General features: G+C 40.9%; 54 protein-coding genes and 1 pseudogene (1 of these 55 running past the window's edge). 13 read left to right on the top strand and 42 right to left on the bottom strand.

Annotated elements, in window-relative coordinates; all coding sequences use genetic code 11:
- A pseudogene (locus tag AN944_RS12560) lies at positions 1–1,882 on the bottom strand (DPP IV N-terminal domain-containing protein); the annotation flags it as partial.
- A gap of 486 nt (positions 1,883–2,368) precedes the next feature.
- Between AN944_RS12560 and AN944_RS12565 the strand changes: the two are divergent.
- The gene (locus AN944_RS12565) at positions 2,369–3,379 is read left to right on the top strand and encodes an isocitrate dehydrogenase (RefSeq protein ID WP_055024975.1); all 1,011 of its coding nucleotides are present in this window, start codon (positions 2,369–2,371) and stop codon (positions 3,377–3,379) included.
- 115 nt (positions 3,380–3,494) lie between these two features.
- Here AN944_RS12565 and rlmM read toward each other — a convergent pair whose 3' ends face one another.
- From rlmM to AN944_RS12585, 4 genes are all read right to left on the bottom strand, one after another.
- Positions 3,495–4,586, bottom strand: coding sequence for a 23S rRNA (cytidine(2498)-2'-O)-methyltransferase RlmM (rlmM, locus tag AN944_RS12570; RefSeq protein WP_055024976.1), 1,092 nt, complete (start codon positions 4,584–4,586; stop codon positions 3,495–3,497).
- A gap of 213 nt (positions 4,587–4,799) precedes the next feature.
- Positions 4,800–5,177, bottom strand: coding sequence for a DUF423 domain-containing protein (locus AN944_RS12575; protein WP_055024977.1), 378 nt, complete (start codon positions 5,175–5,177; stop codon positions 4,800–4,802).
- A 19-nt stretch (positions 5,178–5,196) separates the two neighbouring features.
- Positions 5,197–5,931: an alpha/beta family hydrolase gene (locus AN944_RS12580; protein WP_055024978.1), complete on the bottom strand. Its 735-nt coding sequence runs from the start codon at positions 5,929–5,931 to the stop codon at positions 5,197–5,199.
- A gap of 145 nt (positions 5,932–6,076) precedes the next feature.
- Positions 6,077–6,988, bottom strand: coding sequence for a transcriptional regulator GcvA (locus tag AN944_RS12585; protein ID WP_055024979.1), 912 nt, complete (start codon positions 6,986–6,988; stop codon positions 6,077–6,079).
- A gap of 181 nt (positions 6,989–7,169) precedes the next feature.
- Here AN944_RS12585 and AN944_RS12590 point away from each other — a divergent pair, with 181 nt between their 5' ends.
- Complete coding sequence (locus AN944_RS12590) at positions 7,170–7,406, top strand: hypothetical protein (protein WP_055024980.1); 237 nt, start codon at positions 7,170–7,172, stop codon at positions 7,404–7,406.
- Between the two features lie 172 nt (positions 7,407–7,578).
- Here AN944_RS12590 and thiI read toward each other — a convergent pair whose 3' ends face one another.
- The 3 genes from thiI to pomA form a co-directional block, all read right to left on the bottom strand.
- Positions 7,579–9,033, bottom strand: a complete 1,455-nt coding sequence (thiI, locus tag AN944_RS12595; protein WP_055024981.1) for a tRNA uracil 4-sulfurtransferase ThiI — start codon at positions 9,031–9,033, stop codon at positions 7,579–7,581.
- 424 nt (positions 9,034–9,457) lie between these two features.
- Positions 9,458–10,390: a flagellar motor protein MotB gene (locus AN944_RS12600; protein ID WP_055024982.1), complete on the bottom strand. Its 933-nt coding sequence runs from the start codon at positions 10,388–10,390 to the stop codon at positions 9,458–9,460.
- A gap of 3 nt (positions 10,391–10,393) precedes the next feature.
- Positions 10,394–11,161: a flagellar motor protein PomA gene (pomA, locus tag AN944_RS12605; RefSeq protein ID WP_055024983.1), complete on the bottom strand. Its 768-nt coding sequence runs from the start codon at positions 11,159–11,161 to the stop codon at positions 10,394–10,396.
- A gap of 414 nt (positions 11,162–11,575) precedes the next feature.
- Between pomA and xseB the strand changes: the two genes are divergently transcribed.
- Genes xseB through dxs form a run of 3 tightly spaced genes read left to right on the top strand, consistent with a single transcriptional unit; the run spans position 11,576 to position 14,582 of the window.
- Positions 11,576–11,812 carry an exodeoxyribonuclease VII small subunit gene (xseB, locus tag AN944_RS12610; RefSeq protein ID WP_055024984.1) on the top strand — a complete coding sequence of 79 codons (237 nt, stop codon included), beginning with the start codon at positions 11,576–11,578 and terminating at the stop codon, positions 11,810–11,812.
- A gap of 2 nt (positions 11,813–11,814) precedes the next feature.
- Positions 11,815–12,696, top strand: a complete 882-nt coding sequence (gene ispA / locus AN944_RS12615) for a (2E,6E)-farnesyl diphosphate synthase (RefSeq protein WP_055024985.1) — start codon at positions 11,815–11,817, stop codon at positions 12,694–12,696.
- 20 nt (positions 12,697–12,716) lie between these two features.
- Complete coding sequence (gene dxs, locus AN944_RS12620; protein WP_055024986.1) at positions 12,717–14,582, top strand: 1-deoxy-D-xylulose-5-phosphate synthase; 1,866 nt, start codon at positions 12,717–12,719, stop codon at positions 14,580–14,582.
- A gap of 214 nt (positions 14,583–14,796) precedes the next feature.
- On the opposite strand, the gene grpE is transcribed toward dxs, so the two are convergent.
- Positions 14,797–15,414 carry a nucleotide exchange factor GrpE gene (gene grpE, locus AN944_RS12625; protein ID WP_055024987.1) on the bottom strand — a complete coding sequence of 206 codons (618 nt, stop codon included), beginning with the start codon at positions 15,412–15,414 and terminating at the stop codon, positions 14,797–14,799.
- A 98-nt stretch (positions 15,415–15,512) separates the two neighbouring features.
- On the opposite strand from grpE, the gene nadK reads away from it, so the two are divergent.
- Positions 15,513–16,391: an NAD(+) kinase gene (gene nadK, locus AN944_RS12630; protein WP_055024988.1), complete on the top strand. Its 879-nt coding sequence runs from the start codon at positions 15,513–15,515 to the stop codon at positions 16,389–16,391.
- A 58-nt stretch (positions 16,392–16,449) separates the two neighbouring features.
- On the opposite strand, the gene AN944_RS12635 is transcribed toward nadK, so the two are convergent.
- Positions 16,450–17,520 (bottom strand): GTP-binding protein, encoded by a 1,071-nt coding sequence (locus AN944_RS12635; RefSeq protein ID WP_055024989.1) that lies wholly within the window; start codon positions 17,518–17,520, stop codon positions 16,450–16,452.
- 44 nt (positions 17,521–17,564) lie between these two features.
- On the bottom strand, positions 17,565–18,848 hold the full coding sequence (locus AN944_RS12640) for a DEAD/DEAH box helicase (protein WP_055024990.1): 1,284 nt from the start codon (positions 18,846–18,848) through the stop codon (positions 17,565–17,567).
- A gap of 233 nt (positions 18,849–19,081) precedes the next feature.
- Between AN944_RS12640 and AN944_RS12645 the strand changes: the two genes are divergently transcribed.
- The 4 genes from AN944_RS12645 to AN944_RS12660 all read left to right on the top strand — a co-directional run bounded on the left by AN944_RS12645 (position 19,082) and on the right by AN944_RS12660 (position 23,734).
- A complete protein-coding gene (locus tag AN944_RS12645; protein ID WP_055024991.1) occupies positions 19,082–19,708 on the top strand; it encodes a peptidylprolyl isomerase in 627 nt (208 codons plus the stop codon).
- Positions 19,709–19,997: 289 nt separating this feature from the next.
- Entirely contained in the window at positions 19,998–21,146 is a 1,149-nt protein-coding gene (gene yiaY / locus AN944_RS12650) for an L-threonine dehydrogenase (protein WP_055024992.1), read from the top strand.
- A gap of 379 nt (positions 21,147–21,525) precedes the next feature.
- Positions 21,526–21,891, top strand: coding sequence for a hypothetical protein (locus AN944_RS12655; protein ID WP_055024993.1), 366 nt, complete (start codon positions 21,526–21,528; stop codon positions 21,889–21,891).
- Positions 21,892–22,432: 541 nt separating this feature from the next.
- Complete coding sequence (locus AN944_RS12660) at positions 22,433–23,734, top strand: NAD(P)/FAD-dependent oxidoreductase (protein WP_055024994.1); 1,302 nt, start codon at positions 22,433–22,435, stop codon at positions 23,732–23,734.
- Positions 23,735–23,817: 83 nt separating this feature from the next.
- Here the strand turns inward: AN944_RS12660 and AN944_RS12665 are convergent, their stop codons facing one another.
- The 4 genes from AN944_RS12665 to AN944_RS12680 all read right to left on the bottom strand — a co-directional run bounded on the left by AN944_RS12665 (position 23,818) and on the right by AN944_RS12680 (position 27,044).
- Positions 23,818–24,186 (bottom strand): hotdog domain-containing protein, encoded by a 369-nt coding sequence (locus tag AN944_RS12665; RefSeq protein WP_055024995.1) that lies wholly within the window; start codon positions 24,184–24,186, stop codon positions 23,818–23,820.
- Positions 24,187–24,403: 217 nt separating this feature from the next.
- Positions 24,404–25,441 (bottom strand): low-specificity L-threonine aldolase, encoded by a 1,038-nt coding sequence (gene ltaE, locus AN944_RS12670; RefSeq protein WP_327272452.1) that lies wholly within the window; start codon positions 25,439–25,441, stop codon positions 24,404–24,406.
- 171 nt (positions 25,442–25,612) lie between these two features.
- Entirely contained in the window at positions 25,613–26,437 is an 825-nt protein-coding gene (locus AN944_RS12675; RefSeq protein ID WP_055024997.1) for a mechanosensitive ion channel family protein, read from the bottom strand.
- 22 nt (positions 26,438–26,459) lie between these two features.
- Positions 26,460–27,044 (bottom strand): OmpA family protein, encoded by a 585-nt coding sequence (locus AN944_RS12680; RefSeq protein ID WP_055024998.1) that lies wholly within the window; start codon positions 27,042–27,044, stop codon positions 26,460–26,462.
- 620 nt (positions 27,045–27,664) lie between these two features.
- Between AN944_RS12680 and AN944_RS12685 the strand changes: the two genes are divergently transcribed.
- On the top strand, positions 27,665–29,137 hold the full coding sequence (locus tag AN944_RS12685) for a peptide MFS transporter (RefSeq protein WP_055024999.1): 1,473 nt from the start codon (positions 27,665–27,667) through the stop codon (positions 29,135–29,137).
- Positions 29,138–29,284: 147 nt separating this feature from the next.
- Here the strand turns inward: AN944_RS12685 and AN944_RS12690 are convergent, their stop codons facing one another.
- Positions 29,285–30,430 (bottom strand): response regulator, encoded by a 1,146-nt coding sequence (locus tag AN944_RS12690; RefSeq protein ID WP_055025000.1) that lies wholly within the window; start codon positions 30,428–30,430, stop codon positions 29,285–29,287.
- A 49-nt stretch (positions 30,431–30,479) separates the two neighbouring features.
- Positions 30,480–31,265: a VacJ family lipoprotein gene (locus AN944_RS12695; protein ID WP_055025001.1), complete on the bottom strand. Its 786-nt coding sequence runs from the start codon at positions 31,263–31,265 to the stop codon at positions 30,480–30,482.
- Positions 31,266–31,651: 386 nt separating this feature from the next.
- Between AN944_RS12695 and AN944_RS12700 the strand changes: the two genes are divergently transcribed.
- Both AN944_RS12700 and AN944_RS12705 read left to right on the top strand, forming a co-directional pair.
- Positions 31,652–33,796, top strand: a complete 2,145-nt coding sequence (locus AN944_RS12700; protein WP_055025002.1) for a flagellar hook-length control protein FliK — start codon at positions 31,652–31,654, stop codon at positions 33,794–33,796.
- 91 nt (positions 33,797–33,887) lie between these two features.
- A complete protein-coding gene (locus AN944_RS12705) occupies positions 33,888–34,187 on the top strand; it encodes an EscU/YscU/HrcU family type III secretion system export apparatus switch protein (RefSeq protein ID WP_055025003.1) in 300 nt (99 codons plus the stop codon).
- A 12-nt stretch (positions 34,188–34,199) separates the two neighbouring features.
- Here the strand turns inward: AN944_RS12705 and AN944_RS12710 are convergent, their stop codons facing one another.
- The 25 genes from AN944_RS12710 to fliH all read right to left on the bottom strand — a co-directional run.
- Positions 34,200–34,598 (bottom strand): DUF2802 domain-containing protein, encoded by a 399-nt coding sequence (locus tag AN944_RS12710; RefSeq protein ID WP_055025004.1) that lies wholly within the window; start codon positions 34,596–34,598, stop codon positions 34,200–34,202.
- 86 nt (positions 34,599–34,684) lie between these two features.
- Entirely contained in the window at positions 34,685–35,179 is a 495-nt protein-coding gene (locus tag AN944_RS12715) for a chemotaxis protein CheW (protein ID WP_055025005.1), read from the bottom strand.
- An 8-nt stretch (positions 35,180–35,187) separates the two neighbouring features.
- A complete protein-coding gene (locus tag AN944_RS12720) occupies positions 35,188–36,420 on the bottom strand; it encodes a chemotaxis protein CheW (RefSeq protein ID WP_055025006.1) in 1,233 nt (410 codons plus the stop codon).
- Positions 36,404–37,195, bottom strand: a complete 792-nt coding sequence (locus AN944_RS12725) for a ParA family protein (protein WP_055025007.1) — start codon at positions 37,193–37,195, stop codon at positions 36,404–36,406. Before AN944_RS12725 ends, AN944_RS12720 begins: the two co-directional genes overlap by 17 nt.
- A gap of 41 nt (positions 37,196–37,236) precedes the next feature.
- On the bottom strand, positions 37,237–37,707 hold the full coding sequence (locus AN944_RS12730; RefSeq protein ID WP_055025008.1) for a hypothetical protein: 471 nt from the start codon (positions 37,705–37,707) through the stop codon (positions 37,237–37,239).
- Positions 37,700–38,839 (bottom strand): chemotaxis response regulator protein-glutamate methylesterase, encoded by a 1,140-nt coding sequence (locus AN944_RS12735; RefSeq protein WP_055025009.1) that lies wholly within the window; start codon positions 38,837–38,839, stop codon positions 37,700–37,702. The genes AN944_RS12730 and AN944_RS12735 overlap by 8 nt, the downstream gene beginning before the upstream one ends.
- 24 nt (positions 38,840–38,863) lie before the next feature.
- A complete protein-coding gene (locus AN944_RS12740; protein ID WP_055025010.1) occupies positions 38,864–41,170 on the bottom strand; it encodes a chemotaxis protein CheA in 2,307 nt (768 codons plus the stop codon).
- Positions 41,171–41,186: 16 nt separating this feature from the next.
- Positions 41,187–41,924 carry a protein phosphatase CheZ gene (locus AN944_RS12745; protein ID WP_055025011.1) on the bottom strand — a complete coding sequence of 246 codons (738 nt, stop codon included), beginning with the start codon at positions 41,922–41,924 and terminating at the stop codon, positions 41,187–41,189.
- 14 nt (positions 41,925–41,938) lie between these two features.
- Positions 41,939–42,322, bottom strand: coding sequence for a chemotaxis response regulator CheY (gene cheY, locus AN944_RS12750; RefSeq protein ID WP_080916243.1), 384 nt, complete (start codon positions 42,320–42,322; stop codon positions 41,939–41,941).
- 41 nt (positions 42,323–42,363) lie between these two features.
- Entirely contained in the window at positions 42,364–43,083 is a 720-nt protein-coding gene (locus AN944_RS12755) for an RNA polymerase sigma factor FliA (protein WP_055025013.1), read from the bottom strand.
- Entirely contained in the window at positions 43,076–43,957 is an 882-nt protein-coding gene (locus tag AN944_RS12760; RefSeq protein ID WP_055025014.1) for a MinD/ParA family protein, read from the bottom strand. The genes AN944_RS12755 and AN944_RS12760 overlap by 8 nt, the downstream gene beginning before the upstream one ends.
- Before the next feature lie 4 nt (positions 43,958–43,961).
- Positions 43,962–45,350, bottom strand: a complete 1,389-nt coding sequence (gene flhF / locus AN944_RS12765; protein WP_055025015.1) for a flagellar biosynthesis protein FlhF — start codon at positions 45,348–45,350, stop codon at positions 43,962–43,964.
- Positions 45,351–45,380: 30 nt separating this feature from the next.
- Positions 45,381–47,480 (bottom strand): flagellar biosynthesis protein FlhA, encoded by a 2,100-nt coding sequence (gene flhA / locus AN944_RS12770; RefSeq protein WP_055025016.1) that lies wholly within the window; start codon positions 47,478–47,480, stop codon positions 45,381–45,383.
- Positions 47,481–47,616: 136 nt separating this feature from the next.
- Entirely contained in the window at positions 47,617–48,747 is a 1,131-nt protein-coding gene (flhB, locus tag AN944_RS12775) for a flagellar biosynthesis protein FlhB (RefSeq protein ID WP_055025017.1), read from the bottom strand.
- Positions 48,748–48,754: 7 nt separating this feature from the next.
- Complete coding sequence (gene fliR / locus AN944_RS12780) at positions 48,755–49,561, bottom strand: flagellar biosynthetic protein FliR (RefSeq protein ID WP_055025018.1); 807 nt, start codon at positions 49,559–49,561, stop codon at positions 48,755–48,757.
- Positions 49,562–49,565: 4 nt separating this feature from the next.
- Positions 49,566–49,835, bottom strand: a complete 270-nt coding sequence (gene fliQ, locus AN944_RS12785; protein ID WP_055025019.1) for a flagellar biosynthesis protein FliQ — start codon at positions 49,833–49,835, stop codon at positions 49,566–49,568.
- A gap of 9 nt (positions 49,836–49,844) precedes the next feature.
- Positions 49,845–50,591 (bottom strand): flagellar type III secretion system pore protein FliP, encoded by a 747-nt coding sequence (gene fliP, locus AN944_RS12790; protein ID WP_055025020.1) that lies wholly within the window; start codon positions 50,589–50,591, stop codon positions 49,845–49,847.
- Positions 50,592–50,596: 5 nt separating this feature from the next.
- Entirely contained in the window at positions 50,597–51,010 is a 414-nt protein-coding gene (gene fliO, locus AN944_RS12795) for a flagellar biosynthetic protein FliO (protein ID WP_055025021.1), read from the bottom strand.
- A 41-nt stretch (positions 51,011–51,051) separates the two neighbouring features.
- Positions 51,052–51,438 (bottom strand): flagellar motor switch protein FliN, encoded by a 387-nt coding sequence (gene fliN / locus AN944_RS12800; RefSeq protein WP_055025022.1) that lies wholly within the window; start codon positions 51,436–51,438, stop codon positions 51,052–51,054.
- 9 nt (positions 51,439–51,447) lie between these two features.
- Positions 51,448–52,476: a flagellar motor switch protein FliM gene (fliM, locus tag AN944_RS12805; RefSeq protein WP_055025023.1), complete on the bottom strand. Its 1,029-nt coding sequence runs from the start codon at positions 52,474–52,476 to the stop codon at positions 51,448–51,450.
- Positions 52,477–52,503: 27 nt separating this feature from the next.
- Positions 52,504–53,028, bottom strand: a complete 525-nt coding sequence (fliL, locus tag AN944_RS12810; protein WP_055025024.1) for a flagellar basal body-associated protein FliL — start codon at positions 53,026–53,028, stop codon at positions 52,504–52,506.
- Positions 53,029–53,123: 95 nt separating this feature from the next.
- Complete coding sequence (locus AN944_RS12815; protein ID WP_055025025.1) at positions 53,124–54,626, bottom strand: flagellar hook-length control protein FliK; 1,503 nt, start codon at positions 54,624–54,626, stop codon at positions 53,124–53,126.
- Between the two features lie 220 nt (positions 54,627–54,846).
- On the bottom strand, positions 54,847–55,293 hold the full coding sequence (gene fliJ / locus AN944_RS12820) for a flagellar export protein FliJ (RefSeq protein WP_055025026.1): 447 nt from the start codon (positions 55,291–55,293) through the stop codon (positions 54,847–54,849).
- Positions 55,293–56,630, bottom strand: coding sequence for a flagellar protein export ATPase FliI (fliI, locus tag AN944_RS12825; protein WP_055025027.1), 1,338 nt, complete (start codon positions 56,628–56,630; stop codon positions 55,293–55,295). The genes fliJ and fliI overlap by 1 nt, the downstream gene beginning before the upstream one ends.
- Positions 56,599–57,671, bottom strand: partial view of a flagellar assembly protein FliH gene (gene fliH / locus AN944_RS12830; RefSeq protein ID WP_055025028.1) — the 3' portion only. The gene runs 1 nt beyond the window's last position; only the last 1,073 of its 1,074 coding nucleotides appear in the window; only part of the start codon is in view: it crosses the right edge, with 2 bases visible at positions 57,670–57,671; its stop codon occupies positions 56,599–56,601. The genes fliI and fliH overlap by 32 nt, the downstream gene beginning before the upstream one ends.

A 57,671-nucleotide genomic window follows, 5' to 3' on the forward strand; every position in this document is an offset into this window, starting at 1 on the left:
CATCTTGCGGTGCTGCAATATCAGCGGTGTAAAGATCAGGATAAAGATCATAACGCTCTTTTGAATACACGATAGTGTCAGCATTTTTACTTTTTGCTAGCACTTTCACTTTCGCATCGGTTTCCATCAAGGTTGTTAACCCAGGCACACCTACAACGGCACTGTATAAGCTATCCGCTTTGGTTTTTTCGTTGTAACCATGCACCAATACCGTTTGATGCTGTGCTATCGTTGCTGGGACATTCTTGTCTTCATACAACCCTTCAATTCTCATTTGCGTACTGGTTTTACGCCCCTCACCGGCCGTCAGCATAAAGCCATCGAATGATGCACTGCTAAATTGCCAAGCATCATACTTGTCGTAAGCAATAATACCTGAACCATCAGCTAACCAAGGGCCAAAGCCATAACTCGGTGCATTACCTGGGTAGTCATGATCTTCATTGGCAAAGCTCACGCTAATGTCTTTAGAGATGGTATGCCTTCTTACTCCTGCAATGTCATAGAGAAAGAGCTGACCTTGCTGATAATAAGCCACAAATCTCGCATTAGGTGATAGCGTCGGCATTTCATTCGTTGGGTGCTGGGTTAAAAGCTGCTGCTTTCGGCCTGTATTTAAGTCCACTAAATACACATCTTGATAAAAACCAGCCCAAGTGATCATTTTTTGATAAGGCACATCTGATGTGGCCAATAGATATCGTTTTTGCTCACCATATTGCACATTTGGTACATCTTTATCTGCTAGTTGCACAATACGGTTGGCATTGACGTGAAGAACAGCTAAGTAAGTACGTTGTAATTCTTTACTGTATTGTTTGACTTCATGGGGCTTAATTTTAGGATCATCCCCGTGCCATACTTTCAGGTTTCGTAAGCCGGTTACGACTTCAGTATCAAACAAATCAGCTTGCTGTTTTATTTCAGGTAAAGAAACCACTTTATCAACCTGTGGTACTCGACCTACAAATAACCGCAAACTATCTTCTGAGAAGAAGATTTTTGAATATTGATTAAGTGTCCATTCATCCGTTGTAGGCGTTGGCTTAACCTGGCTATTTTTCAAATCAATAATAGATAACTGATACTCACGTTCATCTCGCTTAACGGCGGCATCACCACTGGTAAACGCAAGCCATAATCCGTCGTCAGATACGCTTAACTCTCCAAATTGTTGAGTTTGGCTTTGGTGTAGTTGGTTTAAGGTATTATTGATTAAATTAACTTTTTTAATGGTGTGGCGCTGATTATTGATATCGTTGCTCGCAACAACAAAGTTTTTACCGACTCTGTCAAAAGCAAACTGTGTCACATGCTCAAACTCATGAGCATTATTATCAGCTAGATGAATAAGTTTGATTTTACTGCCAGTGTCTTTCTCATCAACTTTGGCTTTATCGTCTTTATCCGCCTCCTTATCAGCCTCTTCGGATTCTTCAGCTTCAAACCATATCGCGACAAACTCACCATTAGGGCTAAATTCTGCGTGTTTTACCTTTTCAAACTGCTGTTGTTCTCCAGTGCTGGTATTTAACAATACCAAACCACTATGAAGCTCAGACTTTTTGAGGGTCTCTGCAGATAATAAACTCGGCTCAATTTTCGCTATTGCAAAAGACCCTTGGCTATTAAGCTGAAGTGCCGAACCACCATCAATAACGTACTGTTTTTGAGTCGCGGCAATATTCACTAAGGCGCGACTGTCGCCTCGATCAGGCATCGCTTCAACCGCAATAACACGACCATTATCAGAAATAACAGGCTGTTGCAGGGTTTCAAAATGCATGATGTCATTTAAGCTTAACGTTTTTGGCTGCTGCGCAGCGTTTACTGCAACGGACGCGGCGAGTAACGTCAGTGGGAGAAATGTATGTAACTTCAAAGTCATCCTCGTGAGTTATTATTATCGAGCAATTAAACAAATGGATCTTTATTCAATCAAGCGCTTTGACACATACGCAATGAATACGAGCTAACATTTAATCGACTTGAGTGATGTTGAGGTAAACCATCCAGCTATTTACTGGTGCATTTTTAACCTGTTAGACCAAAGTCGTCTGTAAAAATATTCTTATCTACCTAAGCTACTCAGGTAAAATCATTGCCGCGCCAACCTTTTTGCAACATGTAAAGTGTATTTATGACGCTAATTGAATCTTAAATTTACGCTATTGTGAATATATTAAAGCAATCAGCTGAGGATTAACTTAAAAAATACAAAAAATATGTGATTAAACTCACTAAATCCTGTAAAAAAAATTCTAAATTCGTTAAAATGCGGCGCATTAAAACGTTAGTAAATCGTTCTGTTACAAGCTTGTTAACGTGAACAGAGAAATGCAGTAACTACTAGGTGGAAGGACTATCCATGCCAAAACGTACTATAACCGTAATCCCAGGTGACGGGATTGGACCAAGCATTATCGATTCCGCTTTAAAGATTCTCGACAAAGCTGGTTGCGACTTTGAATATGAATTTGCAGACGCCGGTTTAGCCGCTTTAGAAAAACAAGGTGAATTAGTACCTCAGCGTACCTTAGACCTTATTGAAAAAAACCGTATCACTCTTAAAGGTCCATTAACCACTCCAGTGGGTGAAGGCTTTACTTCTATCAATGTTAGCTTGCGTAAAAAGTTCAGTTTATACGCAAACGTACGTCCAGTGCTTTCGTTTAAAGGTACTCAAGCACGTTACGACAATATTGATATCATCACCGTTCGTGAAAACACCGAAGGTATGTACTCTGGTTTAGGCCAAAAAGTATCTGAAGATGGTGCTACTGCAGAAGCAACTAGTATCATTACTCGCCAAGGTGCTGAACAAATTACCACTTTCGCTTATGAGCTTGCTCGTAAAGAAAACCGTAAAAAAGTAACGATTGTTCACAAAGCAAACATCATGAAGTCGACTTCAGGTTTATTCTTGAAAGTGGCTCGTGAAGTAAGCCAGCGTTACCCTGATATCGAAACAGAAGAAATGATTGTTGATGCAACATGTATGAAGTTGGTCATGAATCCAGAAAATTTCGATGTATTGGTAACAACTAACTTATTCGGTGACATTTTATCTGACTTATGTGCAGGTTTAGTGGGCGGTTTAGGTATGGCACCAGGTGCTAACATCGGTAGCGACGCTGCGATTTTTGAAGCCGTACATGGCAGTGCACCTGATATTGCGGGTAAAAACTTAGCAAACCCAACTTCAGTTATTCTTGCATCTATCCAAATGCTTGAGTATCTAGGTATGGCTGATAAAGCTGAAATGATCCGCAGTGCAGTATCTGCAGTGATCGAAGAAGGCGACCGTACGACTCGCGATTTAGGTGGTACACACGGTACGACTGACTTCACTCAAGCCGTTATTGACCGTTTAGGCTAATCTTTGCATTATTAAGCTAAATTGATAATAAAAAGCCCTTAGTGAGATTCACTAAGGGCTTTTTTATAGCTGAAACAATAAACATCACAAAACAATGCCAATATCGCTTCAAGGATTAATTAAAGTTCCATGGTGTATTTGGTTTAACCCATAAATGCACTGTCACTTCATCACGGTCATGATAAAGATGCTTACATTGGATTTTAAAATCTTCGATTTCGTTTTCTTTTAAAATCTCAGCCATGGTATCGAGGATTTGTCTCACCTCTTTATAACGGCTTTTCATTGGTAGCTTAAGGTTAAAAATAGCTTCTTTAAACCAACCATTTATCGCCCATGCTTCCATAAGCTCTGCAACCCGTGAAGGCTTCTCAACCATGTCACACACCAACCAATAGATGTTCTTTCGCGGTGGCTCAAAACGGAAACCATCAGCACGGTAGTGACGAACCTGACCTGTATCCATCAACTTTTGATCCATAGGACCATTATCAACAGCGGCGACAAACATACCGCGGCGAACGAGCTGATAGGTCCAACCGCCAGGACATGCCCCTAAATCAACAGAATGAAGACCTGAGCGACAACGCTGTTCTTGTTCTTCTTTTGTTAAGAAGTGCCCAAATGCTTCGTCTAATTTCAAACTTGACCGGCTAGGTGCATCAGCCGCCATTTTAAGACGTGGGATCCCCATAAAATGAGGCGAGCTATTATTAGTTAGTGAGTAACCAACGTACGCTTGACCTGGCCCAACAAAACAAACGTGAATAATGGGTCTTTTGTCATTTTCTTGAGCAAGCAATGAGCCTGACTTTTTCAAACCTTGCCTTAGTGGCACGGTAAACTTACGACAAAAACCCGATAATTCCTTCGCTTCATTAGTATCCGGCGTTTCAACACGTAACTCTCCCGCTTTTGACACTTCCGCTAAAGCTGCAACAATTGGAGAGACACGGTCTGATTCAGGCAAATCTTTTAGTAAATCATTTGCCGCAAACATTTGTCGCGCGAACACCAAAGAGTTGAGCTCAATTCTTTTTGCTAGTTGTTCACCACCATCTTCTTCAAAGCTTTGGAAAATAACATAAGCATCATTGGTATTGGTTTTTACAAAACCACCAATATTCAATTCAGCTGCACGCTGTTGAATTTCTGCTGCGCAATCTTTCTCATAGCCTGCACGGCAGAATAAAAATAGGTTTTTCATGATGAACCTTTGGTGTCGATAACGAGACTGTACGTTCCATTAGAATAATGACGTCAGTGCTTGTGATTAAAAATAGTTTGCTGGGCTGCATTATACGCAAAATTCATAATTCTGTGTGAAATGAAACGAGAAATACAGAAACTAAAAAAGCAGCTAAAACGATGTTTCAGCTGCTTTTAATAAACTCATATGGCTTTTCAGTAGGTTAACTCATTAATCTTTCTGATACTTAGCAATGGCAACTGCAAATAATATCCAACCGATTAACATGCATCCACCACCCATTGGAGTTATTGGTCCGATCCACTTAGCCCCAGTAAAGGCATAAAGATACAATGAACCAGAAAACAGTAAGATGCCGATAAAAAACAGATACCCAGCCCAATCAAGTAACTTTGACGAGATCCAATGGCCTGCAAACGCAACAGCGATAATCGCAAAGGTATGATAAAAGTGATAATCAACGCCTAAATTAAAAATGGCAATTAACTCTGGTGAGGCAATATTTTTTAATCCGTGTGCACCAAATGCGCCAAGCGCAACGGCTAAAAAACCATTTAGCGCTGCTAAAAGTAGTAAACCTTTTTTCATCATGATTGCCTTTAAATGATCAATTTATATGTGCATTAATGAAATGCTGACATTGTTGAATACAAGTTTGCAGATTAGCCTCTAATGTGGTCCCTGACGACTTCCGTGGTTTAAAACTATGATCGCCATCCTTAATCCACTGTATTTCAATCGACTTGTTTAAAGGCCATTGCGGGAGTTCTTCTTTACCGCCAAATTTGTCCCGCTCTCCTTGCATAACTAATAACGGTACAGTGCAATCATTGACTGGTGCTAACCTAGGTTCTCCACCTTTTAATGGAACAAAAGGATAACCAAGGCAAATCACGCCTTTGATCAATTTAGCGAACTCAGAAAATTCAGGTACAAGTTCGACCTTCGCCATTTCACCTAACTCTGGCGTCATCAATGTGGCCGACATTCTGCCCCCCATAGATTTCCCCATCAAAATGATATTCTCAACCGCTAAGGTTTGCTGTTTATTTTGCGCTAGTACTTGCTGCAATACTTGTTGAAAATGATTGAGTAGTTTTGGCGCCCTATCTGGAGGTCTGCGTTTGCCATCTTGCATGTTGGCTTGCATATACAAAAAGTTAAAACGTAACACTTGAACGCCAGTTTGGCTCAGTCCAGTTGCCACAGCCTCCATAAACTCATGATGCATATTAGCGCCAGCACCATGAGCAAAAACCACTAAGGTTTTGCTCTGCTCACCTTGTAAAATATATTCTATTGCTTGACCATTGATTTCACTAGAGCACAACTTATCTGTCATTGATTGGGGTTCACTTATTGATGAATAATTGTTGAATGGTAAGTTGAGGCCTCTTAGCAACACTTTGCTTTAAACGCCTCATAGTTTCGTGCAGCTTAAGCACAGCAAGTAATAAATCACTTCTAGAAAGTAACGACTTATTTATCTAACCAGCTAATAGCTCACTGCGTGACTCTTCAGCAAACATATCTACCATCCATTCTCTGAAAGCTGCCACTTTTCCGAGCTCTGAGTGGCTCTGCTGACACACAAGGTAATAAGCGTCTTTACTGACTAATACTTCCGAGAACGGACACACAAGTCGACCGGCTTTAATATCAGGCCTTGCCAATACGCTATACCCCAATGCCACACCTTGACCATGAGCCGCAGCTTGCAATACTAATGATGAATGGCTGAAGATAGGACCAGAATTAACATTAATTTCACTAATCCCGCATTGTCTAAACCAAGCCTGCCAATCTTGACGACTCGAGTCGTGTAATAAGGTGTGATTTTTTAAATCGCTGGGTTTTTCAAGAGGCTTAGGACCGCTCAATAACAGCGGTGAACAAACAGGAATTAACACTTCATTACGAAGTTTATCTGCACGTAGCCCAGGCCAATTACCTTGACCATAATAAATAGCGACATCGACATCATCAGTCAATGAGTCGACCTCGCTATCTACAGCTTTAATTCGCACATCAATGTCTGGGTTTTTCTCACTAAACTTTGCAAGTCTTGGCACAAGCCATTGAATTGCAAAGCTTGGTGACATGCTTACCGTTAACGAACCAATCGCGCTTCTGGCTAATAGCCTATCGGTAGATTCGCCTAATTGGATAAAAATATCTTTGATATCGAGGAAGTAGCTTTGACCTTCTTCAGTCAATAATAGCGAGCGATTTTTGCGTCGAAATAGTTTTAAGCCCAAAAAATCTTCCAGTGCTTTTATCTGGTGACTGACTGCTGCTTGCGTGACAAATAGCTCTTCTGCCGCTCGAGTAAAACTTAAGTGCCTCGCAGCAGCCTCGAATGCTTTGACTGCATTCAAAGGTGGCAATCTTCTCGACATAGTGATCAATCTCTCGTTTTTTAATTAGTTTTTCTAATGATTATCGTTATTTTTTGTCGTTTGTAAAGAACACTGTGTTCGTTTAAATTATAACCATTGAAATTTAGTGAGTTGGACAATCTCTACCAGGTAATAAGGGAGTGTCCGACAGTGTGATTTGTCACCTCGGAGGCGACCCTTTATGTTTAACTTAACAACGTTAGCAACAGCTGCTTTACTCTCTTCATGTGCATTTATGGCTACAGCAAATGATACCACAATTGATATCAGCGACCTTCAAGCATCAATTAATGCTGAACTTGAGCAAAGCATGAATGAAATGCAAAACAACATCGATGTTAACGTGAAAAACACGCTAACCGAAGAGAAAGAAGACAAAGCGACAATCAAAACGGCTGAAACACGTATTGCTGATTAATTTACTGTAAAAACCGTTTCAAAAAAACCGCATTAACCATTTTATTGGTAATGCGGTTTTTTTATATTCAATATTCACAGCTATTTCAGGTAAAAAAATAGCCACTAGAATTAATCTAATGGCTATTTAGCATTAACATAGTTTATCCGAATAATTCGAATCGACGAATCAATTAAGGACGGTAAACCTTAACGTTAGTGTAGCCTTGCTCAGTTAAATACAGAGCTTGTAATTTACTCATCACACCACGATCGCAATACAATAGGTAAGTTTTTTCTTTACTTAAGTCTGCAAATTGAGTGGCTAGTTTGAAGAAAGGGATCTTCAATATTTCTGTATCATCTATTTTTAGCGGATTTTGCTCTTCTTCATCTTGAGCACGAATATCAATAACCACTTCGTCGTTATCGATTGCAGCGACTGTTTCAGTTTCACTTACCGTTGTTTCGACCTTTTCTGCAATTTGCTTGATATCAATCACGACAGCGTCATTAACGACTCTATCGACAAGATCTTCTGAAAACTTCAATTCTTCAGCTTCAATTTTAGATAAAATGGCTTTCACTGTTGGTTTCTGTGAAATCACACCACAATATTCAGGAATAGCTTTAGCAAAATCTTCAGTGCCAATTTTACGGCTTTCATTAATGATATCTTGCTTATCCATGGTGATCAGTGGACGCAGAATCAATAAATCGGTGCAACGGTCGATTACATTGAGGTTAGTCAAGGTTTGACTTGAAACTTGACCGAGACTTTCACCTGTAACTAGTGCTTGAATACCGTACTTCTCTGCAATTTTAGTGGCCGCACGCATCATCACACGCTTTAAAATAACGCCCATTTGACCATTGTCGATTTTCTCAAGGATCTCTTCTACAACAGGCTCAAAAGGCACTGTGATAAAGCGAACTTTATGAGATTCTCCATACTTTTGCCATAAGTGGTAAGCAACTTGTTTAACGCCAATCTCATGTTGAGCGCCACCTAAGTTAAAGAAACAGTAATGTGTACGTGCGCCCTTTTTGATAAACTGATAGCTAGAAACACCAGAATCAAAACCACCCGAAATAAGTGATAACACATCTTCTTGAGTGGCCATAGGGAAGCCACCTAGACCTTCAATACGACGTACAACCATGTATAGCTTTTCATGATCAATCTCAAGATTCACTGTCATATCAGGATTTTTTAACTTCACGCCAACAGCGTCAGTGTGCTGGTTTAAACCACCACCGACATAACGTTCGACTTCAATTGAATTGAAATCATGTTTACCTGTTCGCTTAACACGTACACAGAAGGTTTTACCTGCTAGTTCATCTTTATATACAGGCAAAACTTGCTGGTAAATGTCATCAATTGACTCAAATGAGTATTCATCAACTTGAATCACATGAGCAATACCAGGGATACATTCTAATCTAGCTGAAATCGCATCAATTCTTGCTTGTTCATCGCTCGCTACATGGATCATGATACGATCCCATTGGCGTTGCACTTTTACATCATCATCAACTTTTTTAAGTACATTGCGAATGTTTGTTTCAAGGATTTTAGTAAAACGCATTCTCACTGTTTTACTTTTCATCATGATTTCTGGGTATAGCTTTACGATAAACTTCATTGGATTTCCGCGGGCTTCTGTTTCGGTATTACCTTACTAGCAAACTAAACCAATGATATAAAACAAAAATATATCAAAATTTAATATGTAAAAAGGCTTAAAAATGATGGCTAGAAAAGCAACCAGCCATTAAAGGCGGGATTATAACAAAAATTGTCTATTTACCAAACACAATAAATCACCAGATTTGAGCGCAGGCTTATTGATTTATCAGGCTTCAGGCCAATAAAAAAGCCGCAGTAATAACAGAATTAATCTGATACTAAAACGGCTTGATAACTCACCATAAAAACAATAATCAAAACAACAAACTTAACAAAAACGCCACTGATGATAATCCAACCATAGGTTATTATTAAGCCATTGTATGTCGCTAAAAACTTTGGTTAAAAAACTATGGTACAAAAAACCTATGGCGCAAAATCTATGGCGACATAACCTCAATTTCATCTGACTCTTTAGCTTTACCTTGCTCAATGGCAATTTCCACTCGACGATTACGACTGCGATTTTGGTTAGAGTCATTGGGTACTAACGGGGCATTTGATGCCATACCAACCACTTGCATTCTCGCTTCATCAAACCCTTTCACTTTTGCTAGCTCATGGGCGACAGCAACAGCACGTTTACTAGACAAGTCCCAGTTAGAGCTATAAAGCTCATTACTAATATGCATTCCGTCTGTATGCCCCGAAACCGTGACAATACCAGGGACATCTTTTAATAACTCACCAATTGAACGAACCACAGGCTTAAAACGAGGTTGTAGAAAACCAGATCCCGAAGCAAAGGAGCCTTTTTCACGAATTCGAATAATAATTTGCTGACCTAATGATTCAATTTCTATGGCACCATCAACAATCTCTTCATTGAGTTTTTCAGCCATTTTCTTAACTTGATCGTTAATATTCTCTTGTTCTGATGAAGCTTGAGATTGCTGAGCTTGAGCTTGTTGCTGCGCAGTAGCAGAAGAATTGCCGCCTCGGTTTTCACCTTGTTGCTTTTGAACGCCGCCAGCACTGGCATCCTCACCTGCTTGATACTCAATCGTTTGTTGAGTCATCTCGTTGGTTTGCTGGTTAATAATTTCGATCGGGGTAGGATCGGGCTTGCCTGGGCGAAACTCCAGCGCAATCACAGAGGTACCTTTGGGAATATCTTTCACTTCGACTTTATTTTGCACCCCGAAGGCGTATTTCATTGAACCGGCAATTTGCTTGAACTTCATCACATCCATTTCGGAAAAAGCCAATAACAGTACAAAGAAACACATTAGCAGCGACATTAAATCAGCAAATGTCGCTAGCCATAAAGGGGCGCCAGGTGGCGGACAATTACACTTGGCTTTTTTGGCCATGAGTTACTCTCCGTCCGTGGTATCGATTTGACGTTGTTTTTCAGCTAAGTAGTTTTTCAAAAATCCTTCAATTACACGTGGATTCTGACCATCTTGAATCGCTAATACAGCATCCATGATTAAATTACGATTGAGGAGTTCTTCACTCATTCTTAACTGCAATTTATCCGCGATTGGAATAGCAATCATGTTGGCAATGATTGCACCGTAAAGTGTGGTTAATAATGCCACAGCCATCGATGGTCCAATAGATTTCGGGTCATCCATATTTGATAACATGGCAACCAAACCAATCAAGGTACCGATCATCCCCATTGCAGGTGCTACATCACCTAAAGATTTAAAAATGCCGATACCGGTTTTATGACGTTCTTCGGTCAAGGCTATGTCTTTTTCTAAGGCTTCTCGTACGACATCGCCATCGTGACCATCAACCAGCATATCAACTGCTTTTTGCATAAAACTGTTGGTGATTTGCGCTTCTTCTAAAGCTAAGAAACCACCTTTACGAGCGGCATCTGCCATATTGACTGATTGCTCGATGAGATCTTCTGGCTTGTCAATTTTGAACATAAAAGCTTTAGCACCAATTTTAACAGCGCCAAGAAACTGCTTTAAATTGTACTTCATCATGACCACAAACAATGAACCGATAAATACGATCATAATCGACGGCACATCAACAAAGATGGAAATACCACCACTGCTGACCATTGACCCAATAATAAATGCAAATGCGCCTATCAAACCGATTAGGGTTGCTAAATCCACAATGTCTCCTTGATTGCAGTCTTAAAATGCTGCCTTAGCTGATAAATCACTACCAACGCAGCACTTATCTTTTCAGTATCAATGTAACACCCTGTGCAACAGGGATAATAGTTCAAATATCAAAAAACACTGAAAAAACAGCATTCGATTATAAAATAACGGCCAGTGCTAAAAAATTCATCAATTATTAGGTCACTATTTACAAGTGGGCCATCAATTAAATGAATGCGAATGAAGGAAACTGGCTTTCGTTATAGTTATCGGTCAAACTTAGCCCAAGTTTAGAGATTTTTTACTAATTGTATAAATTTTCAGTCTTAAAGCGTGCTATTGAGCAAATAAACAACGACTGAATTTGACCCTTAGGTCGCCCTGATATACCTTGTCATCCGCAAATCAGAAGGAATCATAATTGTGGCTAAAAAACCTGAGAATCTAAGTTTTGAAGAATCGTTATCGGAGCTTGAAAACATCGTCGCAGATCTTGAGCAAGGTGAAGTCACACTAGACAATGCCCTCAAACAATTCGAGCGCGGAATTAAGCTTGTACGTCAAAGCCAATCTAAGCTTGAACAAGCCCAACAAAAAGTATCTATCCTACTTGATGAAGATGATACGAATCTGACCCCATTTACCGTTGAAGGCGAATAAGCGTGTTAGACCAAGCTATTGAAAAATATCAACAACGTGTCAATCGAGTTCTTGAAGCAAAACTAAATGAACTTGATGACAATGCTCCCCAATTAAAAGCTGCGATGATTCATGGTGCTTTACTTGGCGGCAAGCGTATTCGTCCATTTATGGTATACAGTATCGGTGAAATGCTTGGTGCTGATAGTCGCATACTCGATAATGCCGCAGCGGCCATTGAATGCGTCCATGCTTACTCATTAATCCATGACGATTTACCCGCTATGGATGATGATGCGCTTCGCCGTGGCCAACCAACGGTACATATTGCTTTTGATGAAGCAACGGCGATATTAGCAGGTGATGCACTACAAACACTGGCATTTGAGCTCATTTGTCAGCCAGTCGAAGGGATCAATCCACAGCAACAATTGGCAATGGTAACGGCACTAGCTAAAGCCTCAGGCTATAGTGGTATGTGTGGCGGACAAGCAATTGATCTGAGTTCGACAGATACACGTATTAATATTGAAAAGCTGACCCAATTACATAACAAAAAAACTGGTGCGTTAATAAGTTGCGCCGCAGAATTAGCGTTAATTGCCGCTAATGCCTCTGACACAGAGCAGCAAATCATCAGAGAATTCGCCGAAAATATTGGTTTAGCTTTTCAAGTTCAAGATGACATTTTAGATATCACTGCCAGCACCGAAGAGCTTGGTAAACCACAAGGCAGTGACGAAGAAGCCAACAAAAGCACTTTTCCGAGCTTACTTGGACTTGACGGTGCTAATGAATGCGCCGAAAAACTAATTAACGATGCACTTTCAGCGCTGGCTAAATTGACCTACAATAGCCAGTTAATTGCAGACTTCGCCCGCTATATCATTGCGCGAAGATTATAAAAGAGACAGTTTATCTCATTATGAGTTTCGATAATTCTCAATTTCCAGTGTTAGCACAAGCTAATACGCCTGAAGATTTAAAAAAGCTACCGCAAGGTATGCTGCCACAGCTGTCTGATGAGTTAAGACAATTCTTACTAAAATCAGTAAGTAATTCCAGTGGCCATTTTGCATCAGGCTTAGGCACAGTCGAATTGACCGTGGCGCTTCATTACGTCTATAACACGCCATTCGATCGTTTAGTTTGGGACGTTGGTCATCAAGCTTACCCGCACAAAATTTTAACTGGTCGTCGTGAACAAATGCATACTATTCGTCAAAAGAATGGTTTGCACCCGTTCCCATGGCGTGAAGAAAGTGAATACGATACGTTCAGTGTTGGTCACTCTGGCACGTCAGTTAGTGCTGCTTTAGCGATGGCAGTTGCAGCTGAAAAAGAACAAAAAGATCGTAAAGTTGTTGCCGTTATTGGTGATGGTGCTATGACAGGCGGCATGGTGTTTGAAGCCATGAACCACGCCGGTGATTTACACAATGACATGTTAGTTGTGCTAAATGACAACGAGATGTCAATTTCTGAAAACGTCGGAGCACTCAACAACCACCTGGCACAATTAATGTCGGGCCGCTTTTACACCACGATCCGTGAAGGCAGTAAAAAAGTCCTCAAAGGTATGCCGGTCATTAAAGAAATGGCAAAGCGCACCGAAGAGCATCTTAAAGGCATGGTTGTGCCTGGAACACTATTCGAAGAACTTGGATTCAACTACATCGGCCCTATCGATGGTCATGATGTAGATTCGTTAGTCGAAACATTGCGCAATATGCGTGACCTTAAAGGTCCACAAATTCTTCATATCATGACCAAGAAAGGTCGTGGTTATGAACCTGCAGAAAAAGATCCTATCGGCTGGCATGCGGTCCCTAAATTTGATCACACTCAATTTAGAAAGCCTAAAGCGAAACCAAGCTCACCAACCTTCTCGCAAGTGTTTGGTAAATGGTTATGCGATGTTGCCAAAGAAGATGAGAAGCTTTTAGCGATTACGCCTGCAATGCGTGAAGGTTCAGGAATGGTTGAGTTTTCGCAAAAATTCCCTAAACAGTACTTTGATGCCGCCATTGCAGAACAACATGCTGTCACCCTCGGGGCTGGTTTTGCGTGTGAAGGGTTCAATGCGGTTGTGGCAATTTACTCAACCTTCTTACAACGTGGCTACGATCAAATCATTCATGACGTCGCCTTACAAAAACTGCCAGTACTATTTGCCATAGACCGCGGTGGTATTGTGGGTGCCGATGGTCCTACACACCAAGGTGCATTTGACTTAAGTTTTTTACGTTGCGTACCTAATATGGTCATAATGGCACCATCTGACGAAGATGAGTGCCGCCAAATGCTTTATACAGGTTATTGCTATAAAGACGGTCCTACCGCGGTTCGATACCCTCGTGGGAGTGCTACTGGCATTGAGCAAACTGAAGTTATGACTGCTCTGCCAATTGGTAAAGGCTTGATAAAACGTCAAGGCAAACGAATTGCCATTGTTAATTTTGGTACGACATTGGCCGCAGGTTTAGAAGCTGGCGAAGCACTTGACGCTACCGTTGCTGATATGCGCTTTGTTAAGCCACTCGATGAAGCTTTACTGGCTGAATTGGCCACTAGCCATGATGTGATCGTGACATTAGAAGAAAACGCCATTATGGGCGGTGCTGGTAGCGGTGTTATTGAAGCGTTGCAAAAAATGAAAATCATTAAGCCTGTTTTACAAATTGGTTTACCTGATGAATTCATTAAGCACGGCGCACCCGATGAGATAATTAAAGAATTAAAACTCGATGGTGAAGGTGTACTCGCTCAAATCAATGCCTATTTAGATTAACTTACTTCTTGTTTGATTGCCTCGTCTGTTAAACGGTTGAAGCGAGTATTTTATTTAAATGGCGATAAAGAGACATAAAAAAGGACTGCAATTGCAGTCCTTTTTTTATGATACTTAATCGCTGTTTTAATGCTTGAATAGTCTCTTCGTGTGAGCCTATTCGTTTGAGTATCTGCGCTTTAGTCTCTGCACTTAAGTATCTATGCTTGAGTATCTATGCTTGAGTATCTACGCTTGGGCCACCTTGAGAAACCATAACCATAGCTGGACGGAGTAAGCGTGAATTTAAGGTATAACCCTTCTGCATAACCAACATGACAGTGTCTTTTGGATATTCTGCGCTAGGTTGCATACCAATTGCTTGGTGATGTTCTGGGTTAAATGCTTCGCCGATTGGGTTAACTTGTACCACTCCGAATTTCTCTACTGAACCTAAGAAACCTTTCATGGTTAATTCAACACCTTCAACGATAGCTTTAGTCGCTTCATCTTCAGGATTAACACCTGTTAACGCACGCTCCATGTTGTCCAACACAGGTAGCAGTTCGTTTACAAACTTCTCTAAAGCGAATGCACGTGCTTTTTCAACATCTTTAGCCGCACGAGTACGGATATTTGCTGTTTCTGCTGCCGCACGAATTTCTACATCTTTACGTTCAGCTAATGCTGCTTCAGATGCCGCAAGATGTTGTTCTAACTCTTCAATTCTAAGGTTAGCTTGAGTTAACTCATCAACTTCTTGTGTTGCTTCAGTTTCAACTTCTGTTTCGATTTCAGTGGTTTCAGCTGCATCAATAACGTCTTGATCTGCTTTATTTGACTCGTTGCTCATTTTCACTCCAGCTAAAAATGCTTTGTTTCTGATTACTATGGGCATATTATGGGGATCAATTTCTTTGTTTCAAGCCTTTGAGCAAATCAAATACTAATATGACCAAAAAGTTCCAAACAATTGGCCTAATCGGCAAACCACACCACAAGGGTACAAACCTTACTCTGAAGCGTTTGCATCATTGGTTGTCGATGCAAGGTTTCGATATTTTAGCCGAAGAACGTGTCGCCTCAGAACTGAAAGTCGACATTGAATCGGTTGATTTAACAGAATTAGGTGAGCGTTGCGATTTAGCCATTGTGGTAGGCGGCGACGGAAATATGCTTGGAGCTGCCAGAGTATTAGCTAGGTTTGATATTGCAGTGATTGGTGTAAACCGTGGCAACTTAGGTTTTTTAACTGATTTACCTCCAGATAACTTCGAAGCGTCGTTGTCGAAGGTGTTAGACGGACAATATGACACTGAGTACCGTTTTTTGCTTGAGGCAGAAGTCCATCGCCATGGCATGCTCAAATCAAGTAATACCGCTGTCAATGAGGCCGTATTGCATCCAGGTAAAGTGGCGCACATGATCCAGTTTGAGGTCTATATTGATGATCAATTCATGTATAGTCAGCGGGCTGACGGCATGATTGTCTCAACGCCTACAGGCTCGACCGCGTACTCATTATCTGCTGGCGGCTCAATTCTCACCCCTAACCTGCAAGCATTAATTTTAGTGCCAATGTTTCCACACACCTTATCTTGTCGCCCTATTGTTGTGGATGCAAGCAGTACAATTAAGTTAGTCGTCTCGCCCGATAATGGCGAAAACCTTGAAGTAAGTTGTGATGGGCATGTGCATTTATCTGTACTGCCTGGTGATGAGATTTTAATAAGCCGCAGTGAAGACAGGCTTAGAATGATTCACCCTAAGGGGCATAATTACTTTAATGTGTTAAGAGCTAAATTGGGCTGGGGCAGTAAGTTATTTTAAGGTGCTGAAATATTGATGCGCGCAGAAGGCGCATCAATATTCCCCTGTGTTAACTGATTTAATTTGCTGTTAAGCAAGCGAGCAATTGCTCGGTAAGGGTTGTTTCATTTAGTGCAGGTAGCGAAATTATCTCGATGCGAGAATCCATCGCATCATCCAGTTCCATCACTGATAATTTGCCATCAGACATATTAAAACCCGCAATCCCTTCTTCAGTGATCATCACAGCCTTAATACGTACCACATTCTGTGCAATTAATTGATTAATGAAACTAATAAGCTTATCAAATTCAAAGCATAAACTAGGATCAAAAATCCAACCAATACTAAATGCTCCCTCACCTTGATTAGATTTAACCCAATAACCACCTTGATTAAACTCGACAGGCTTTGGTAATGGCTCTGATGAAGAAACAGGCTTAAATATTGAAGCTGAACTTTGTGTTAATGACGTGCTTTTGCCCAAGCTAGTAGATTGCTTAATTGGTGTTGTCGATTTAGCGCGAGGTAAAAGTGGCTTATCAATCTCATTTAATAACAATTTAATCGCACTTTCAGCATTGGCGCTAATTAGTATCGATTCTTGGTTAACTCGGCCAATAAGTGCCGATAAGCTTTCAAACTCTTGTGCTTGATATAAATCAGCTTTACTTGCATAAACAATATCAGCAATGCGTAGCTGCTGATTAAAATTTTCATTATCACGATAAGCTTCAATGAGCACTTTACGTGCATCAACCACACATACCGTTTGATTGACCGATAGTACTTCGCGGTTATATTCGTTGGTTAATACTTTTAAAATCTCAGCTGGATGCCCTAAACCTGTAGGCTCGATAAAAAGTCTGTCAGGTTTGGCTATTTGAATCAGTTGGTTAATAGCAACTTGAGTCGGGATCCCAGCAGCACAGCACAAACAACCACCAGCCACTTCTTTAATCACCACTTGCTCGGATGAGTGAGTGCCAGCCATTAGACTGGCATCAATACCAATTTCACCAAACTCATTAACTAATATGGCCCATGTTTCATTTTCAGGTTTTAACTTGAGTAAAGACAAAATAAGGCTAGTTTTACCTGCGCCTAAAAAACCCGTAATTACATTTGTTTTGATAGTCTTGAGGATCACCCAACATTTCCTTGTTCAATTAGTACTTAAAAAAGCCGTAATGATCACTTAGCTTTTTTAGCATATTTACCTTGTCGACTTGGTTTGGCTTTATCATTGCCACGATGACCATTTGGTCTTTTATGTTTAAAAGATTTCTTTGGCTTAACCGCTTCAACTTCACGGTATCTGGCTGGTAAAGGAGCGCCAGCTTCATAGCCAGGCTGAACATGGACTTCTATTTGGCATTGAATTAGCGACTCAATATCACTTAATAATTCCATTTCATTTTGAGCTACTAACGAAATTGCCTGTCCAGCAAGTCCTGCTCGCCCTGTTCGACCAATACGGTGAACATAATCTTCAGGCTCAGGCGGTAACTCAAAGTTAATCACCAAAGGTAAAGCCTCAATATCTAGGCCTCGAGCAGCAAGATCGGTAGCAATCATGACACGCAGTTTACCGCTTTTAAATTCTTCTAACGCTCTATTTCGTGCTCCCTGAGTTTTATCGCCATGAAACACTGCAGCTTTAATACCGTCTAATTTCAACTCTTTAAGAAGGTGTTCCGCAGTTTCTTTCATACTGGTAAACACCATTACTTGTTGCCAATTATTACGCCCAATCAGTTCTGATAACAACTCTGCTTTACGTCGTTTGTCCACTTGAAATACCGATTGAGAAACCGTATCGGCAGTGGCTTGATTTGACACATGCACAAACTCAGGTGACTTAAGCATTTTTGCCGCTAAGCTTTTGACATCTTCTGAATAGGTTGCTGAAAACATCATGGTTTGATGTTGACGATTGACTAAACGTTTTACCTTCTCTATGTCTTTGACAAAACCAAGATCAAGCATCCTGTCAGCTTCATCAATCACTAAATGAGTGACAAAAGATAAATCCAGATCGTACTGGCCAATAATGTCAAATAATCTACCAGGCGTAGCAACGAGAATGTCTACCCCTTTATTTAACGCTTTACGTTGGGGGTTAATGCTCGCCCCGCCATATACTGCGACGCTCTCAAACGGTAAAAATTGAGCGTAATCAACAATGTTACGCTCAATTTGGATTGCTAACTCTCGTGTTGGCGTCATAATTAACACACGGAGTCTTTGCCAAGCAGTTTTAGTCTCTTGTTGCTCAATTTGTTGCGACAACAATGATAATAATGGCAACGAAAACGCAGCAGTCTTACCTGTACCTGTTTGAGCACTTGCTAAAACATCTTTACCTTCAATCACAAGTGGCATCACAACCTGCTGTACTGGCGTCATTTTGTCGTAGCCGCACGCCTTAACCGCATCTAAAATAGGCTGTGAAAAGCCAACAGAATCAAAAGTCATATTTTTCTCTAATCTACACAAGTAATAATGGCGCTATTGTAGCGGCTCAATGACATTTAAGCGATGTATTCAAGGCTGGATCAGTCCCTTTCACTATTAAATACATAAAATTCAATAAATACTGTTTTTAAGTGCAAAGTAACAGTTTGTATCTTGTGGTTTTTTTTGTTGATTTACCTAGACCAATTAAGCAACATAACCGCAACAAAAACAAAACACAAAAAAGGCCCACAATGAAATTGATGTACCCGTTGTTATTTGCATTGACCTTATCTGCATGTGGTGGAAGTTCAGATTCAAGCACAACCGATCCAGTAGAACCTGTCGATCCAAATCCACCTGTAGAAGAAAAAGAGCTTCAAGCTGATATTTGTTACATCATGTCGACATCGCTAGGTGACATTACACTTGCTATCGATACAACAAACACACCGATCACTGGTGAAAATTTTAAAACCTATGTTGAAGAAGAGTTCTACAATGGCACAATTTTTCACCGTGTAATTCATAACTTTGTTTCGCAAGGTGGTGGCTTCACATCAGGATTAGTCGCAAAACCAACTAATGATCCCATTGAGTTAGAAAGTAACGTCGGCTTATCGAATGTTCGCGGCACCATTGCAATGGCAAGAACCAACGTGGCAAATTCAGCAACATCGCAGTTTTATATTAACGCGCTAGATAATACACAGCTGGATTACAGTTCAAGTACAAGTCCTGGTTATGCTGTTTTCGGTCAAGTTGTACAAGGAATGGAAGTCGTTGATCAAATCAATATCACTGATACTAATAGTAGTGATGTGCCGACGACAGATATCGTCATCAACACAGTAACTGAAACCACTTGTCCTCAAGTTTAACGACCTGAATGATAGCGGGTATATTCTAGTTTTATCGCTAACGGTTTCTCTTATTTAAATGCTGATAACACTTTTAGTTATCAGCATTTTTTTTAGTGGATAATGTGCTCAATATCTCGCAAAAAACTAAAATAAGCGCCAAATCCCCATTTCGTATTAAAACTACAAAATGACAAAAATTTAGTATCAATATATGATTTTCATCACAAACTACAGTGCATTTGGTTGTTACTTTAGCGACAGAAAAGAATTTTAACTTTATTAATTTCAAGCGTTGAAGAGGTTTATTATGGCGACTAAATTTTTCATTCCAAGTGTAAATGTTCTCGGTCAAGGTGGTGTTGATGAAGCAATTAATGACATTAAAACATTAGGCTTCAAACGTGCTCTGATAGTCACTGATACGCCATTAGTTAACATTGGTTTAGTAGATAAGGTCGCTGCTAAACTCATCGATAATGGCATTACAGTATTCATCTTTGATGGCGTACAACCTAACCCAACAGTGAGCAATGTTGAAGCCGGTTTAGCCATGCTAAATGCACATGAATGTGATTTTGTTATTTCATTAGGTGGCGGTTCACCGCACGACTGCGCCAAAGGTATTGCATTGGTCGCAACCAACGGCGGCAATATTAGTGACTATGAAGGTCTGGATGTATCAACTCGTCCACAATTACCTTTAGTTGCTATCAATACAACAGCCGGTACGGCCAGTGAAATGACGCGCTTTTGTATCATTACTGACGAAACTCGTCACATTAAAATGGCTATCGTCGACAAAAACACGACACCAATTTTATCAGTAAATGATCCTGAGCTTATGATTGAAAAGCCGGCGGCATTGACTGCGGCTACTGGTATGGATGCACTAACGCACGCAATTGAAGCATACGTTTCAATCGCTGCCACTCCCATTACCGATGCTTGCGCAATTAAAGCAATCGAGTTAATTAAAGCCAATTTAGTCAATGCGGTAGAGCAAGGCGATAATATTGACGCTCGTGAACAAATGGCATACGCGCAATTCTTGGCGGGTATGGCATTTAATAATGCAAGCCTTGGGTATGTCCATGCTATGGCGCATCAACTTGGTGGTTTTTACGACCTACCTCATGGGGTTTGTAATGCATTGTTACTGCCGCATGTTCAGGCATACAACGCAAAAGTGGTTCCTGGTAAGTTAAAAGACATCGCTAAAGCAATGGGGGTAGATGTTGCTCAACTATCCGATGAACAAGGTGCTGAGTCTGCAATTGAAGCAATTAAAGCGTTATCTGTTGCAGTGAATATACCTGCTAACTTAACCGAGTTAGGTGTGAACCCTGAAGACATTCCAGTCTTAGCTGACAATGCGTTAAAAGATGCTTGCGGATTGACTAACCCGCAACAAGCAACACACGCAGAAATTTGCGAAATTTTTACCAACGCTCTATAAGTTAATAAGTACCTAATCAGCATAAGCTGACTCATTGTCTAACATGATGTGTTAAGAAAGACAGAAATTGTACTGCGGCAAGCTAACTTGGTTGCAGCAGTACGATTTTCATTCAAGTATCGAGCTAAAACAACTGGCAAGTTTGGTATACCTCCTTGGCAGTAATGCACGCGTGTGCTTATAGGCAAACTATCAATATTAAGCGTCAAAAAATAAAGTACCAATCACAGACAAAAACACATAAACAACTGTTTAATATATACTTTTAATTACCATCATTTAAGAACTGTTAACTGGCTCTAACTTCTATAAATAACCATTGACCAAAGTTAAATTAGCAGTCTATGATGAATTACATTCTTAAAAAAGTAGGTAAGCTATGACAGCAATCACTCATGTGTATAACTACACCGTAAGATGCCCTCATTACAAAGAAAATGAAAAACCAGCAAGCTGGTTAAATCATGTCGAAATTAACCAATCTAGTGAAATCGCACTAAATAGAATTACTAAGTGGCACTGTGAGCCAGGCTCAAAAGCATTCGAAAATGGTGAGTTTGTGGTTAGAAAATCTGACACTGACGATACCTACTATGCAATGCAAAGTAACCGCATGTTAAATAACGCCCACTCACTGGTGACGTTTAAAATATTCTTAGACCAATGCTGCCAAGATGCGGATCCCGAAAAAATTGTAGCTCACCTTGTTGAAGATTATAACGGCCGACTGGCTAAAGCTCAGTAAATCAGTCATGACAACTTAATGAAGCACAATTGTTTTCCAAAATCTCCACTGACTCGTATATCGTTCTAAATGGAAAACAGTCATATCAACCCGACAATACATTGCGATTGTCGGTGTTGTTTTAACTGTAATTAACTTTCCAACTCTGCGCACATTTTGTGATCGACTCTTCGTTTTTGGTAACAGCATTGATATGCGATCACAGTTTATCGATCAAAATCTGACGAACTCCCCTGTATTACTATATAAACACTGCTCAAATTTCTATTTTAATATCAGAACACAGTGAACTTACAGGCTCAGTCAATTGAACTTAGTCTCACTGAAAACAAGTGATTTAAAGCGCGTTTACAATTAGCCCAGCTTTATCAAACTTATCCTTACATTATAAAGATAAGACGAGTTGATAAGGCTCAATATGGCCAAGCTTTTCGATTTCTGCCATTAACCAAATTAACAAGTGAGCTAATTGGCGTTCATATAACGCTCCAAATAGAAATTAACTGAATTTTTAAACTTACCTTTATAGGAGCATCATCAGATGCAAGCAGTTCCAAATATCGTCATTATTGGTGGCGGCGCAGGTGGTATGGAAATCGCCACAAAACTTGGTCATAAAGTTGGCAGAAAAGGCAAAGCAAAAGTCACATTAATTGATTGCGCCGAAAGCCATGTGTGGAAGCCGTTATTGCACGAAGTGGCAACTGGCGCATTAGATATTGGCCTAGATGCAATCAGCTATCGAGGCCACGCATCAGCCCATGGTTATCATTTCCAGCAAGGTGCGATGATTGATATTAATCGAGACGAAAAACAGATTGTTTTGGCGCCAATTAATGACGAAGAAGGTCAAGAGCTGTTACCAGCGCGCCATATTCCATATGATTATGCCGTAATCGCAATTGGTAGTGTTGCAAACGACTTCAATATACCAGGCGTTAAAGAACACAGTTTATTCCTAGATAACACTGAACAAGCCATGTCTATTCGTAAAATATTACTGAATAAATTCATGCGCTACGCAAGCCACCATCAACTTGATGAAAAAATCAAAATTGCTGTCGTTGGCGCTGGTGCTACAGGTGTTGAAATGTCAGCGGAAATGCACCATGCAGTTGAACAGCTAAGTGGCTTTGGCTATAAAATTGATACTAGCTTGCTTGAAGTGACCTTAATTGAAGCTGATGAACGTATTTTACCAAAAGTCGATAAGGTAGAGATTTCAAATTCGGTTACCCGTGAGCTGAAACAGCTTGGCGTAAACGTGATGACAAATACGCGTATCACACAAGTAACCCCTGAGGGTTTATCAACAACTGAAGGCAACTTAATTCCTTCAGACATGGTTATTTGGTCTACTGGTGTAAAAGCGCCTGACTTCCTGAACAATATTGGTGGCCTTGAAAGCAACCATATTAATCAGGTGATGGTAAAGCAGAACATGCAAACGACGCTAGATGACCATATTTTCTCAATTGGAGACTGTGCAGCTTGCCCACAAGAAGATGGCAGCTGGGTACCGCCTAGAGGTCAATCAGCAAGACAAATGGCGTTAATGACAGCCGATAACATTATATTAATGCTTGAAGGCAAAGCACCTAAGAATGAATATGTGTATAAAGATTTGGGCTCTTTGGTGAATTTATCTAAGTTTCATACTGTCGGTAATTTAATGTCATTCATGGGCGGTGGTGTATTAGTGGAAGGTAAAATTGCCCGATTCGTTTACACTTCTTTATATCGTCGTCACTTGATTGAATTACACGGTGTAGTTAAAGGGACATTAATGATGTTGGCTAAAGGCATTGGTCGCATCATTCATCCACATTTAAAACTACATTAAAGGCAGGTAAGCCCTTTTAGGCTTTTAATGCGTTTTAACAAAAGCCCATTTCAATATTGAAATGGGCTTTTTTGTTTTAAGCCTTACGCAGCATTCGCTCTGATCCCATGTGGCACAGGCAAACCACGTTCATTGATATTCACAAAAACAACTTTATCAACCACCGCAATAGGCGCGTTTGTTGATTGATTTCTTGCTTTACAGCGAAGTGTTATAGAGCTTTGACCTAAGCTAATAATTTCCATTCCAAACTCAACTACATCACCCAAGCTTGCTGAGCACATAAAATTAATTTCCGACACTAGCTTGGGCATCAATAATTTACTGTGCATTTCACATCGAGCATAAAGAGACGTTTCTTCATTTAGCCACTTCATCAACTGGCCACTGCATAATTTCTTATCTGAATTTAAATCAACTAATTTGACAATATGACGGCCTAAATATTCCATGATATTGATCCTTTTATAGAGAATACCCCTAAAGAGGTAGCAACATTAATACCACTAAGGTAAATATTTGAAATATAAGGAATAGAACAAAATAAACTTAACCCCAAAGAGATGGCTTGCGCTACAAATGAGCATAACATGAGTAAGATTGCACGATAAAAGCGCAACGATAGTCGCTCGCTACGCTTTGTCTTTGATTGGCAATATTTTAGATAAACTACTTAGTGAGAGCCTGGGGCAAACATGCTTTAAGTGCTTTAACAAACGTCAGTATGTCTTGTCGGCTAATATCTTTATGGGTCACAAAGCGAAGAGAATAACTAGAACTGATTAATATCCCTTGTTGTGCGAGTAACAAGGTCAAATGCTTTACATCAAAGCGTTTATCTAACGTCGCAAAAACCATATTAGTCTGTACTTGTGAAATATCTACATTAAGCTCAGGCATCTCAAGTAAATGTTGCGCGAGTAAAGCTGCGTTATCGTGATCTTCTGCTAATCTATCAACCTGATCGGTAATCGCAAGTTCTGCGGCAGCTGCGATTATCCCAGCCTGACGCATACCACCACCTAACATTTTACGCCATCGAATTGCTTTATTAATTAATCGCTCATCACCTAACAATATTGAACCAATTGGCGCCGATAACCCCTTCGATAAACAAATAGAAACAGAATCAAAATATTGGGTAATATCACTTATCGCTACATTTTGAGCCACTGCAGCATTGGCAACTCTAGCACCATCAAGGTGAATTTTTAAATTATGATTAAACGCTAACGCTTGGGCATCTGCCAAATATTGTTGCGGTAGGACTTTTCCCCCAATCGTGTTTTCAATGCTCAGCAAGCGAGTTCTGGCAAAGTGCACATCATCGGGTTTAATTGCTGCTTCAATATCCGTTAATAAGATACTGCCATCAGCTTGATTATTTAGCGGTTGCGGTTGAATACTCCCCAGTACGGCAGCCCCACCACCCTCGAATTTGTAATTATGCGCCTGCTGACCACAAAGGTATTCATCGCCTCGATCACAATGGCTTATCAAGGCCAGTAAATTGGCTTGAGTGCCTGAACTAACAAACAAGGCACTGTCAAAGCCGAACCGTTCAGCGGCCATGTCTTGCAAACGATTCACCGTCGGGTCATCGCCATAAACATCATCGCCGACTTCTGCATTCGCCATTGCCGCTCGCATCGCATCGGTAGGTTTTGTGACTGTATCACTACGAAAATCTATCATGTTTGTTCTCATCAACATCAAGCTTGTAATAAGCAGCTAAATTAAAGGCATTCATTCTACCTTAATTAATCATGCCTTCATTATTTAATGTCACACCATTTGAACCAATTCAGCCTATGTTGATTAAATTTGTCACAAAAAAACCAGCAACAAGTGCTGGTTTTTTTTTAAAGAGTTACCAACTTATTTGGCAGGCATCTCTTTTAAGTGAAGATCCATTTGTGGGTATGGAATTTCAATATTCGCTGCATCAAGTGCATTTTTAATTTGTTCAAGTAGTTCGAACTTAGCACCCCAATAATCTGGTGTCTTTACCCAAGGACGTACAACAAAGTTAATTGAAGAATCAGCAAGCTCAGCCAGTGCGATTGTGTACGCAGGATCTTTTAAGACATAGGCATTGTTGTCTAACACTTCAGTTAATATTTTCTTGGTTTGAGCAATATCAGCACCGTAGCCAACACCAATAACCATATCGATACGACGTTTTTCTTGTGCAGAATAGTTGGTAATTGTGCCATTCATCATTGCTGAGTTAGGAGCAACAATCACTTTGTTATCAGGCGTTAAAAGACGTGTTGAAAAGATAGTGATTTCATCAATCGTACCAGAGACACCTGCCGCATCAACGTAATCGCCTACGCGACATGGACGAAATACAACCATAAGCACGCCAGAAGCAAAGTTTGATAATGAACCTTGAAGCGCTAAACCTACCGCTAAACCAGCCGCACCTAATACAGCAACCAATGACGCTGTTTGCACGCCAATTTGGCCTAAAGTGGCGATAATGGTAAATACAAAAACAACGCCCCAGACTAAGTTACCGACAAAAGAGGCAACTGTTTCATCAATTTTACGGCTTAGCATCATCTTAGTAGTTAAGTTCTTAGCCACGTTTGATAAGTACTTACCGATAATAAAGATAACAATTGCCATGACCACTTTCAGTCCGTAAGTGACTATAAATTCTGGCGCTTGTTGCATTAAGCCTTCAATATTTTCCATTGTTTAACTCCCTTAATATAAATTATTTTGTACTTTTACTATTTAATAAAATGTCTACTCGTCTATTTAATTGACGTGATTCTTTAGATAAATTATCAGTCATAGGCTGACTGCTGCCCTTGCCTAACACTTCTATAAACTCTGTATTAACGCCATACTCTTTACTTAGTAATGACTTCACTGCTTTAGCCCGTGCTAAAGACAAGGCGTTATTAAACTGCTCTGATCCAATATTGTCTGTGTGCCCTACCAACAACACCTTTGCGAAATGCCTAATCTCTGGTAAAAATGCCTGTAAAGAAGCTCTCTGCGTTTGCGATAAGTCTGCGTGAGCAAATTCAAAGAATAGCCGCATTGGAGATTCAATAGCTGAAACTGAATAACCTTGCACATCAGCAACACCTGCAGCTTTTTCATCGATGACATTCGTTTCACTTGATAACAAAGTAAGGTCCTGGCAGCCATTGGCTAACACAACTGCATCAGCGGGTGTATCAGGACATGCATCTTTTTTATCTGGAACGCCGTCTTTATCGGTATCAACCCAAGCCGAACAAGGTAAACTCAAACTTAATAAGCAAGCTAAGACAAATACTTTGTAAAACATCTTGCCTCCACGCTTATAAATCCAAGATTAGGCATGCGAAAACAGCACATGTTACTAACAGGTAAATCAAACAATTGAATATCTAATTAAGACAAACAGATCCAAAGAGTTACATTTTATCTTCTTGTTAACAGATTGCAAAGCAATTAACCAAACTTACTCTAGTATAGGTAGGATTTTTTAACTTGCTTATCCTTAGCCCCTCTCGCTTCAACACTGCATTAACCAAAACAGTGAAATACAAGCTTGAACCTGCACCAGCGTTAAACGAATACAAACCCACTACAAATCTCAACAAAGGTATCTAAAAATCCAACGAAGTTGTGATTTTATACAAGTATTTACAGAGCCAGATGTCGCATTAGCATTGACTTTTAAGGCCTTTAAAGGGTATATAAGGTTAGCTTTTTGAGGTTTTAATGATTAAAACTTTAAAATGATGACATTTAATATAATAAATAAACAACAAAGTGATTAATTTTATAGCAACTAAATTGAAACACTAACGGGCGTAGACCCTTAAATAATCAATACGTTGAAATTAATCACCATTTGCAGACAACAATTTCTGTGGCGACCCTTGTCCCGCAGGCAATCACAAGCTTAAGGTGGAAGACTTAATGAGCAATGCAAAACCACAGGGGACCATGCTTGGTCATCCCAAGGGGCTTTTCCTGCTGTTTACAACAGAATTATGGGAAAGATTTAGTTACTACGCAATGCGCGCCATTTTGGTGCTCTATCTAGTCGATAAGGTTCAATCAGATGGTGGTCATGGTCTTGGTTGGACACAAGCAGATGCAATCTCTCTTTATGGTACTTTCACAGGTCTAGTATACTTAACACCGCTTATTGGTGGTTGGTTAGCTGATAATTATTTAGGTCAACGTAAAGCCATCATGATTGGTGGTGCATTAATGGCTGCTGGTCAATTTACTTTGGCATTTCCTCATAGTTGGGCACCGGGTGCCGAAACGACTATTTTCTATATCGGTCTATTTACTCTTATCATTGGTAACGGCTTATTTAAGCCAAATATCTCTACTATGGTAGGTGACTTATATGAAGAAGGTGATCACCGTCGTGATGGTGCATTTACTATCTTCTATATGGGTATCAACGTAGGTGCATTCCTTTCAGGTATCATTGTTGGTTCGGTTGTTGCAGCTTACGATGGTAACTTCCAAATGGGCTTCTTGTGTGCAGGTATCGGTATGGTACTTTCACTGATTATTCAATTTGTTTTTGCGCAAAAATTATTAGGTGACATTGGTCGCTACCCTGCTGCAAAACTTGAAAAAGAGAAGCAAAAAGAAAAAGGTGATGTACGTAAAGAGCCATTAACTAAAGTTGAGCGTGACCGTATTAAAGTGATTATGGTTATGGGTCTGTTCACCATTATCTTCTGGGCTGGCTTTGAGCAAGCTGGTGGTCTGATGAACTTGTTCACTAATGACTTTACTGACCGTATGATTGGTAGCTGGGAAGTACCAACAACTTGGTTCCAGTCTTTAAACGCTATGTTTATTGTTATTTTTGCGCCAGTGATAGCCTCTATTTGGGTACGTCTTGGTAAAAATGAGCCTAACTCACCTGTAAAATTTGCTTTAGGTTTAGTATTACTGGGTATTGGTTTCCTATTCATGATTGGTGCGGTATTAGAAATGGGCGGTGACGCCAATGCCAAATCAAGCATGTGGTGGCTTGTAGGTGCATACTTCTTCCATACTATGGGCGAACTATGTTTATCTCCAATCGGTCTATCAATGGTAACTAAACTTGCTCCACTGCGTATTGCTTCTCTAATGATGGGTGCTTGGTTCCTATTCGTTGCTATTGCAAACAAAGTTGGCGGCATTGTAGGTTCATTCATTGGTCATGGTGGCGAAAAAGAAGAGCAACTTGCTAATGCAATGGCCATTTTCGCTGGTATCGCAATTACTTCTGCTGTATCAGGCATTATCCTTTACTTCATGGCTGACAAGCTCGTTGACTGGATGCACGGCGCTGAAGGACACAATGAAAGCGAAGAAGAAGCATTAGCAGAAGAAATCGCTGTTACTGCTGAACACGAAGCGATTAAACCAAGTTAATCGATAAGTGTTAAAAAGCTAAAAACCTCGCAATTGCGAGGTTTTTTTATTTTACTTTCTTAATGCTTGTTGGCTAATGACTTATCACTTATTTAAAAACTTGAAACAGCCCTAAATAAACCCACCTTGTCTTATACTAGTAACCGACTAGTTAACCGCTAACTCAATAAAACCACCAGCAGGTACAGTTTCATCATAATATAATCCGTCAAATTCATTGTTCAAAAGTTTATTACGATGCTGACTAATATTACTGGCGATACAAATTTTTTCTTCAGGCATTAACGTTCTAAACTGCATACTTGGTTTATTCCATTCAACAGTTCCCAGCTGTAACGATTCAGACATTGCCAATGGCGCAAGCCCATTATTATTACGTAAATAACAGCGTAAACCGCTACCAGCCTGCCCTATTGCCACTCTAAAGTTACTTAAATCAATGCAGACATAAACAATATCTACAAATAAATTAATGCCAGAATTAACCATACGGTCATTTAGGTAGCTCAACATATTAAACGGCTCAATGAGTGTGGTGCTCAATCCATTTCTAAATAACTTTAGTTTTTGATTTACGAAACTTCTTAATAGTACGCAGCCAAATGCAGCACGATTATCCTCGGGATGGAAATGAGCCATATACATCATTAAGTGATTGTCACCCACCATCGTTGAGTCAATAAAGTAGGCACTGACATCACTATTTTTGCAGAGGCTATAATGAATTTTAGCTGATGGATAACACACATTTGATGCAGGAAATAATTGCTGCTGAACACTTTTAGCCGCTTCTGAATTATGTTCAAGCAAACTGAAATTATCGGTTAACTCTTGGTAGGATAAATCCTGACTCATGTTTGCCGCTGAATTAATCACCGCGTCACTATCATTAAAATCGAGATGTTCTAATTGCGTGTTTTGTGGGGAAATAGCTTGCAAGATGGCTTGTTCGATAATACTAAAATCAGCCAAAGGTTTAACCAAATAATCACTGGCGCCATATCGCAAAGCCTCAACAACATCGGCCATGACATTGTTTCCAGAAATGACAATTGAAGGCACTGCTGGATTAATTTTAATAATTTGCTTGAGCATCCCTAACCCATCGAGTTTAGGCATACTCAAGTCTGCAATCACAATATCAACAGTATGAGCCTGAAACTCACTGACACCTTCGTTACCATCTGCGGCTTCGAATACAACGGCACCTTGCTGGACTAAAAAATCGGCCAACAATTGCCTAAAAACTGAATCATCTTCAACTAACAGCACAGCGACATCTGTTAATGCCATACTTTTCCCCGGCAGATTATCTACCGGCGAAATAATTAGTCCGGCAGGTTTACTCGAGCTCTAATAGGTATTCTTCGAGTAACTCGTCATCGTCTTGTTTTGAAGGCACATTGCCGTCATAAACTTTATAATCCATATACTGAAAATAGGCTTCTTTTACAAAGGTATATGGATCAAGCGCATTATCCAATAAGCGTTCTTGATCAATAGCAGCTGCACGAGAATCAAGGTTTTTTAAACCCCATTTCAAAATTGACTGCCATAACAAGAACTCTGATAAAGGAAAGTATAGACCATCAACCCAATCTGAGGCGAGTTCCCTTGTCACATAGGGGCCAAAAAAAGGCGCCATAAAATAAGGCCCATTTGGTACACCGTAATAGCCCAAAACTTCGTTAAATTGATCTTGTTTTCTTACCATCCCCATCATGTCAGCAACATCAATAATGCCGAATAAACCTAAGGTGGTATTAACTGTGAAGCGGCCACCAGCATTGGCCGCCCAGCCCCATTTTCCTTGTAATGCATTATTCACAAGTGAACTTGGCTCTTCAAAGTTACGTACAAAGTTATTGACACCTGATTTAACGGGTAAGGGTAAATAGTCGTTGTAGCCGTGGGCTATGGGGCGAAATAAATGCCTGTCTAGTACCAAGTAATTAAAGTCCCACATTGCACGGTTAAAACCTTCAATGGGGTCTCTTGGGTCGTTATAAATAACTTCAACTGCTGGTTTTACGGTTGCTTGAGGTGCATTGGTTGAAGCTTCTTCAGCGTGCGCTAAAAAAACCGAATTACCCAACATCAAAGAAAGTAACATCCATTTATACTTCATACATCTCTCTTTAGGGAATTAGTAACTACCAGCAATTGACAATAATTATTATACTAATGAGTACGTTATATACATATGATGAGATCAAATAGAGACTACAAAGAAAGTTGGAAATCATCATATTCTTGCTGATAGTGTTAAAGCTTAATCTTAGTAAGTCGATAAAAGAGCACTGAGGTTATAACTTGTTCGTTGAACTTATCGGCAACGATAAATAACAAAATTATTTAAACAATAAGTCAATATTTGTAAGTTTAGCAATGTTACAAATACCACCAAGTGACTTACGATTAGGCTACACAATGACTTTTAAGGATACGTGTGGCCAACAAGATATCAACCATTAAATTGTAATAGAACATATTATAAGGTGCTATTGCCCTGTTATGACAACTATCAAAACAAGTGCACATATAGACAAAAGTGAGGTAGGTGTCGCATTAAAAAATGCAGCTAAATCCCACAGTCTAGACTCGTCCTCGTCAAGGCCAGCATCGTCACAATTAGAGCAAGGTGCTGTGCTGGTTCCTGCTAAAATAATTACTGATAAACCAATAGCTAATTCTTCAATAAGTCGTGCGCAAGTGGATAAGCCTCAACCAGCAGCAGCGAATCCAAGTCAAGTTACACTTGATATAAAAGGTAAACAGATACAATTTAAACCGAGCCTGCAAGTCAACCAACTCTTGCAGGCTGGCGCTAAAGTCATGATTAGCGCCGAGCAAGTCACTCAGTTGACAACCAGCACACAGCCAAGCCCAACACAAGCCGTTAATCTAGGGCAACAACAAATTGTCATTGTGGGCCAGCCTGTTAGGCTTAACTTACCGGATGAAATTTTAAATATTGCCTATTCAAATGGAATTTCATCCAAGCAGCTTTTGACGTTAGCATCTCGACCACAAGGTTATCCGCTACCAATTGTAAACATCAATACCAATGTAATGAGATTCGATAATGGCACCAATGTCACTGTTTCAACATTACCCACACTACCTAGTGGTACCCAAGTTGCCTATGTATCTCAGATCGCAGGCAAACTGCAGCTCATATTAAGTCCAGTAAGACTTATAGAGTCGGTACCAATGACACTAAAAGTCGACCATATTACCGATGCGAGTACTAAGGCGGCGCCCAGCTTGACCTCCCAATTAGAGCAACGCATTATCACTCGAAATGAGCCGGTCCAGGTCTTATCGCAATTTTTAAAAAAGCTTGAGCACATGCCTGCAGCTATAGAGAATAGTCATACCAGACCGGTACAATCTAATACAACCACGTACCCAGTGCAGAATCCTGCTACAGAGTTGATTGCAAAACAAAGCCATCAAGAACAAGCTTTGTTTATAAAAATTAAAGATGTATTAACGAGTCCTTTCAATAACAGAAGCATTGACCTTCTCAACAGCAATGTTTCGCAATTATTATCTAAAGGGGCATCGTTATCTCCAGATCAGTTTAAACAACTCACCAACCTTATTCTGCAAATGGCTCAATCAAGCAATGCTGGGAGCTTGAGGGTGACGCAGGATCAAATAGCTGCGATTACTACGCAGGTGAATAAGTTAACCCCTCAAGCTAAGCTTGATGCCGCTCATATTAGCGCAGCAACTAAACTAACTGGCGAAACTGTGGCGAATACAGTCTCGAATAACACTGTGGCTGGTAATAGCCTAGTTAGTCATAGTAAGTCACCATTTGAAGTACTAAACCAAAATTTATCTAAAGCTGGTGCAATGCCCTCTCAGCAAGCCGATACTACTCAATCACAAAGCCTAGCATCACAACTATTAAAAATACTGCCTAAGCTCGATCCATCGCCAATAACTGAGTTAGTTAATCCTCAACTTCTAAAGGCTGAACTAACACAGCTTGCAAACCTTAACCTGAGCCAGACAGCATCTATTCCAAATAGCGCACTAATGGGCGGAGCAATAACAAGTCTATTTCAATTATTGCTCGGATTTAAACTCAAAAGTGTTAATACCAGTATGAGCCCGAAGCTGCAAAACTATATGGCTAAATTACAACAGAAAGTTATTAGTTCAATGACCGCCAATCATCCGATGCTAGCAGCATTAGATAAAGCGGGCAGCTTAGAATCACTCACTAAATTTGCATCAAGTGTGAACCTTTACCAACAAGCCAGTAATGAAAACAGTCAAACGCAGACTTGGTATTTTGCTTTACCTTATTCTATTGGGCAAAGAAATGAGCAGTTTGAAGGAAAATTTGAACAGTCCACAGCTAAGGATGAAGATGAAAAACAGCAAGGTTGGCGTCTTCAGCTTAAGTTTAACCTTGCCCACGGCCCATTACTAATTAATGCCCATAAACAAGGTAAGTACCTAGACTTAGCCTTCACTGGTGACAATCCTGCTATTTTGTCAAAAGTGGATTCATTTCAAGAAGCTTTAGCTGAAAAAATAAACCAAGCAGGCTTACAAGCGCGAGAGATAAAAACCACTGTAGCCCCAGTTGCCGCGACCTTATTACCTGGCGACCATTACTTGGTGAAAACCAACGCTTAATAAAGCTGGGAGAGTAAAACCAGTACAAGTGAAATCAGTGTTTAGTCAAAACACGTTTTTAATTGAAAGCAAAATAAAGAATAGGATATGTATGAGTAAGATTAAGAAAGCGGTTGCGTTGAGCTTTGATGGAAAAGAAGCGCCAAAAGTAACAGCAACAGGCAAGGATTTAGTCGCGCAAGAAATCATTGCTTTAGCAGAAGCAACGGGGGTTTATATCCATCAGGATGAGCATTTAAGTGAGTTTTTACAATTGCTAGAGCTAGGTGAAGAAGTTCCCAAAGAGCTCTACACGCTAATCGCAGAGCTCATTGCATTTGTCTATATGCTAGATGGTAAATTTCCTGAGCAATGGAACAACCTTCATCAAAGGATCCTAGATAAAGCCTAATGACAATGTACGCTATTTTTTATGTAAACGAATGATAAGTTCAGCTTCGGCTTTCGGTAATTCACATTCTTCCATTAATTCTTGTACCCCAGCGCCTAACCCCACCATTTTTAATGCGCGAGAATATAACTTAGACTGAGGATCTTGCTGACTGGCCTCTTCAATCATATCTGATTGTTTAGCAATCTTTTGCTCGAGTTCTAATACTCTTTTACCTACCCCTATGGTGCCACTTCTTAGCTCTTGCAGCTCGCGCTTAACCGACTCGCGCTGTCGATCATTTTCTTTCACTAACAAGGTAAGTGCATCAACTTTGCTTTGCAGCTTAGCTGTTTTTTTACTAAACACAGCCCAAAAAATTGCCCCTGCAACAACAATAATAGCGGTAAGAATCAGCAACTCTTGTGACATTTATTTTCCTTGGTAAATTTTTTTAGTCATTAAAACACAAAAGCCAGCAAAAAATAATGCTGGCTTTCATTGGTATAGCGTTAACACTATAACTGAGTGATTTCAGCCCACTCATCATCCGATAATAATTTATCTAAGTCGACTAAAATAAGTAACTCATTGTCACGGTTGCTCACACCTTGGATAAATTTAGCACTTTCTTCAGTGCCGACATTCGGTGCATTATCAATTTCAGAGCGGCGTAAGTAAACGACTTCAGCAACGCTATCCACTAAAATACCAATAACTTGTTTTTCAGCTTCAATGATCACGATACGAGACGAGTCATCGACCTCAGCCGAATCAAGGCCAAAGCGCGAGCGTGTATCAATAACAGTAACCACATTACCACGAAGATTAATAATACCCAGTACATATAATGGCGCACCTGGTACAGGGGCGATTTCAGTGTAACGTAACACCTCTTGTACTTGCATCACATTAATGCCGTAGGTTTCATTATCTAACTTAAATGTTACCCACTGTAAAACTACATCTTCTTTACCCGTAGCAACCGCTGCTACATTTCTTGAGTCTGTCATAAATAACCTCAGTCAATCGAATCTTGACAACCTAATCCTGCATCTAGCATTTCAATAAGCGCTTGCACGTTTAAAATGCCACACATTTGTTCTTTTACCACACCAGCAAGCCACGGACGCTTACCTGGTTTTTCACGCCAATTAACTTGTGATTTATCTATTTTTACTGCGTTAACTAATGACTCACAAGCCAAGCCCCAATCACTGTCTTCTAGCATTACTAAATACTGATAATCTACGCTTTCAGCCAATTCTTTAGTGTATTTCTCTGGCATAACCCAGCGGCAACTATCCACTACGTTAACTTTTTGCTCCCTGCGTGTTTGTACTCCTAAAAACCAATCCGGGCGACCTATTAGATGACTAATATGCTCTATTTTAACAATACCACCTAGACTTACCAATGGCACAGCAAGTGTCAGCCCTGCAACATTAAAAAACAGTACCTGAAACTCATTATCAAGCACTTCTTGCAAGTTTTGAGTGACACTTGGTGGTGTTGCTCCAGTTTGTAAAGCTGGAGATGACTCTCGTTTACTATCAAGGGTGTCTTCCCTTGAATGGTTTTTCTTTAATGATATATCGGCAGTTTTTTCAGATACTTTACTGACAGATGCGCCAGAAGTGTCAATTTTTTTATCTAGGCTGTTTGCCTGAGTTTCTGGGCTTGCTTGGGTAAGCTTTTCCCTCAATAACTGTGCTTTTAATTTAATATCATCTTGAACCTTGCTACTTGAAGGTTGTTTAATATCCGCAGCAAGATTTTCTTGTGCTTTTTCTAATGTAGGCTCGACAACACCTTGCTTCTTAATCGTTGCACTAACGGCTGGCTCAGCATGTTTCGACACGACTGAAAGCAATTTAGATAAAGCCGCTTTATCAACTGGAGGTTCAGCAAACGCTTTACTCTGTTGTGATGTGCCAGCAACCCTAGCCTCGTTGAGCTGCGGAACATCGTCAATTGGAGCGACAGGCTTGTGTACCACTTTGCTGTGCTTTTTCTTGAAATCTACTGAATTGATATCTCGAGGGTTAGCTGCTGTTTTTTCATTTACTGATGCCTCGTGAGTATCAATAGTCTTTTTCGTTGCGGCAATGGAGTTAGTTGCATTGTCTGTTTTAGCAGTTGTTGAATTAGATAAGGGAGTTTCGGAGTCAGCTAAGCCTGCCGGCTCTTCTGGAGCTTCTTGTAATAAAACAGAAAAAAAATCAAAAACAGTTTCGTCAACCGATTTTGACATGCTTAAACTCCTTGGCGAGCAAAAAATCTAATAGTCGATTATAAGCTTTCATACCTCGGCTGCTCGGGGAATAGTGAGAAGCAGGGACATGCGCAAGACTCGCATCTCTAAACTTAGTATCGACAGGAATAACATCTGGCCACAAGGTATCAGGATATTTTTCTTCTAACGACTGCAATGCAATAGGTGATGCTTTGGTTCTTCTATCGAACATGGTAGGTAAAATGGTAAAACTATAGGTCGTTTTTTTAGAACGCCCCATTAACCCCATTGTTTTAACCATACGTTCTAAGCCTTTAATCGCCAGAAATTCTGTTTGCACAGGAATAACGATATGCTGGCTCGCAGCCAATGCATTGACCATCAACACCCCTAAAATAGGTGGACAGTCGATGATAGCCACATCGTATTTATCTGCAAGTAACGAGGTCACATTTCTAAGCACTAACCCCATCCCCTCTTGATGACCGAGCGCTCTATCTAGGGTAGCAAGGGCCATTGAAGCAGGAATAATATCCAATCCATCTATGGATGTGGGAACGATATGCTTTTCAACACTTTCAAGAGTAAGGGTCTTATGTGAAAGGAAAATATCATATAGTGAACTTGGGATTTCTTCTGAATCAATGCCGAGATAGTAACCCAATGAAGCATGAGGATCCGTGTCAATCATAAGCACTTTTTGGCCACGTTTTACTAACGCACCCGCTAAACTTGCCACCGTTGTGGTTTTGCCGACACCACCCTTTTGATTAGCAATTGTCCATACTTTCAAATCACGCCTCATTACTCATAAGTGTTTGCACTATATTATTGTTATTGCTTGTTATTGCTATTACTAGGCTCAGCCTCACGTGTGGTAACTCTGATCCCCCCATGGGGTAAGGTAATCACTTTCACACCTTGTGCATTTTCAGTTACAACTCCGTTTGAAATGACTGAGTTTGAAAATTGCTGCTCAGCATTAGTGCTTGCCGCTGGTTGTGATGAAACCGCATCGCTCCCTGGGCCAAACGTCATTGTTATTCCTTCTCCATCAGCCGCTCTTGCCGCCAAAGCTTTAGTTTGATCAGGGTATTTCGCTAACCAATTGGCAATATCTGCAGCCTGTTCATCGGGTACCATCAATAATACTTGCGATGCTTTAAGCTCTTCTACTTGTTTTGTTAATTGTCGATTTTCTTTAGCAAGCTCAAAATAAAGTGCGCCAAGCGCAATCACTCCAATAACCAACAAAAACACGACAAGCATGTGCTGGGTCGACATTGAATGGCTCGCTTTAGCCACGAGCTGTCTCTTTCATAATAGCTTCAGCCATATTATCTAAGGCTATAGAGTGTGATGATATTCCCGCTGATGTAACGGCTTGAGGCATGCCATAAACAACACAACTCGCCTCATCTTGCGCCCAAATAGTGGCACCAGCGGCCTTTAACATTCTAGCACCTTCACGGCCATCTGCTCCCATTCCTGTTAGCACAACTGCCATAACATCGCTGCCAAATGCTTTTGAAGCAGAAGCAAAGGTAATATCGACACTGGGTTTGTAGTTCATGTCAGCATTACCTGCAATCACTTTTAATCGCCCTAGCGCCCCCGCTTTTTCTATCATCAATTGCATGCCACCTGGCGCTAAATACGCACAACCGGGTTTCAAGGTATCGCCAGTTTGTGCTTCTTTCACGTCAATTTTACATAAGCTATTAAGTCGACTGGCAAATGCTGGAGTAAAAGCAGCAGGCATATGTTGAATTAGCAATATTGGATGAGGATAACTAGCTGGAAATGAGGTCAAAATTTTCTGCAGTGCGACTGGACCACCTGTCGATGTGCCAATTAGCAATGCTTTATATTTTTTACCACTTGCTCGAATGGATGACACAGATGCGGCATTAACTGGTTGTTCGCTAGCTGCACTCGTTTTTGAACGCAGTGATGTCAGCGAACTAGTAGGCTTGCCTGTTGAATGACTACTCAACGGACGAGTAGTCGCATTGGCACGAGCTATAGGTTTATACAGTCTTCTACGACCTAACGCTTTTACCCTTTGTTGTAGTAGCTTAATCGCATCATCTTTATTAGATGCGATATCTTCAAATCGTTTAGGTAAAAAGTCTAACGCACCCGCATCTAATGCATCAAGCGTCGCCTGCGCACCATCATGGGTTAATGATGAAAACATTAAGATCGGTGTTGGATTCGAAGCCATGATATGGCGCACGGCAGTAATACCGTCCATAACAGGCATTTCAATATCCATAGTAATCACTTGAGGCTTAAGCTTCTCAGTCATCTCAATGGCTTCTTTGCCATTAACTGCAACACCAACAACTTCTAGGTCAGGATCTTGATTAACAATCTCACTGACCCGTCGTCTAAAGAAACTTGAGTCATCTACAACTAATACTTTGGTAGCCATTTAAGTCCTTAAAAATTGGAACTCTTACTTCTTATTCTTGGCGTAATATTTCAGCAATCCAGGTACATCTAAAATAAGTGCAATACCACCATCAGAAGTAATTGTTGCCCCAGCCATTCCTGGCGTACCTTGTAACATACTGCCAAGAGGTTTAATCACGACTTCTTCTTGGCCGATCAAGGCGTCAACTACAAAACCAATTTGCATTGTCCCTAACTGAACAATCACTACATGGCCTTGCTGCTTATCACCATGAGTAAAGTTGGTCTTATTTCGATGTAACCATTGCTCTAGATAGAATAGCGGTACCGCTTTATCACGCACAATGACAGTTAATTGACCATCTACTACATTTGTTTTAGTTAGATCGAGATGGAAAATTTCGTTAACACTTGATAACGGTAAAGCAAAGACTTGTTTAGCCACATCCACCATCAAGGTTGGCATAATTGCTAACGTCAGTGGCACTTTAATTTCTAAAATGGTGCCTTTACCCTTCACAGAATCAATATGTACGGTTCCGTTAAGCTGGGTAATACGTGTTTTAACGACATCCATACCAACACCACGGCCGGAGATGTCTGAAATTTCAACTTTGGTCGAAAAGCCTGGTGCGAAAATCAAGTTATAAGCTTCATTATCAGTCATTCTAGCGGCTGAATCTTCATCCAATACACCACGACTAATAGCAATTTCTTTTAACTTATCAGCATCCATTCCAGCGCCATCATCTTCAATTTTGAGAAGAATATGGTCACCTTCTTGACTTGCCGACAGGGTAATTGTACCTGCACGTGACTTGCCATTGGCTTCACGAGTGATAGGCATTTCAATACCATGATCTACTGAGTTTCTCACCAAGTGAACCAAAGGATCGGCTAATGCTTCAACCAAGTTTTTATCAAGGTCGGTATCTTCACCCACCATGACTAAATCAATTTCTTTATTTAATGTTCTCGCTAAATCACGTACAACTCGAGGGAAGCGACCAAACACTTTCTTGATCGGTTGCATACGTGTTTTCATCACTGCGCCTTGAAGGTCAGCAGTAACAAGATCGAGGTTAGCTAAAGCTTTAGACATCTCTTCATCATCGCGAGAAATACCTAAACTCACTAATCGATTTCTAACCAGAACCAACTCACCGACCATATTCATAATTTGGTCGAGTCTCGAGGTATCTACGCGAACAGTTGTCTCACCTTGAGGCATTTGCGCTTTTGCAGGCTCTGCCTTCTTAGCCACAGCTGCTTTAGGCGCTGCTGGCGCTTTTGCAACCGGAGCAGCTTTCTCTACTTTAGCTGCAGGAGTTGCAACTGGTTCAGCAGCTTTAGCTTGGGTAGTTTGCGCTTTATCTGCAGCTGACTGACTTGCGTTTGATGGCGATGAGCTTGTTGATGATGAAGCAGGCTTTGAGGATGTCGATGCTGTTGCTGCAGGTTTAACGGCCGCTGGTGCAGACCCCTTTCCATGCAACTCATCTAATAACTTTTCAAATTCGTCATCAGTAATATCATCGGCATCTACGGCAGGTTCTTGTTCAACTGGCGCAGGAGTCGCTTTCGCTGTTGGCGCGGCATTAAAACCACTTGAACCATGAAGCTCATCTAATAGCGCTTCAAATTCATCATCGGTGATTTCATCGCTGCTGGCGGCTGGTTCAGATTCAGCAACTGGCGCAATTGCAGGTTCAGGCTCAACTTGAGACGTTGGACTTTTTCCTTCACCATGAAGTGCATCAAGTAAAGCTTCGAATTCACTTTCGTCGATATCATCAATAGAGCCTGACGCATCTGAGATTTCGTCATCAAGTTGTGCTTCAACTGCAGGTTCTTCAACAGTCTCTACAACGTCTTCAGAAATTGATTCAATAAATTCTTCGACAACTTCAACTTCATGATCGGCATGAGTTGCGCTGCCAGCAAGCTCTGATGGTAAAGGCTCACCAGAACTTAATAATTTGAGTTTTTCCAACAACTCAGGATCAGCATCATCTTGTTGCTGACCTTGTTGAGTTTGTTCGAACATGCTGTTGATGGCATCAACTGCTTGCAGAATAATATCCATTAATTCTGCATTTACTTGGCGCTTGCCCGTTCTTAGTAAGTCAAAGGTATTTTCTGCCTCATGACACACATCGACCATTGGGCCTAAACTTAAAAATCCAGCACCACCTTTAACAGTGTGGAACCCTCTAAAAATAGCATTCAGTAAATCAGCATCATCAGGATTATTTTCAAGAGCGACAAGTTGCTCTTGCAGAAGCTCTAAAATTTCACCAGCTTCAATTAAAAAGTCCTGGAGTATCTCTTCATCAACATCAAAAGACATTAAATTTGACTCCTAGTTAGAAACCCAGACTTGAGAGCAGATCATCCACTTCATCTTGGCCAGTCACCACGTCTTCACGTGTTTCAGCATTCAAGATAGGGCCTTCTGCTTCAATTTTATTTTCATCAACGACCCGTGCCGAGTCAGCTGCATTTTCGCCAAAGATGGTTAGCATTGACACTAAACTGCTTTCCACTTCTCTGACTAAATCAATAACACGACGGATCATTTGCCCGGTTAAGTCTTGGAAATCTTGCGCCATCAATATCTGATTGAGCAATTCTCTTAATCGACTTGAGTCATGTTCGCTATGAGACATGATATGTTGAACGTCATGACACAGAGCCTTAAACTCATTAAGAGCAATGTCTCTACGCATCAATTTATCCCACATTGGCGTGACCGATTGAATGTTATTTATTATTGTATCGGCCAAAGGTAAACATTCTTCAACTGCATCCATGGTTTTATTTGCAGCTTGCTCTGTCATATCGATGACAAAGTTCAATCTTTCTTTTGCGTCAGGTATTTCGTTGTTGGCAAGTTCGGCTAAACGCGTATCTAATTGGAATTCATTTAATGAACTGTGTAATTGACGTGTCAATTTACCCACTTCATCAAACAACTCTCTTTGAAGCGGCGCTGATAAGTCACGAATGACGTCATCAGCTTGTTCTTGTTGTCCATCTTCAAGTAGTGCTACGAGCTGCTTGGCTTGCTCAAGGTCGATTAACCCCGATATTGCTGCCTGCATAACTTATCCTTAGCTTATGCTAAACGCTCAAAGATTTTATCGAGTTTTTCTTTTAGCGTTGCAGCGGTAAACGGTTTAACAACATAACCATTCACACCAGCTTGCGCTGCTGCGATAATTTGTTCGCGTTTTGCTTCTGCGGTCACCATTAAAACAGGTAAATGTTTTAATGAATCATCAGCACGAATAGCCTTTAGCAAATCAATTCCTTGCATGCCTGGCATATTCCAGTCAGTGACAACAAAATCAAATTCGCTTTTTTGTAACATTGGTAAGGCGGTTGAGCCATCATCTGCTTCTTGGGTATTATTAAACCCCAAGTCTCGCAACAAGTTCTTGATGATGCGTCTCATTGTTGAAAAGTCATCAACAATAAGAATCTTCATATTCTTGTCCAAGGTTTCCTCCGGTGAGCTTCACACTGTGCTTTTATTAATAATTATACCTGTGTCCAATGCTTAAGCTTGCCTTTAAGACGCAGCATTGCCTGACTTAATATCTGGCTAACACGCGACTCGCTGACCTCAAGAATGGCACCGATTTCTTTTAAATTTAATGCTTCGTCATAATATAGCGACAAAACTAACGCATCTCTTTCGGGTAATGTTGTAATTGCTTCGGCTAACGCAGATTTAAACTGAGTTTCAGCTAAAGAATCAAAATTTTCATCGTGAGTTGTTTCCTCACTTACAATCACATCTTCAGAAACACCAAGATCTTCTATTCCGATGACTTTACCGACTGACACATCATTGAGAATATGGTGATATTCTTCTAATGTCATTTCTAGCTTTTCAGCAATTTCGGTATCTCTAGCATCACGGCCAAGTTCTTGTCCTAGTTCATCAATAACCTGAGCCACTCGGCGCTGATTACGGTGCACAGAACGAGGAACCCAGTCTCCGCGACGGATTTCATCAATCATAGAGCCACGAATTCTGATGCCTGCAAAGGTTTCAAATTTTGCCCCTTTGCTTCCATCAAACTTCGTTGATGCTTCTAGCAACCCCATCATCCCTGCTTGTAATAAGTCATCTAATTGCACTGATGCTGGCAGCCTTGCTAGCATGTGATGTGCAATTCTTTTTACCAACGGAGCATACTGTTCAACAATTGAAGTTTTATTATCAAACTGAGTATACGCGGCGGCTTTATTCACTCGTAGTATCCTCTTGTGGATCTTTACGCTGAACTAAACGTTCAACAAAAAATTCAAGATGTCCACCAGGCTGTTGCGGTATCGGCCAGCTCATAATTTTATTCGCTAAACCGTGGTATGCAATGGCCGCAGGAGACTTAGGAAAGGCTTCGATAACTAATTTTTGTTTACGTACAGACTTACGTAAGTTCTCATCGAATGGCACCGTAGCAACCAATTCTAAAGCCACATCTAAGAATCTATCGGTTACTTTACTCAGTTTGGCAAATAACTCCATACCTTCGCGTAAACTTCGTACCATATTTGCTACAATTTTGAACCGGAACACACCATGTTCACGACTCAGAATTTTTATCAAGGCATATGCATCGGTAATTGATGTCGGTTCATCACAAACCACAATCAATACATCTTGTGAAGCACGAGAGAAACTTAACACCATATCTGAAATACCTGCTGCCGTATCGACAATCAGTACATCAAACTGGGTTTTCATTTCGCTGAAAGCACGAATTAGTCCAACGTGCTGAGCTTGAGTCAACTCAACCATCGCTTGTGTACCTGAAGTGGCCGGTACAATACCGATCCCTTTAGGACCACGAACGATAATATCATCCAGTTCAGCTTCGCCAGACAGTACATGAGATAAGTTACGTTCAGCTCGAATACCGAGCATCACATCGACGTTCGCTAAGCCTAAATCGGCATCAAGTACGAGTACTCGTTTACCTTTCTCAGCAAGGGCAACAGCTGTATTAATTGACACACTGGTTTTACCCACGCCGCCTTTACCGCCACTTACTGCGATTACTTTTACTTTGTCGTTATTTGGTTGATTCATCATACGTAAACCACTTGCTTGATCTCGGGTCATATTTTTACTCGAATGCGTAGGCCATGTCATTTGACCACGCAGTGTCAGGTGACGTTTGAGGTTTGGTGTCGTTTAATGCTGCTAACGCTTGTTTTGCTAACATTAGCGTATCTGCAACTTGCATATCTTCTGGAACACGTTGACCATCAGTTACATAACTTAATGGTAACCCATTTTGAATCAATACACTTAATGCGCCGGCAATCGATACGGATTCATCTAGTTTTGTCAAAATAACTCCCGATAACGGGATGCGTTTAAAATGCTCAACTGCATCTTGTAACACTCTGCGTTGTGAAGTTGCTGACATCACTAAATAACTTCTAATCGGTATTCTTGTATTTGCCATTAAATCATCTAATTGCTGATATAGGCGTAAATCACGTTGTCCCATACCTGCAGTATCTATTAATACTAACTTACGATTCTTAAACTGATAAAGAATTTGTTCTAATTCAGCTAAATCATGTGCCTGTTTAACAGGACAGCCCATTATTTTGCCATAAGTTGCTAATTGCTCAAAGGCTCCAATACGATAATGATCGGTTGTAATTAATGCAACTTGCTCTGGGCCATGATGTGCAGCAAATCGAGCAGCTAGTTTTGCTAGTGAGGTCGTTTTTCCAACACCTGTTGGACCAACAAAAGCAACAACGCCACCAGTGCGCACAATATCATCACCTTGGTTATCTAATAAGTTCGCTAAACTCTGTGGTAGTGCTCTAACCAAATCCGCTGGGGTATATTGTTGACTAAGCCCTGCTAATTTTGCGGCGACAGCAGGAGAAAACTCAGCATTAATGAGTTTACTTTCAAGCATAGCCCCAACTGGGTCTGTACGTTTTTTCTGATCCTTCATCAATGATGAAACTTGATGGGTCAACAATCCGCGTAATGACGCCATTTCTTCTCGCATGGCTTCCATTTCTTCAGATTGACTATGATTTCTAGATGAACTTCTTGGTTGGTCGAATTGCGGCTGCGGTTTAATGTCAGCTTTAGCGGCTTTAGTATCTTGAAGCTGTTTTGCCCAATCAGGTAATTCCGTTTCTTCTACTCGCTGAGTCATCTGTTGCTGTAAACGATTATGCTGCTTTTCTAATAACGCTTGCAGAGAGTCTGCCGCAGGTGGTGGGCTCACTTTGGTCTGGGCTTTAACTGATGGCTTGTTGATACCTAACGAAACTTGGTCATCACTCACGTCCATAAAACCAGGAACAGGTGAGTTCACTGCAACATCAGCTTTTGGCTCGTCGTAATCAACAGCTGCAACAATTTCTATACCACCAGTGACTTTCTTATTTGACATGATCACAGCATCTGACCCCAAGGTGTCTTTCACTTGAGCTAATGCTGAACGCATGTCTTTGGCAAAAAATCGTTTAATTTTCACTTAACACCTCTTTCAAACAGAAAGTCATCGCTATTGCCCTACTGCAGATACTATGCGTATTTGCTTTTCATCAGGAATTTCTTGATAAGAAATAACCCGTAAATTCGGGATAGTATATTTAACAAATCGTGACAGCGTTGACCTTAGCATACCTGATGTCAATAAAATGGCTGGCTGACCGACCATTTCTTGCTTCTGAGAAGCGTCTAATAATGACTTCTGCATGCGTTCTGCAAGGCCTGGTTCAATATTTGGCCCTTCACCGCCTGTCGCTTGCATAGACTTGTGCAACATCTGTTCCAACTCTGGCGCCAATGTTATGACAGGGATTTCTAATTCTGGTCCAGATATCTCTTGAACAATCATTCTCTTCAATGCAATCCGCACTGCGGCTGTTAATACTTCAGTATCATTACTCTTTGTACCGTATTCTAACAGTGTTTGCACTATTGTACGTAAATCTCGTATAGAAACACCTTCATTAAGAAGGTTTTGCATCACTTTAACCACTGAGCCAAGTGGCATGATGTCTGGAATAAAGCCATCAATAAGCTTCGGAGAGTTTTTAGCTAGCATGTCCATTAATTGCTGTACTTCTTCGTAGCCCAGTAATTTCGCAGCATTGTTCGTCAATAACTGACTAATATGAGTCGCTACTACCGTTGCGGTATCCACGACCGTATACCCTAATGTTTGGGCATGTTCACGCTGCTCAGGTGCTATCCATACCGCTTCTAAACCAAAGGCTGGGTCAGTTGTCTCTATGCCATCAAGTTTACCGTAAACTTGTCCCGGGTTGATGGCAAGTTCACAGTCGTGCCTAACTTCAGCCTCACCAACAACAACGCCCATCAGCGAGATTCGATAACTATTTGGTGATAAATCCAAGTTGTCGCGAATATGCACAGCGGGAACAAGGAAGCCTAACTCTTGAGATAGTTTTTTACGCACCCCTTTAATACGGCCAAGTAATTCGCCGCCTTGACCTTTATCCACAAGAGGAATTAAGCGATACCCCACTTCTAGTCCAATAGTGTCAACATGTTGAACATCTTCCCAGCTCAGCTCTTTGGGTTCAGCATCTTTAACTTCTGCTGGGCTGCTCACAGCTTTTTCAAGGGCCGCAGTTTTAGCGTCATTATTACGTTTATAAATCATGTAAGCTGCAATGCCAGTAATCACAGCAAAAGTTAAGAAAGCAAAATGAGGCATTCCAGGGACAATACCCATGATGAACAATACAGCAGATGCAATCGCCATTGATTTATGACTATCAAACATCTGGCTAATCATCATACCGCCCATGTCACCAGATTCATTTTGACGAGTGACCATTAATGCAGCAGCAATCGATAGTAACAATCCTGGAATTTGAGCAACTAAGCCATCACCAATAGTGAGCAGAGTATAAATTTCAACGGCACTCGAAAAATCTAGCCCATGTTGCACCATACCAATAACAAAGCCACCAAGAATGTTGATGACCAAAATCATGATACCCGCAATGGCATCACCTTTTACAAATTTTGACGCACCATCCATCGCACCGTAAAAATCTGCCTCTTTAGTCACTTCAGCACGTCTAACTCGAGCTTGGTCTTGCGTCAATGTACCTGCGTTAAGGTCAGCATCAATCGCCATTTGTTTGCCGGGCATAGCATCCAATGTAAAGCGAGCACTGACCTCAGAAATACGTCCAGCACCTTTAGTCACAACGGCAAAATTGATAATAATCAAGATAAGGAAAACCACTAAACCGACAGCATAGTTACCACCGATAACGACTGAGCCAAATGCCTCAATGACTTTACCTGCAGCATCTCCACCGTTGTGGCCTTCTAACAATACAATCCGAGTGGAAGCGACATTGAGCGCTAGACGTAATAAGGTCGCAACGAGAAGCACACTAGGGAAAGCAGCAAAATCTAATGGACGATCAGAATAAATAGCAACTAACAGCACGACCAGAGCAAGTGCAATGTTAAATGAAAACAAGATATCGAGTAAAAATGCGGGCATTGGTAGCACGACCATGCCGAGTGCAGCAAGTACCAATAGCGGTGTACCAACACCTTTGAAAGTACTGAATCTAACTTGTTTAACTTGGCCTAATGCTGCTTTTACATCCATCAGTAGGAAACCTTTATAGTAATATTCTTGACGCTAACGTCTCTAATTAGCAATTACTACGCCAAAAGAAAGGTTCAAACAGAAATACTCAGCTGAGTGGCCAAGTTATAACCAAAAAACAATAAATAAATCTCAGTTAGTGTTTTAAGTCATCGGGGATGGGTTGATTTAAAGGAATAGGTTTAGGGCGCTTCCCTTTGCCTTTTTGATATTGTTTAAGTTGAAAAACATAGGCCAGAATTTGAGCAACAGCAGTAAAGAGCCCTTCTGGCACTTGCTGTTCAATTTTCGTCGTATGATAAATGGCACGAGCCAAAGGCGGTGCAGAGACAATCGGTACTTCATGCTCTCGAGCAATTTCGCGTATTTTAAATGCGACATCATCCACACCTTTCGCCACTAAAAATGGCGCAGATGATTGCATAACATCGTATTTTACAGCCACTGCGTAATGCTCGGGGTTTACCACAATAACATCGGCATTAGGGACTTCAGACATCATGCGCTTATTCGCCATTTCATGCTGCATTTGCCTAATACGCCCTTTCACTTCCGGCTTACCTTCAGTGTCTTTATATTCATCTTTTACTTCTTGTTTGGTCATTTTTAATTGTTTGTTGTGATTCCATATTTGAAATGGCACATCAATAATTACAATGAATAACATCGAAGAACACAGTAAAATAAACATCCACACTAATAGCTCTAGCGCATGATATACATTGCCAGGCAAGTGGTCAGTCGACAGTGTTAAAATGTCAAAGAAGTAAAAACTTAACAAGAAATAGGCTGAAATGGCCACCACAGAAAATTTGGCAATCCCCTTAGTCAGCTCTACCAATGCTTGAGTACCAAACATCCGCTTAAAGCCTTTGGCAGGATTCATTTTACTGCCTTTAGGCATAAAAGCTTTTACAGAAAACGTCATACCACCAAGAATGATATTACCGATAAATGCGATGACAGTTAAAAAGCCAATAAAGCTGAATAACGGGAACGCGAGCTCTGTGCCAATAATTCCCCAAACGAGAAACATGGAGTTGGTATCAAAAATCTGGTCACGTTCCATGGTCAAAATTTGCGTCATGATGGTGTGCAGACTTCGCGCAAGGTTTGGCCCCACAATAGCAAAGCCCACTGCTGATGCGAGTAATACCGCCGCAGTACCTAATTCTTTTGAACGTGCCACCTGCCCCTTATCACGCGACTGTTGCAGTCGCTTGGCGGTGGGTTCCTCGGTGCGTTCTTGACCAGTATCTTCTGCCATCAGTAATTTACCGAGTTATCGAGCCGTCAGTTTGACAGGTCAGTTGCAAAATATCACACATCAATACTTGGCCTTGCAGCCAAACCTCATCGAAATGAGACATGATGGGTCCTAAAGTTAACCACAAAATTAGCAATCCACTCACCATAGTGACTGGAAAACCAATTGCGAAAATATTTAATTGAGGTGATGCACGAGTCATTACCCCAAAAGAAAGGTTTATTAATAATAAGGCGACAATCGCTGAAATTGACATGGTGAGTGCAGCGCCAAACATATAGCCACCAAACTCAGCAAGTCTGCGATAATTTGTAATTGTGAAGCCCTGATTTGAAATAGGAATCGTATCAAAACTCGCCACCAGCATAGTAAACATCAGCAAATGCCCGTCCACGGCAAGAAAAATCAATGTTGCCAATAATAAAAAGAAATTACCTACAACGGGTGTCTGCTGTCCTGAGCCTGGGTCAACCATTGACGCAAAACCCAAACTGGTTTGCATACCAATAATTTGTCCAGTTAATACAAAAGTTTGCATGACCAAAATAGTGACAAACCCCATTGCAGTACCGATAAGGATTTGTTGTGCTGTAATAAACACTGCACTTAACGAAAATAGCTCAATATTGCCAACGGGTTCAGGTAACACAGGCGCCACAGCAATGGTAATGGCGACTGATAATAATAAGCGGACTCTTGCTGGAGTGGTGTTAGCGCCAAATACCGCCATGACCATCAACATTGAGGAAATTCTAAATAACGGCCAGACATAAGCTGCTATTGTTTGGCTAATTTCCTCAAATAGAATCTCCATCAAGCTAGCCTATCACTTGCGGGATCATATCAACCATGGTGTAAAAGAAATCCATCATGGTTTGCACTAACCAATGGCCTAAAAACATTAATGAAAAAAGCGTCATTAACAGCCTTGGTAAAAAGCTTAAGGTTTGTTCATTAATTGAGGTGGCCGCTTGAAACACAGCGACAATTAAACCGACAAAAAGACCCGGTAAAATAATCGCTGATACGATCAATACAATAACCGACAGCCCTTCGCGAAATATATCAATTAACGACTCTGGTGACATAGTTGGCCCTTACGTGCCGAAACTGTTGGCAAGTGTTCCCATGACTAATCCCCAACCATCAACTAATACAAACAACATAATCTTGAATGGTAAAGAAACAATCATCGGCGATAACATCATCATACCCATCGCCATCAAAATACTCGCAACCACTAAATCGAGCACCAAAAATGGCACAAACAACATAAAGCCAATTTGAAAAGCAGTTTTTAATTCGCTGGTGATAAAAGCAGGTACCAGAACACTCATAGGCACTTGCTCTGGAGATGAGATATTGGTGTAACCAGAAATTTCAATAAAGGTTTCTAAGTCTGTGGTTCTGACTTGAGACAGCATAAATGCCCTAAGTGGCTCTTTGCCTACCTCATACGCTTGCTGCATCGTCAGTGATTCATTGATATATGGCTCAACCGCTTGGTCGTAAATTTTGTCGAAGACTGGCGCCATGATAAAAAATGTCATGAACATGCTCATACCAATCAACACTTGGTTTGAAGGGGTTTGCTGTAATCCAAGCGCTTGACGCAAAATAGAAAGCACGACAATGATACGGGTAAATGAAGTCAGCATGATGACCATGGCTGGAATAAAGCTCATCGCCGTCATCAATAACAAGATCTGCATTGTTACTGAATATTCAGTGCTACCATCGGCCCCTGTTGTGACTGTGACGGCTTTTAAAATACCGTCTTCTGCAAAACTATAAGGGGTGAAAAATAATGCCGTCAATAATGTCAGAACAATCCATTTTTTCATTATCGTTATTCCTTGGAAGCTGACTTAGCTTGCTCTTTGGCTTGCTTTAAACGGCTTGCAAATGAAGTGGTTTCAACTTGTACTGCGCTGTCTAATTTTTCAATCAGATTCACTTGCTGCGCGGTCACGCCGAGTAAATATTGTTGGCCTTCTAGCTCAACAAGCACCAGTTTTTCTTTTTGCCCTAACGGCGTCATTGCAACGGTTTTTATGACACCTTGATTAGATTGAACGAGGTTTAGCTTTTTAACGATGTATGCCAGAACAAAAATGATCGCAATCACTAATATCAGGCCACCCATCATACTGGATAAGGCTGCAATATTTGATGTTTCCGCCCCCCGAGTAGCCACCATGGGTGACGCAGCCTCATTGACAGCAGAACTCGCAATGGCGAACAAACTAACAGCATTTAACACAAATAAATCCTTTACTAATTGATGGGTGTTTTATCTCTATTTTACTTAAGCTTTTTGATCCGTTCAGTTTGGCTGATCACATCTGTTAGGCGAATACCAAATTTATCATTCACCACAACCACTTCACCATGGGCAATCAAGGTACCATTAACCATAACATCTAATGGTTCACCCGCCACCCTATCAAGCTCAACAACTGAACCTTGGTTAAGTTGCAGTAAATTACGAATACTAATAAAGCTTCGCCCTACTTCCATCGAGATGGTTACAGGAATGTCCATGATGCTATCAAGTTTTTCTGCTTCTTCTTTTGAAATAGGCGCAGATTCATCAACTAACTCATCAAGCTCGACTTGTTCAGCAACATTTGCTTCTTCAAGAGCTTGCTCTGCCATCGCTGCAGCCCAATCATCAGTATCATCACTCATTACTTCACCTTATAATTCTGAAATATCACGCGCTTTACCTTTCTTGCGCGTAATTAATTGTAGTTCCGATTTAGCGGTTTCTGGTCGAGGTATTTTCTCGCTGATTTTTAACGCTAAGTTATCTCTAGACTTACCTAATTTACATCGATAAGTCGGTAAATCTTCGATTCGCATCATGATGTGTTCTGGTAATTCAATCGGTATCACATCACCAGCTTTAAACTCCATGACATCTCTAAGAGTCACTTCATGTTCAATAATATTGGCATCGATTCCAACCTGCACGTCCATGATTTCATCACGTAATGCTTGGCCCCAGCGCATGTCGGTATCTTGTTTATCACTTTGTACACCCGCATCTAATAATTCTCGAATCGGCTCAATCATTGAATACGGCATCGTGATATGAAAATCACCACCGCCACCATCCACTTCAATGTGGAATGAGTTAATCACCACAACTTCAGTTGGGCTCACAATATTCGCCATTGCAGGGTTAACTTCAGAGTCAAGGTACTCAAATTCGACATCCATCACTGGCGCCCAAGCATCCTTGTAATCTTCAAAAATAATTTTCAGCAATAGTTGTACAATGCGACGCTCGGTCGGGGTAAATTCACGTCCCTCAATCTTGGCGTGGAAACGTCCATCACCACCAAAGAAGTTATCAACGAGAATAAATACCAGACGTGCTTCCATCGTGATAAGTGCAGTCCCTTTTAACGGACTGAAACGCACCATATTTAAACTTGTTGGCACAAATAACGTATGCACGTACTCGCCAAACTTGAGCATTTGTACGCCATTAATCGAGACTTCGGCTGCACGGCGCATCATATTAAACATGCTAATGCGAAGATGACGAGCAAAACGTTCGTTTACAATTTCCAGCGTCGGCATTCGCCCACGCACAATTCTATCTTGAGATGAGAAGTCATATACCCGAGTATCGTCATTCTCATTAATGTCATCTTCATCGACATCATCAACACCATGGAGTAGCGCATCAATTTCGTCTTGGCTTAATAAATCACTCACGTCATCACCTTGGCTTTTTCACTGGCGTTATTGCATTACGAAGCCAGTAAATAGTACTTTTTCGACTATTTTTCGACCCGCTACAGGTTGCAATGTATTTTGCACGTTTAGTAAGGCCATTTGTCTTAACTCGTCTTTTCCAGCTTGAGTACTGAGCTTTTGAACATCAGCAGCACTAAATGTTGTCAGTAACGCATCTTCAATTAAAGGAATATGCATTTTAGCTGTTTGACCATCGTCGCCTCGTACCATTAGTTGAACTTTAATTTCAACTAACCTTGCTCTATCGACTCCTGGTAAATTAAACAAAAACGGCCTAGGCATACCGACGTAGTTCGCTTTACCTTTGGTTGAATCATCTTCCACCACTTCACTTGTTGCTGCTGTGCCCGGTGTCGTTGAAGCAGACTCTTCATCTCCACCTAAAAAGAACATTGCAGCACCTGCGATAACCGCAAGCAACACCACACCTATCACAATAAAAATGATGAGCTTCTTTTTACTTTTAGGTTGGTTCTCTGTGGTTAACTCTAAAGACTCTTCTTCAGCCATAATTCATTCCATTTATTTATTGCGCTGCCAGTAAAATTATTAACATTCGCTATAGCGCACCAACAGTCTTAACTTGTTGGCTATAGATTACCGACTTAGGCGTAATAATCTATAGCAGAATTGCTACTCAGTGAATGTTTTGCTGCAATGTCGAGTTCTTGTGCTGATATTTCATCCAACATCGCATCACCATTGCTGTTTTGTTCATCATATTCAGATTTCGACTCGTTATCACCATCTTGAGAAACATGACTATCAGCAAGTTGAAGTCCTTCTTCAGCTAACATTTCGCGTAACTTAGGAATCGCTTGTTCGACGAGATCTCTTGTTTGTGATTGTGCGACTTGGAACTGTACTTGAGTTTGCTCACCGTGAACTTGAACTCTCACGACCATATGGCCGAGCTCGGCAGGATCAAGTCGAATTTCAGCATGTTGAACGCCTTGTCCAACCATAGTGATTAATTGCTGCTTCATCACTGGAGCAAATTTTTGAATCATATCTTGCATGTTCACCGCAGCTTCAGCCCCTTGGCGTAAAGATAGCTGGAATTGTGGGACATCACTTTTATGTTGCGCCGTAAAGCTGCTTTGATTTTGTAATGCTTTTACTTCAGTTGACTCTGGTGTTAACTCAGACGTTGCTGCGCTAGCAGCTGAACTGGCCAACGCTGCATTTTTAGCTATTTGTTTATCCATTGACACAGTTAACTCAGCTTTGGACAAATTGATTTGAGGCACCTCTTTAGAGGATGACTTCGTCTCTGCTTGGCTTGCTTCGCCTATTATCGTGCCTTTTTCGGCATTGAGATTCGCCTCTGCAGTATTTTTACTGGCTTGCATTTCAAGTGTCGTATTAACCACTGACTGAGGGTTCACTAATGATGCATTATTTGTTTGATTGGTATTAGCTTGCGTATTGGACGCTAAATTAGCGACGTTTTTAACTAAGTCACTGTCAGCCGCACCTTCATTAGCATTTGCAAGCACAGCTTGCTTATCTGTCAGAGCCATTAAAGGCAACGCTTGTTCACCGCTTAGCTGATGCTGACGATTGAAATCAGCAATCAATTGATTAAGCTGCGCTGGCGTAAGGCTCGCTAACTTCTCGCTATCCATTGATGAAAACTCACTTAACTGAGTGAGCTGTTCAGCCGTCAACGATGATAGAAAAGCGTTGACGGTTTCATCAACCTCAGTCTCAAGTTGTTCATCAGAGTTGATTGTCTGAGTATTTGCCAATAATTCAGAATCCAGCATGTCAGAATCTATTGCTGAGCCTTCGTCCGCTAAAAGCTCTTCATCTAACGGCAATTCTTTGCCACTTGGATCTGAAGGCCCGACTTTATCAAAATTTTCAGACATGCCAATTTGCGCAAAAATTAACTCTACATCAGCCTCTTCAATTGCGACATCAGACTGCTCTTCTACATTTGTCTCGCTACTTTTTGCCAACTTGGTCTTTTCAACATCCATTTGTGACGCTTGGTTAAAAACAGATAGAAAAGATTGATTATCAGCACCTTGCGATTTATCTGAACCAGTAACACTTGCAACTTTACCACTATTGCCTAATAAAATATTACTCATCTGCTGCATAACCAACTCCAAATCACTCCCCTAATCGAAACCATTAACAAGGTCATTTCTGGGGGTTTATCCATTGTCACAAAGCTGACACTTTGCGAAGTTAATACAAGTAACTAGCAAATTAAATGCCAAACTTTTATCTTTGTAAAAAGTTGCAAATTGGTAAGAGTAGTGACAGTAAACAGTGAAATGAAACTAATGATGAATTGATAAAAATAATAAAAAGACCTTAGCGAGATTTCTTGCGGATAAACTGCTGCATAGCAAATTCATCTGATGCTTTTTGTTCCTTTTTATTGGCAAGCTGCTGGGCTTTTTGGGCGTTTTTTTCAAGTAACAATTCAACAGCTTTGCGCTTTTGTTGTTTTTCTTGCCAGTGAACCTGACGATAACCCGTTTGTTTCTCAGCCTCTTTTACCGCATTAACTTGTTGTAATAAGGCTTGATCGACTTGCTTTATAAATTCATGAAAAGAATGATACTGGCTTGCGCTGAGGGTTTTTCCTTGGTTTTCGCCCATTTGTTTCATGTATTCAAGCCGATAATTATTAAGCGCATCAAGTTGGCTTTGATGTTTTTGTTGTTCAAGCTGAGCAGACTTTAGCTGAAGCGCAGCTTGCTCTTCAGCTTCTTTGTTCAACTTTAATACGGTTAACAAGGGATCAGTTCGGCGCATTATTTACATTGAGCAGCAATCTGCCCAACCATAGTTTGACTATCATCAAAAGTAATTACATCTTTAAAGCCTTGCCTTAAAAAGGCATTCATAGCCGGTTGTAGGCGAATCGCATTATCAATTCGAGGATCACTCCCTTGGGAATAAGCACCTATCGAAATAAGATCTCTGTTTTGCTGATACAAGGAATACATTTGTTTAACCAGTCGCATCGACTCAAGGTGTTCTGCTGAAATAACCATAGGCGCAACACGACTAATAGATTGTTCAATATCTATTGCAGGGTAATGCCCTGAATCTGCAAGAGTCCTTGATAACACAATATGGCCATCTAAAATCGCTCGAGACGCATCTGCAATGGGATCTTGTTGATCATCACCTTCGGTTAATACCGTATAAAACGCAGTAATAGAACCTTGACCTGGTCCACCATTACCGGCTCGTTCCACTAAACGTGGCAGCTTGGCAAATACTGAAGGCGGATAGCCTTTGGTGGCTGGCGGCTCCCCAACTGCAAGGGCAACTTCACGTTGCGCTTGAGCATAACGAGTTAAACTGTCCATCAATAACAAGACGTTATAGCCGAGATCTCTAAAGTATTCAGCTATTCGTGTAGACGTTTCACACGCTCGAAGTCGCATTAACGGTGAAGTATCTGCTGGCGCGGCGATAACGACCGAACGAGCTCGACCTTCAGGGCCCAAAATTTCTTCAATAAATTCTTTTACTTCTCGACCACGCTCTCCCACTAAGCCAACAACAATAATATCTGCCGTAGTCCCCCGGGTCATCATGCCAAGTAGCACACTTTTACCGACACCAGAACCAGCAAATAATCCCATACGCTGACCTTTACCTACGGTTAGCATGGCATTAATCGCTCTGACTCCCACATCCAAGGGTTCTGAAATAGCCCGTCGAGAAAGCGGGTTAATCGGTGGTGCATGTCTTGACGCTTGCTGTTCTGTGTTTAATGGGCCTAAACCATCCAACGGTGCCCCACTACCATCAAGCACGCGCCCTAATAAACTTAAACCGACATTTAACCCAGATTGCTCCCCCAAAGGTTGAACTCTCGCTCCTGGTAACACACCTCTTAATTCTTCTACCGGCATCAAATACAAGAGCTCATCATCAAATCCAACCACTTCAGCAATTAGCTCACCAGCCATAGTTTCAATTGAACATAAACTACCGACAGGTGCACGACAGCCCGTAGCCTCTAGCGTTAACCCTACAACACGCACCAATTGCCCACTTGCAACAGGGCGCAAAGGACTGACTTTTTGGCTTTGTATTTTGAGTTTATTCAGTAGCTGATGTTGACGGCTTTGCATCGTCGATATCCTCAGCAGTTACAGAAGTGTCAGGAGCTTGACTCGCTTCCTCTACAGGCGCGTCTGATGCTGCTAGATTGGCTATTTCAGGGGACAGTTGTTTTGGCGACAATGCAGCGTCAGGCTCATTCTCATCTGCAATCGTTGTTTCTGGCTCATGTCTAACTGGTGAAGATGTCGTCGTTGAATCCAAATCTCTTGCTGGTAGTTCATCGACAATATCAGTTTGATAAACGTTGGAATCCGATTTCACCGTTTGAACATTATGCTGAATACCTTGTGCTTGCTCTTGAAGCTGAGAGAGCACCTGCTTCATTCTCTCTTCAACTCGCAAATCCACGCTTGAACGTAAGCTATTAATAATACAGTCACCGGAATTCAGAGAAGGATCGGCATCGATTTCCCAATGGTTTTTTTCTAACTGAGCATCACTGTACATTTTGGTGACTAAGGTAGCGTCGTCAGGATGTAATCGAAGTTTTACTTGCTGTTCTTTAATAGGCAGTGAGTCAACACCTTGGCGTAACACAGATAAAATATGTTCTGGATGAGTTTTTAGCTCATGGCCCACAATGGATTTTGCCAGATTAATAGCAAGGGTGAGCATTTCTGACTCAATTTCAGCGTCGAGAATCATTAACGGTTGCTCAAACTGTTGCACAATGCCTGTTAAGCGCTCCAACATCTCATGCGCTTTATTCAATCCCTCTTCATAGCCTTGTTGCTCGCCTTGGCTAAATCCTTCTGAGTGACCTTGTTCTAACCCTGCTAATTTCCCCTGCTCAAGCCCTTGGTTATACCCATCTACTTTGCCTTGTTCAAACCCTTCTTGCTCTGCCTCTGCTCGAATTTGCTCAATCTCAGCCATGGTTGGCGGTAATAACGGTTTGTCATCCGCTTGCGGTGGCGGATTATTGGCACCTAAGTGGCCAAATAAGTTTGACGGAGCATCAGCTTGAGATTCAGTCACATCAGGTAATTGCCAGTGACTAAAATCATGTTCTTCATTTTCAAGCGGTTTGTTGGTTTTAGCGTCCGTCA

It is taken from the genome of Shewanella sp. P1-14-1 (assembly GCF_001401775.1).
In the GTDB taxonomy this organism is placed as follows: Bacteria; Pseudomonadota; Gammaproteobacteria; order Enterobacterales; family Shewanellaceae; genus Shewanella; species Shewanella japonica.

Excerpts from the sequence above, each read along its gene's own strand:
- AN944_RS12565 (WP_055024975.1), top strand. The coding sequence starts at position 2,369 with ATGCCAAAACGTACTATAACCGTAATCCCAGGTGACGGGATTGGACCA.
- rlmM (WP_055024976.1), bottom strand. The coding sequence starts at position 4,586 with ATGAAAAACCTATTTTTATTCTGCCGTGCAGGCTATGAGAAAGATTGC.
- AN944_RS12575 (WP_055024977.1), bottom strand. The coding sequence starts at position 5,177 with ATGAAAAAAGGTTTACTACTTTTAGCAGCGCTAAATGGTTTTTTAGCC.
- AN944_RS12580 (WP_055024978.1), bottom strand. The coding sequence starts at position 5,931 with ATGACAGATAAGTTGTGCTCTAGTGAAATCAATGGTCAAGCAATAGAA.
- AN944_RS12585 (WP_055024979.1), bottom strand. The coding sequence starts at position 6,988 with ATGTCGAGAAGATTGCCACCTTTGAATGCAGTCAAAGCATTCGAGGCT.
- AN944_RS12590 (WP_055024980.1), top strand. The coding sequence starts at position 7,170 with ATGTTTAACTTAACAACGTTAGCAACAGCTGCTTTACTCTCTTCATGT.
- thiI (WP_055024981.1), bottom strand. The coding sequence starts at position 9,033 with ATGAAGTTTATCGTAAAGCTATACCCAGAAATCATGATGAAAAGTAAA.
- AN944_RS12600 (WP_055024982.1), bottom strand. The coding sequence starts at position 10,390 with ATGGCCAAAAAAGCCAAGTGTAATTGTCCGCCACCTGGCGCCCCTTTA.
- dxs (WP_055024986.1), top strand. The coding sequence starts at position 12,717 with ATGAGTTTCGATAATTCTCAATTTCCAGTGTTAGCACAAGCTAATACG.
- grpE (WP_055024987.1), bottom strand. The coding sequence starts at position 15,414 with ATGAGCAACGAGTCAAATAAAGCAGATCAAGACGTTATTGATGCAGCT.
- nadK (WP_055024988.1), top strand. The coding sequence starts at position 15,513 with ATGACCAAAAAGTTCCAAACAATTGGCCTAATCGGCAAACCACACCAC.
- AN944_RS12640 (WP_055024990.1), bottom strand. The coding sequence starts at position 18,848 with ATGACTTTTGATTCTGTTGGCTTTTCACAGCCTATTTTAGATGCGGTT.
- AN944_RS12645 (WP_055024991.1), top strand. The coding sequence starts at position 19,082 with ATGAAATTGATGTACCCGTTGTTATTTGCATTGACCTTATCTGCATGT.
- yiaY (WP_055024992.1), top strand. The coding sequence starts at position 19,998 with ATGGCGACTAAATTTTTCATTCCAAGTGTAAATGTTCTCGGTCAAGGT.
- AN944_RS12655 (WP_055024993.1), top strand. The coding sequence starts at position 21,526 with ATGACAGCAATCACTCATGTGTATAACTACACCGTAAGATGCCCTCAT.
- AN944_RS12660 (WP_055024994.1), top strand. The coding sequence starts at position 22,433 with ATGCAAGCAGTTCCAAATATCGTCATTATTGGTGGCGGCGCAGGTGGT.
- AN944_RS12665 (WP_055024995.1), bottom strand. The coding sequence starts at position 24,186 with ATGGAATATTTAGGCCGTCATATTGTCAAATTAGTTGATTTAAATTCA.
- ltaE (WP_327272452.1), bottom strand. The coding sequence starts at position 25,441 with ATGAGAACAAACATGATAGATTTTCGTAGTGATACAGTCACAAAACCT.
- AN944_RS12675 (WP_055024997.1), bottom strand. The coding sequence starts at position 26,437 with ATGGAAAATATTGAAGGCTTAATGCAACAAGCGCCAGAATTTATAGTC.
- AN944_RS12680 (WP_055024998.1), bottom strand. The coding sequence starts at position 27,044 with ATGTTTTACAAAGTATTTGTCTTAGCTTGCTTATTAAGTTTGAGTTTA.
- AN944_RS12685 (WP_055024999.1), top strand. The coding sequence starts at position 27,665 with ATGAGCAATGCAAAACCACAGGGGACCATGCTTGGTCATCCCAAGGGG.
- AN944_RS12690 (WP_055025000.1), bottom strand. The coding sequence starts at position 30,430 with ATGGCATTAACAGATGTCGCTGTGCTGTTAGTTGAAGATGATTCAGTT.
- AN944_RS12695 (WP_055025001.1), bottom strand. The coding sequence starts at position 31,265 with ATGAAGTATAAATGGATGTTACTTTCTTTGATGTTGGGTAATTCGGTT.
- AN944_RS12700 (WP_055025002.1), top strand. The coding sequence starts at position 31,652 with ATGACAACTATCAAAACAAGTGCACATATAGACAAAAGTGAGGTAGGT.
- AN944_RS12705 (WP_055025003.1), top strand. The coding sequence starts at position 33,888 with ATGAGTAAGATTAAGAAAGCGGTTGCGTTGAGCTTTGATGGAAAAGAA.
- AN944_RS12710 (WP_055025004.1), bottom strand. The coding sequence starts at position 34,598 with ATGTCACAAGAGTTGCTGATTCTTACCGCTATTATTGTTGTTGCAGGG.
- AN944_RS12715 (WP_055025005.1), bottom strand. The coding sequence starts at position 35,179 with ATGACAGACTCAAGAAATGTAGCAGCGGTTGCTACGGGTAAAGAAGAT.
- AN944_RS12720 (WP_055025006.1), bottom strand. The coding sequence starts at position 36,420 with ATGTCAAAATCGGTTGACGAAACTGTTTTTGATTTTTTTTCTGTTTTA.
- AN944_RS12735 (WP_055025009.1), bottom strand. The coding sequence starts at position 38,839 with ATGGCTACCAAAGTATTAGTTGTAGATGACTCAAGTTTCTTTAGACGA.
- AN944_RS12740 (WP_055025010.1), bottom strand. The coding sequence starts at position 41,170 with ATGTCTTTTGATGTTGATGAAGAGATACTCCAGGACTTTTTAATTGAA.
- AN944_RS12745 (WP_055025011.1), bottom strand. The coding sequence starts at position 41,924 with ATGCAGGCAGCAATATCGGGGTTAATCGACCTTGAGCAAGCCAAGCAG.
- AN944_RS12760 (WP_055025014.1), bottom strand. The coding sequence starts at position 43,957 with ATGACCCGAGATCAAGCAAGTGGTTTACGTATGATGAATCAACCAAAT.
- flhA (WP_055025016.1), bottom strand. The coding sequence starts at position 47,480 with ATGGATGTAAAAGCAGCATTAGGCCAAGTTAAACAAGTTAGATTCAGT.
- flhB (WP_055025017.1), bottom strand. The coding sequence starts at position 48,747 with ATGGCAGAAGATACTGGTCAAGAACGCACCGAGGAACCCACCGCCAAG.
- fliR (WP_055025018.1), bottom strand. The coding sequence starts at position 49,561 with ATGGAGATTCTATTTGAGGAAATTAGCCAAACAATAGCAGCTTATGTC.
- fliQ (WP_055025019.1), bottom strand. The coding sequence starts at position 49,835 with ATGTCACCAGAGTCGTTAATTGATATATTTCGCGAAGGGCTGTCGGTT.
- fliP (WP_055025020.1), bottom strand. The coding sequence starts at position 50,591 with ATGAAAAAATGGATTGTTCTGACATTATTGACGGCATTATTTTTCACC.
- fliN (WP_055025022.1), bottom strand. The coding sequence starts at position 51,438 with ATGAGTGATGATACTGATGATTGGGCTGCAGCGATGGCAGAGCAAGCT.
- fliL (WP_055025024.1), bottom strand. The coding sequence starts at position 53,028 with ATGGCTGAAGAAGAGTCTTTAGAGTTAACCACAGAGAACCAACCTAAA.
- AN944_RS12815 (WP_055025025.1), bottom strand. The coding sequence starts at position 54,626 with ATGCAGCAGATGAGTAATATTTTATTAGGCAATAGTGGTAAAGTTGCA.
- fliJ (WP_055025026.1), bottom strand. The coding sequence starts at position 55,293 with ATGCGCCGAACTGATCCCTTGTTAACCGTATTAAAGTTGAACAAAGAA.
- fliI (WP_055025027.1), bottom strand. The coding sequence starts at position 56,630 with ATGCAAAGCCGTCAACATCAGCTACTGAATAAACTCAAAATACAAAGC.